The following is a 57,671-nucleotide window of genomic DNA, read 5'->3' as shown; positions in this document are numbered from 1 at the left end:
GACCTCGCTATCTAAAACATATCTATTCAACGGTTATTTTGTCCCTCATTACAATTTGGCAAGTATACCTGCTTTTAACTTCCAGTAAGATGTTTTTGTTTACGGTAACCCTATCTATAGTTTGTTGGTTGTAATACCTAATGGTAACTAATTCTAAGCCTGTGTTGTATTTAACCTTATAATGCAGGGAAAGATCTGCTATCAGGGCTTCCAGTTTTTTAGGATCATGATCAAAACTTACCGAAAAACTGATGGCAGAATTTAGCATGGTAGTAATTTTTACCTTGTGCTTATGGAATAAACTAAAAATATCACTCAAATTTTCTTCAATGATGAATGAAAAATCTTTAGGAAAAATAGAGATCAATGCTTGGTTTACTTTAAATATAAAGGATGGAACCGGCAGGTGATTGTTCTCACCTGTGATGTCTGTGCCTTCGGCAGTATGGTCAAGAAATGAACGTACATACAAAGGAATATTCTTGTTTTGTATTGGCTTTATTGTTTTAGGGTGAATAATAGTTGCACCGTAATAAGCCAGCTCAATTGCATCATGATAAGACAAACGAGGAATTCTCTCTGTTTCATCAAACCACTTGGGATCTGCATTTAAAACTCCGGGTACATCTTTCCAGATGGTAAGTGAACTTGCATCCAAGCAGGAAGCAAATATTGCTGCCGAGTAATCAGAACCATCTCTGCCAAGTGTAGTGGTAAAGTTTTCACTTGTACTGCCAATAAAACCTTGAGTTACAGCAACACATTTTTCTAAAACAGGAGCAAGCTTTTTCTGTATTTCCTGTTCTGTTTTTTCCCAATTTACCTGCGCTTCGCGGTAACTGTTATCTGTATGGATAAAATTACGTGCATCAACCCATTGCACATTGCAGCCTGTTTCGTTTAAATAAGCTGCGGCAATTTTAGTAGAAACAATCTCACCGATTGATACAATCTGATCGTAAATATAATCTGCAGCATTATCCGGTTCTTCCTCAAGTAACCATTCTATCTCAACAAATGAATTCGCAACATCATTATAAACCGGGTTGCTATGATCAGGAAATAACTCACTGATAATATTGAAATGGAATTGTTTTACTTCTTCAAGTATCTCATGCGTATCATTGAGGCCCGATAAATAAGCTTTTGTTAATTCCTCAAGCTTATTTGTCATCTTACCCATTGCTGAGATAACGATTAACAAGTTGTTTTTTTGATTACGTTCTTTAATGATTTTGGCAAGATTTCTTACTCCTTCGGCATCTTTAACTGATGCACCTCCAAACTTGTATACCTCCATTAATTTGTTGGACTTAGTAATGAATTAGGTTTAGCAATTTCTTTTAGCTCACTGAATGGGATAATCAGTTCTGTTGTTCCATATACATAAGCCTTAATTTCGTAAGGGTTGTAAAGGAATTTTAAACCCTGATCAGTAACTGTAAAGTTGTCATTCAATTTAAAAGTGTCGTTCTCAAAGAAATAACCATCTTTTAAACTTGCGGTAGAGCTAAGCTTTTCATTTTTTCTGAATATTTTTTCGGCTACAGCAGTAAGCTTTGCCATTGAACCCGGTTGAATCAGTGAATCTAAAAGGATCTCCTGATGGTTCGTTGGATTGTAATTGATGTAAGTGAATACACTATTTGGGTGTGCACCACCAGAGTAATTCATGTAGCTGCTTAGCAACGACAAGTAATTTGATTTTTGTGTAACAACCTTAGCTTTTATATCTAGTATCCAGGTTTGTGGATAGTCTTTTTCGGACGTCCGAAAATCATCGTAGCCTTTTACAAAATCTGCAGCGTAGTCGTTGTATGTTTTGTAGTTTTTGCCAGAATCTGCTGTAAGTTTTATTTTACTTTCAACAAACTGATTCACTTTTTCATCTGAGAATAATGGAAATACAATAACTGCCTTAGTAGTATCATTGTTTTTATTGATGATTACCGGAGTTTTACTGTAAACTTTTACCGAATCATATTTAAAAGATAATGAATCTCCGCTTGTTACCAGATTTGTTGTATCGGCGGTACCGTTTGTTTTATTTTCACTCTGACAAGCAATAAAGCCTATCGCAATTATTAAAATCCCTAATTTTTTCATGTTACTTTAAGATTTGTTCCTTTGATAAGGACGCATTTAACCATCCTGCCTCTAAATGAGCAGCGTACTTATTATAAAAATTAATTGCCGGTTCGTTCCAGTCCAGAACCTGCCAAACCATACCACTGTAGTTTTTATCTTTTGTTTCCTGAATAACAGTTTCAAAAAGAAGCTTTCCAACTCCTTTTCCTCTGCATTCTTCAGTAACAATAAAATCTTCCAGATATAATCGGCAGCCTTTCCAGGTAGAGTATCTTACATAATATAAGGCAAAGCCGACAATCCTATTGTTATCTTCAGCAACAAAAGCTTTCCATACTTTGTTTTCTCCAAAACCAGCATCTTCAAATTCGGCTATAGTTACGGTTACTTCCTGTGGTGCTTTTTCATAAAGAGCCAGTTCATGAATTAATTCTAATAATCTCGGACAATCTTCTCGCTCGGCAACTCTTATTGTAATACTCATTCTGTTTTGTAATGTTTTATTTTTCTTTTACCAAAAATACTGCTTCCAACTCTTACCATGGTGCTGCCTGCTTCGATTGCTAATTTGTAATCGCCTGACATACCCATTGATACTTCCTTAAAGTAATCATCTTTTCTAAAAAAGCTAACCTTTATACCATCAAAAAGTACTTTTAGTTCGGTAAATTCATCTAAAGTCTGTTTTTCAGGAGCGTTATTGCTTGCAATTCCCATTAAACCTACAATGCGTACGTTTTTAAGAGTGGCAAATTCTTCTGACCTAAGCAATTCAATTGCTTCGTCAAATCCAAGACCAAATTTGGTGTCTTCATCAGCAATATAAATTTGTAGCAAGCAGTCTATTACCCTTTTATTTTTTAGAGCTTGTTTGTTTATTTCAATCAACAACTTTAAGCTATCAACCGAGTGAATTAATTTAATAAATGGGGCAATGTATTTTACCTTGTTGGTTTGCAGATGACCAATAAGATGCCATTCAATATCTTGAGGTAGTAATGCTTGTTTATCAACCAGTTCCTGCACTATGTTTTCTCCAAAAACACGTTGTCCGGCATTATAAGCTTCCATAATTGCATCCGGTTCCTGATATTTGGAAACCGCAATTAATTCTGCCTCTGTATTGTCTAATTCGCTTTTATATTTTAATAAGTTATCTGCTATACTCATTTATCAGTATTTTTGGTAAAAATAAGAACCTTAGCGAACTTTGTCTAAGAAATAATGATGTTTTAGCACATAATGAAGAACTTTATATACACAGCCTTCCTTTTTTTATTCATTGCAGGCTGTAAGCCGGGTATTCCTTCTGATATTATTCAGCCAGATAAAATGGCCTTGGTATTGAATGATATTCACATTGCGGATGCCTATATCACTACCATTCCTAACCTTGATACCTCAAAGGCCACAGCCGCATCTTATTATAATGGAATTTATAAGCGATATGAGATAGACTCTGCACTTTATAGTAAAAGCATGATTTATTATGCTCAGCACCCTAAGGTATTAGATGAAATTTATGATAAAGTAACCAAGGGTTTAACAAAGCAGAAAAATGTTTTGGTAAAAGCTGATTCATTAGCGAATGCTAAAATTGCAAAAGCATTGAAAGTAAAAATGAAGGCAGATTCTGTTAAGCGTGTAGATTCCTTAAAAAAGGTTACAGCACCACAGAAGGCCAAGTTTAAAGCAGATTCTTTAAAGAAAGTTTTAGCAATTAAAAAGGCTGATTCCATTAAGAAAATAGACTCAACCAAAAAATCTAAAGCTCTTTTAAGAAAGATTAAAAGGAAAAAGAGAGCTGATTCTATAAAGGCTGCTGAGTTAATTAAGAAGACGATTAAGAAAAAATAAGATAGAAATAGGAATGTTATATCCGGAGAATTGTTTAGAGCGTTTGGGGTTTAATGAGGTAAAACAACTTATTTACGCACACTGTCTGAGCCCAATGGGACAGCAGATGGTGAGCAAAATGCAAGTGATGACCAAGTTTGATCAGATTAATAAGTTTCTGAGACAAACGAGTGAATTTAAAAGTATCCTCGAAAATCAGGAACCTTTGCAAATCAGTACATTTTTCGACATAAAGTCACTTGCTGATAAGATTAGGGTTGAAGGAACTTATCTGGTAGAGGATGAGTTACATCAAATGTATGCTTCATTGCAAACGGTATTTTCTGTATTGAGGTTTTTTGACGAAAGAAAAGAAATCTATCCTAACCTGGAAGCTTTGTTTGAACATCTTCCGGTTGAAAAGAATATCCTTAAGCGCATAGAGTCTGTATTGGATCCGAAAGGAAAGATAAAACCAAATGCTTCTGTTGCACTCCAAAATATAATTGGTGAGATAGCAAAAGCGGAGCAGGATGTAAGAAAGCGAATGGATTCTATTTACAAGCAAGCTATTAGTAATAATTGGGTTGCCGATGGAAGTTTAACTATACGCGATGGCAGAATGTGTATTCCGGTACTGGCCGAAAATAAAAGGAAACTGAAAGGTTTTATTCATGATGAATCGGCCAGTGGACAAACGGTATATATAGAGCCTGAAGAGGTGTTCTCGCTAAACAATAAGCTTAGGGATTTGGAGTTTGATAAGCGCAGGGAGATTATAAAGATCCTGATTGCGCTTACGAATGATTTGAGGCCATATACGCCATTATTATTATCGTACCATGGCTTTCTAACCAAGTTAGATTTTGTACGGGCGAAGGCTTTGTTTGCTATCGATGTTGAGGCCGATATGCCTGTTTTAATAAAGGAGGCAAAAACAAAATTGGTTAATGCCCGTCATCCTTTATTGTATCTTTCGTTTAAGCAGGACAAGAAATCTGTAGTTCCATTGAACTTTCATATTAATGAAAATATGAGGGTTGTATTGGTGTCAGGCCCCAATGCCGGGGGTAAGTCGGTATGTATGAAAACTGTGGGTTTACTACAGCTGATGGTACAATCGGGATTACTGATCCCTGTTCACGAATCTAGTGAGGTCGGAATATTTGACCAGATATTTGCGGATATCGGCGACGATCAGTCGATAGAAAGTGATTTGAGTACTTACAGTGCACACCTTACCAAAATGAGGTATTTTGTTGCACATGCTACACCTAAATCTCTTGTGCTAATTGATGAATTTGGAACGGGTACTGATCCGCAGTTTGGTGGGCCTATGGCCGAGGCTGTGCTTGAAGTATTGAACAATAAAAAAGTAAGGGGGGTAATTACCACTCACTATTCTAATTTGAAGCTTTTTGCCGGGAATACCCCTGGTTTAGAAAACGCGTCGATGTTGTTCGATAACGACAAAATGAAGCCTATGTACGTACTGGAAATTGGTAAGCCGGGTAGTTCTTATGCTTTTGAAATTGCACAGAATATTGGTTTACAAAAAGAAGTGCTTGAACTGGCAAGAGCTAAAACCGGAACTAATCAGAACAGAATAGATAGCTTACTGGTTGATCTGGAACGTGAAAAGAAACAGATTTACGATACCAAAGTGAATCTTTCAAATCAGCAGAATAAAGTAAAAAACTTAGTAGCTGAAAATGAGAAGTTGAAGCTGTTCTTGGATGAGAATAAGAAAATACTGATTAAGGAAGCTAAACTGGAAGCTCAGGCTATCATTAAAAACGCCAATAAGCTGGTTGAGAATACAATAGCGGAGATTAAAGAAAGTAAAGCAGATAAGGTAGTAACTAAAGAACTGAGACAAAACCTGCATAGGGAATTGGTTCAGAATCATGTTAAAGAAGAGAAGAAACCTGAAATCCCGGTAATCAGTAACACGCCTATTGAAGTAGGAGATTGGGTGCAGCTAAATAATAGTGAAACCATGGGACAGGTGTTGGAGATTAATCGCGATAATCTGGTGGTTGCACTAGGTGATCTACGTTCCGTACTGAAGAAAAACCGTGTACAGAAAATCAGTAACAAGCAGGCCAAAAAGGCTGTTCAGAATAATTCATTTACCGGTAGTATTTCTGAAGCGATATCAAGCTTTACAGCTGAGTTAGACCTGCGTGGTATGCGTGGCGAAAATGCCTTGCATGAAGTAGAAAAATATCTTGATAAGTCAATTATGCTTGGTTTTCCTTTTATTAAAATCATCCATGGAAAAGGAGATGGTATTTTAAGGAAACTGATTCGTGAATATTTAAAGAAATATAGTCAGGTAAACAGGGTAGAGGATGAGCATGCTGATAGAGGTGGCGATGGCATCACTTATGTTTATTTTAATTAGGTAAACTTATTTACTTTTAGGGTGTTGTATAAAAAAACGACATCCTATGAAACTTTTAATTGTAAGTCTGTTTGCGCTCTTTATAAGTGTTTCTTCCTGCAAGAAAAACAAATCCGGAGGCACACAGAATCCTGGTGATGTTGCTATTAAAACCAAGGTTTTAGCCACTGGGCTATCCCATGTTTGGGAGGTAGTTTACGGCCCGGATCAACAATTGTGGATTACTGAACGTTCAGGTAAAATCAGCAGGGTTAATCCAGAATCAGGAGTAGTAACCGCACTTCATACCATTGCCGAAGTGGTGTCAAAAGGAGAAGGTGGTTTGTTGGGAATGGTTTTAAATCCCGATTTTCAAGCTAACCCATGGGTATATGTGGTTTATGATTATGGTTCAAACTATAAAGGAAAGATAGTTCGGTTTACTTACTCAGATGGTAAATTGAATTCACCTCTTACTATTCTTGATCAAATTCCTGCAGCATCAATACATAACGGTTCAAGGTTGCTGATTACGGAAGATAAGAAACTCCTGATTACAACAGGTGATGCGAGTGATGCTGATAATGCCCAGGACATGAATTCTTTGTCGGGTAAAATACTAAGAGTAAATCTTGATGGTTCCATACCTGCAGATAATCCTATTGCAGGTAGCAGAGTATGGAGTTTGGGACATAGAAACCCGCAGGGGTTGGTAATGGCCAATGGCAAGCTATACGAATCGGAGCATGGTCCCAATAATGATGATGAGGTAAACATTATTCTGAAAGGCAGAAACTATGGTTGGCCAGAAGTTGAAGGCTATTGCGATGACAACTCTGAAAAAGTATTCTGTGCTGCACACAACGTAGTAGAGCCAATTAAAGCTTGGACACCTACAATTGCTACCAGTGGTTTAACTTATTATGGCAGTGATTTGATCTCCGAATGGAAAAACTCTTTATTATTAGTTAGTCTAAAAGCTTCTAAACTAACTCAGCTACAACTTAACGCGGCTGGTGATAAGATAGATAGTAGTAAAGATTATCTGATAAATGAGTATGGAAGGCTAAGAGCAATATGTACTGCGCCAAATGGAAAAGTATATATAGGCAGTAGTAATGGAGGTGATGATAAAATTTTAGAAATATCGAAATAGTTTGGTTCTAACATAATTTATAGCATAATTTAGTAACAAAACGTTTAGTATGATAAACAAAGTTGTAACAGGTGCTGATGAAGCCATCAGGGACATAAAAGACGGTAGTACATTAATGCTTGGAGGTTTTGGTTTGTGTGGAATACCTGAAAACTGTATCACCGCACTGGTTAAAAAAGGAGTTAAAAGACTTACTTGTATTTCGAATAATGCCGGGGTTGATGATTTTGGGATTGGCTTGATGTTACAGCAGCGTCAGGTTAAAAAAATGATCTCATCGTATGTAGGGGAGAATGCCGAATTTGAACGTCAGTTGTTAAGTGGTGAGTTGGAGGTGGAGTTGATACCTCAAGGCACACTAGCCACAAGATGCATGGCAGCAGGATATGGCATGCCTGCAATTTTTACACCTGCAGGTGTTGGTACTGAAGTAGCTGAGGGTAAAGAAATCAGAAATTTTAATGGTAAGGATTATTTGATGGAATATGCTTTTGACGCAGATTTTGCATTAGTAAAAGCCTGGAAAGGTGATACTACCGGTAATTTAATCTTTAGATCTACAAGCCGAAATTTTAATCCGGTAATGGCTATGGCCGGAAAGATCACGATTGCAGAAGTTGAAGAACTTGTTGAGCCGGGAACGCTTGATCCGGATCATATTCATACTCCGGGTGTTTATGTGCATCGCATTTTTCAGGGTGCTAATTATGAGAAAAGAATAGAACAACGTACAGTCAGACCAAGAAATTAACTTTTATGCTCGATAAGAACGGAATTGCGAAACGTATCGCAAAGGAAATTAAAGACGGCTACTATGTGAATTTAGGAATCGGTATCCCAACTCTCGTAGCTAATTTTATACCTGATGGAATCAATGTAGTGCTTCAATCCGAAAATGGTTTATTGGGCATGGGGCCTTTCCCATTTGAAGGCGAAGAGGATGCTGACTTAATTAATGCGGGTAAGCAAACGATTACCACTTTGCCTGGCTCATCAATATTTGATTCGGCGATGAGTTTTGGAATGATCAGAAGTCAAAAAATTGACTTAACTATATTAGGTGCTATGGAGGTATCCGAAAATGGTGATATTGCCAATTGGAAAATACCAGGTAAAATGGTAAAAGGGATGGGGGGAGCTATGGATCTTGTAGCTTCTGCAAAGAATATAATTGTTGCTATGCAACATGTAAATAAAGCAGGGGAGAGTAAATTATTGCCAAAGTGCTCCTTGCCGCTTACTGGAGTAAACTGTATTAGAAAAGTAGTAACGGAACTAGCTGTATTGGATATATTGCCTGAAGGTGGCTTTAAGTTAATTGAAAGAGCTCCAGGAGTAAGTGTTGATTACATTAAACAAGTTACGGCTGGTAAACTTTTCGCTGATGATGGCGCGCCGGAAATGATATTGGATTAAGAAGGCATAAACAGGCCTATTCGGCCTGCTTATGTTTACAATATTTTACTTTCAGATCTACAGAGATCTCTTCTGTTATTTTAATGATATCGTCAGGCGTGTCATGATTGTTTATAATAATCTGATCGCATTGGCCTTTATAAGGCAACAAGAACTCTTTGTAAGCAGGAACCACATGATTGTTCCACTTGTAAGTAACATCATCCTCAGGGTAGCCACGTTCCATACCATCACGTTTAATTCTGCGATCTAATGCTACAGATTCATCTGCCTCAACAAAAATTCTATGATCAAGAAGTTGAGCAATTTCTTTAAAATGGAGAATGAAAAGACCTTCTACAATGATAATTGGTGCAGGGTTAATCTCCAATATTTTGGTTATTGCTAATGGATTATTAAAGTTGTATTCTTTCTTGTAAACAACTTCTCCTTTTATAAGTTTCTTAATATCCAGCAAAAATTGCTGATCATCAATGGTCGACGGTAAATCAAAGTTGTATAATTTATTTTCTTCCTGAGTCATTTCACCAGCCGGGATGTAATAATCATCCTGTGAAACTAATGTTACCTCATCATTTTTAAAATGATGTAGAAAACAATTTAAAAAGAAGGTTTTGCCGGATCCACTACCACCCGCAATACCGATAATAAAAGGCTTATTATTGTTCATTCTCTTGTCCGCCGTATGTTAAATTGCAATAAAATCTCTTGTCTAAAGCACCTAGTGCATCAGCAACGGCTTTAGTCATTACAATTATAACATCTTTTGTGGACTCATTTTCAGTAAATTTACCAACAACCTTTGCAAAAGCGGATCTGTTGGTCATAGGGTTAGTGATTTTCATTACTGTTCCAATAGGAGCTGTGCGATGTAAAACCAACATTTTTCCTGGATCAAGATCACTGTCAGTAATCCATGCTGCAGTACCTTTTTCATCAATCTGATTTAGGCCATATCTGCTAGCTGCATACTTTAATGAAGGATCTTTAATAGAGTTCAAGGTATCAGGATTAGCAGGGTTTTTAGCATTTTCTGTAACAACCGGATATTGACCTCTGATTAATAACCTTTGACCAACACTTAGTGAATTATCAGTTAAATTGTTTTTAGCTTTTAACTGATCCATTGTTAATTTGTATCGCGTTGCAATAGAATACATAGTTTCGTTAGAAGCAACTGTATGTACCAACAATGGCCCTTCATCTTGTTTTGTAGAATCAGGATTTGAGGCATCAGGCTTAACAGGTGTAGATTTTTGAGTCGACTTTGTGCTGTCTTTTTTAGTTACAATAGCTACAGGATCTTTTGCTGTGGTTTCAACTGGCGGAGTGTTAATTTTCTCCGGATCAACAGTTTCTGTTGGTGTTTCTTCCGGAGTCTTAGTCGCGGGAATTTTTAATAACTGACCTATTTTTAAATTTATGGTACGCAGGTTATTAACTTTTTTAATCTCATTTACTGTGGTGCCGTATTTTTCGGCCAACATATTTAGGTTTTCCTTTTTCTGTACAGCATGCTCTATAAGGTTGCCTTCAACCGGTGTATCAGTAGCTGATGCCGGGACTATAGATTCTTTAGAACTTGTAGTATTTGTAGCGTTTGCAGTCGTGGAAAACGGAATGTCGGTAGGCACTTTAATAATGACGCCAATTTGAAGGTATTTGTTATCATTAAATGTCATTAACGTTTTAGGAACAATGTTGTATCTTCTTCCTATGGAATAGTAGGTGTCTTTTGCAACCACCTTGTGGACGATCAATTTTTTACCGTTATAATTTTCTACACCTATTGAATCCCTGGTGTTTGCTTCGGCAGCAGTTAAATTAAGAAGTACGGCAAAGAATGATACTATATAATATTTATACATTAATTTTCTGATAAAGTAATTTCGCAATAATACGAATAATAAAAATAACCCCTGAATTGATACTATAAACGTTTCTTATGATTTCCTATTGTATGTTTAAGAACATTTTTCAAACCATTTTAATTGGACATTGTTATATTCTCAATTCCTAGAAGGACGACAAAATAAAAAAATAAATACTATGGACGCAAAAGAAATCAGTTTAAATGAAAAGAAAGTAAAACCCGTTGTAGATATGTTAAATGATTATTTAGCTAACTACCATATTCATTATCAAAAGTTAAGAGGCTGTCATTGGAATATTAAAGGTCAGAATTTTTTTACCCTGCACCTTAAGTTCGAAGAATTGTATACAAATGCCCAGCTTACGATAGATGAAATTGCAGAGCGCGTTTTAACTCTTGGAAAACCTCCTCATAGTCGCTTTGCCGATTATATTAAAGAATCTACAATAAAAGAAATTGATACCATAGGTTTAAAAGATATGGATATGGTTGAGGCTATACTTGATGATATGGCCAAGCTAATTGAATTGGAACGTGACCTGCTTGATGCAACAGATAAAGCCGGTGATGATGGCTCTAATGATATGGTAAATAGGTTTATGCAATTTAAAGAGAAAAACACCTGGATGCTGCGCTCTTTTGCAGGTAAGAGATAAGTATTTGTAATAAAACACGTGATGCTGAATTTATTTCAGCATCACGTGTTTTATACCATTCTTTAATATCTTTGGCATGTAATGGGATATAAAAGTTTAGCAGACTGCGTTGCCGATCTGGAAAAGCATGGGCATTTAATTAGGATAAAAGAAGAGGTAGATCCTTATCTTGAAATGGCTGCGATACACCTTAGGGTGTATGAGCAACAAGGACCGGCATTGTACTTCGAGAAAGTTAAGGGAAGTAAGTTTCCGGCCGTTTCTAATTTATTTGGAACATTGGAGCGTTCTAAGTTTATGTTTCGCGATAGCTTGCCTAATGTTGAACAGCTGGTAAACCTGAGATCAGATCCTGTTAAGGCTTTAAAAAATCCTTTTAAATTACCTGGTATCGCTTTTACAGCATTAACAGCGCTGCCTTTAAAACAGAGTTTGTTTAAAGCTACTTTTAGTAAAACCAGCATTAGCGAGTTGCCTCAAATTGTAAACTGGCCAATGGATGGTGGGCCTTTTATTACCATGCCGCAGGTTTATACCGAGGACATTGACAAGCCGGGAGTGCTAAATGCCAATCTTGGAATGTACAGAATACAGTTGGCTGGTAACGATTATGAAACCAACAAAGAAATAGGATTACATTATCAAATACATAGAGGAATTGGAGTTCATCAATCGAAAGCCAATGCAAAAGGCCTGCCTTTAAAGGTGAGCATTTTTGTAGGAGGGCCTCCTTCTCATCCATTAGCTGCGGTAATGCCATTGCCCGAAGGTCTGTCAGAAATGACTTTTGCTGGTGCTTTAGGTAATAGAAGGTTCAGATACTTTTATGACGAAGAAGGATTTTGCATTTCAGCAGATGCTGATTTTGTGATAACCGGTACTGTTTATCCTCAGGATAATAAACCAGAAGGACCATTTGGCGACCATTTGGGATATTATAGCCTTACTCACCCGTTTCCTTTAATGAAGGTGCATAATGTTTATCACCGAAATGATGCGATATGGTCGTTTACCGTTGTAGGCAGGCCTCCTCAGGAAGACACCAGTTTTGGAGCTTTAATTCATGAAATTGCCGGATCGGCTTTGCCTAAAGAAATTCATGGATTAAAGGAGGTAAACGCAGTTGATGCAGCAGGTGTACACCCTTTATTATTTGCTATCGGGAGTGAACGTTACACGCCATATTTAAATGAAAGAAGACCTCAGGAAATATTAACGATTGCAAATCATATTCTTGGTAAAAATCAGTTAAGTTTAGCCAAGTACCTATTTATAGCTGCAAGAGAGGACGATGAACAGTTGGATACGCATGATCTTTCCCGTTTTATACAACATGTATTGGAGAGAATTGATCTGACGAGGGATTTACATTTCCATACTCAAACAACTATCGATACATTAGATTATAGTGGCGAGGGATTGAATAGTGGCTCAAAAGTGGTTTTTGCTGTTGCAGGGGAGAAAAAGAGAACTTTAGCTACTGAGTTGCCAGTTGATTTGATTCCTTCTGCCGGCTTTTCGGATTTAAAACTTGCCATTCCGGGTGTGTTGGTTGCTCAACTTCCTAAGTATACTACTGCTGAAACTGCTAAGAATGAAATATCATTGTTAGAAGAATCATTAAAAGGCAAAGATTTAGATGGAACTCCCTTAATTGTGCTTTGTGATGATGCCGCATTTACTGCTGAAAATATAAATAATTTGGTTTGGGTTACCTTTACAAGAAGTAATCCGGCAACAGATATTCATGGTATTTTTGAATTTATCGAAAATAAACATTGGGGTTGTAATGGCCCTGTTATAATTGATGCACGTAAAAAACCGCATCATGCACCTGAGCTGTTGAAAGTGCCAGCGGTAGAAGAAAAAGTGAATAGGCTGGGGGAGAAGGGCGCTTCTCTATTTGGTATAATCTAGATTTTAAGAGAGAATAATACGCGAGTATGCTCGGCGTAAGAAGAGTGTCTTGTTAGAGAATAGTCTGACAGACTCTGAGTTGAGTCTGAGGAGAGTCTGAGTTGAGTCTGACAAGTTATAGAAAACCCTCATCTCTTTTAGTTAGCCAAAGGAGATGAGGGCGTGTGCAATAGCATGATGTCATTGCCACTTTTTTGTGTTTTTTCTAATGCTAGGCTCTCAGTGTGACGAGCTTTTCAATTCCTAAAACCTCAATCCAAAGGTTAAAAATACATTGTTTCTTGAAGTTTTAATGTCAGCAACCGGTTCAAGAGGGTTTTCGTTTGAGCCAAGTAAATATGGCGACAACTCTGTATTTGTCTCCATACGTTGGTAAGCAACATCTACATAATAGTTGTTCACACGGTAACCAAGTCCACCCGAGTAAAACTGAGTGGCAAAGTGTTCTTTCGTGTCACCTTTTATAGCACTTCCATTAACTCCGTAACCACCTCTTAAACTAAAGGCATTATCTATTTTATATTCGGCACCAACTCTGTAATTAACAGCTTGTTTGTAATCTGCTCTTATTGCGTTGTTCTCATCTAAAATTGTATTGGGCTCTAGGCCCTGATCTGTTGAGAAACGGATGGTACTATAATCTATGTAGTCAACATCAGCAGAGATTAATGCTTTGCCTGCAATTACATAGCTCGCACCTAGAGATCCCTTTAAAGGCGTTCTAACACGGTAGTTGAATGGATAGTTTTCCGGGTCGCCGTAAAGGCTTCCTGCGTTTGCACCACCAACAATTTTAGAATCTAAAGTCCAGGTAGTATTGTCTTCAATTAGCATCCATGAAGGAGATTGTAAGGTTGCTCCAATTCTGAAGTTTTCAACCGGTCTAACAATTACACCCAAACGAGCGTTATATCCAGAACCTCTCGATTCCTGATTTTGTCTTAATGATAAGTTATATTTAGAATTGTCGGACTCTATAGTGCCGGATTCAGTGAATTCGCTATCGTTTACATAACGAACATTAACCAATGAGACGCTAGCTCCGATGTAAACCTGATTAGATATATTGATGGCTCCTGAAGCAGTCAGCTCTGATGTAGAACCGGATCTTATTTCACTTTTCAATTGAGTGTTAGGTACTTTAGTTGCTGCAAAATAACCCAAATCGTCTTTCTCTAAAAGATATCCATCGTAGGCATATTGCTGTAAAGAACCATTCGGGAGGCCATTTCTGTTTGCCTCCTCAGCAAAATGATCAACTATAGAGTTGTTCGGGTTAGATCCACCGTAGGTGAAATTACCGCCAAAATCATTATTTCTGTTATAAGCAATCCCGAATACTGAACTAACAACGCCTTTTTGGGTATCTTGTCCTTTTACCCTAATTGAAGGGCTAAATAAAACAACACCAATATGGTTAAGGTTTACATTGTCTTTTGAAGATTTAGTATTCTGGTTTAGGAAGTTTGCGTTTCCTGAGAAATTATTGAATTCGGGTGTTAAACTAAATTCAGATTTAGTGAATAATCCAAGTCCTGCCGGGTTACCGCCAATTGAACTCATATCTCCACCAACACCAATTTGCGCGCCACCCATACTTTTAAATCTGGAGGTACTGCCATAATTGGTCTGAGAGAATTTTAAAGCATCAGGCGAGTAAATCTGGGCGTATGTTGTTCCTGAGATGGCTACTGTAGCCACCAGAGATAGTATCAGTTTTTTCATGTATCGTAAATAATGATAGGTTTTAAGTGTGCCCTGCAGGAGCAGGGCACTTTAATTATCCTCTTCCGGATCTTGATGATCTTCCACCACCGCCGCCGCTACTTCCGCTGCTACCTCTTCCTGAAGAAGAACCACCACTGCTTTCTCTGGCAGGAGGGCTGTAACTCGGTCTGCTTTCAGGCTGACGTGCCGGAGCGCTTTCCCTTGCAGGTCTTGTAGTTTCAGTACGTGCAGGTCTTGTATTTTCTGTACGAGTTGGTCTATCAGTTTGCGGACGAGCAGGTCTTGTACTTTGGCCATCATTAACAGGTGTTCTGCCTGGTCTGGATGAAACAGTTCCATCAGGATTTACTCTTGACGGTCTTGTTCTGCTTGGAATAATATTTCCTTCAGCATCAACCCTTGTACCACCTGCAGGTCTTGCGTATCTACGATTAGCTCCTATGCCGTTATCTCTACCCATAGAAGGTCTTGGTCTGTAATCAGGCACGTTGGTCGTTCTGCCGGTGTAAAAGCCACCGCCATAATATCCACCACCCCATAAACCGCCGCCCCAAAGGCCGCCACCTCCGAAGTAACCACCACCGTAGTAGTAATTATTCCAACCGAAACTGTTCGAACCCCAGAAAGGAGAATATGCAAATCCCCATCCAGAATAAGGTGAATTCCAGTAACTGTTGTAAAATGGACTATATCCAAAATCTAAGTATCCAGAAGAATACCATCCAGAATTATAATATGGATCGTAGTATGTTCTGAAAGGACTTGAATAATAAAATCTGTTTATACGTGATGAATAATCCTGATCGTAATAAGGATCACTTGTTCCGTAATAATCACTCTCATCATATTGTTCGTCAGCATATTGCTGATCATCATATTGAGGTTGTTGTACTTGTTGAGGAGCAGGAGTATAAACCTTCGCCTTCACCGTACTACTGTAAACATCATCATCCGTATTGGCACTTTGCTGCGCAAGCCTTGGCGCAGAGCAGGACGTAACAGCTATTGCCGTTATGACGAGCATTCCTGTGAATAAATGGTTAGGTTTCATAACTATATGTGTTCTTTGTGTGTTGCAATTTTTTTGTAGGTATAAATTTATAAATTTGTAGACTACATTACAAGTCATTTAACACAAAAAACGTTCCATTCAGCTATGAGCAAAGGCATTACAAGTAAAAACGAAGATTATTCCCAGTGGTATAACGACATTGTTATAAAAGCTGACCTGGCAGAACACTCATCCGTTAAGGGATGTATGGTGATAAAACCCTATGGATACTCCATTTGGGAGAAGATGCAGGGTATTTTAGACCAAAAATTTAAAGATACAGGACACAGTAATGCTTATTTTCCGTTATTCATTCCAAAGTCATATTTTTCTAAGGAAGCTTCGCACGTTGAAGGTTTTGCAACGGAATGTGCCGTTGTGACACATTATCGTCTTAAAAATGACGGAAATGGAAATATTATTGTTGATGAAACTGCCAAATTAGAGGAAGAATTGATCGTTAGACCAACTTCTGAGACCATCATTTGGAATACTTATAGAGGCTGGATTCAGTCGTACAGAGACTTGCCTTTACTAATCAATCAGTGGGCAAATGTTGTACGTTGGGAAATGCGTACCCGTTTATTTTTACGTACTACAGAATTTTTATGGCAAGAAGGACATACTGCTCACTCGACTGCAGATGAGGCAATTGAAGAGACAAGAAAAATGCTGGATGTTTATGCTGATTTTGCTGAAAGCTTTATGGGCTTGCCGGTTGTAAAAGGTGTAAAAACTGCTAATGAGCGTTTTGCAGGGGCTTTAGATACTTATTGCATCGAAGCATTAATGCAAGATGGAAAGGCATTGCAGGCTGGTACTTCTCACTTCCTTGGTCAGAATTTCGCTAAAGCTTTTGACGTGAAATTTACTAATAAAGAAGGTAAAATTGAGCATGTTTGGGCAAGTTCATGGGGTGTTTCAACACGTTTAATCGGTGCTTTAATTATGGCACATAGTGATGACGCTGGTTTGGTATTACCTCCAAAATTGGCACCTATACAAGTAGTTATCGTTCCTATTTACAAAAGCGATGAGGAATTGCAGAAAATCTCAACTTTTGTTGATGAATTAATGCCAAAACTGAAAGCTCTAGGTGTTTCTGTAAAATACGATGATCGTGATACACAACGTCCGGGCTTTAAGTTTGCAGAATATGAGCTTAAAGGTGTGCCAATTCGTTTGGCAATTGGTGGCAGAGATATGGAGAATGGAACTGTTGAGCTTGCAAGAAGAGATACCAGAGAGAAGCAAACTGTTGCTCAGGAAGGTCTTGAAATCTTTATCGCACAGCTTTTAGAAGACATTCAGCAAAGCATTTACAATAAAGCTTTAAACTATAGAGCTGAGCATACTACTGAGGCCAACTCTTATGCTGAGTTTAAAGAATTACTTGATGGTAAGGCTGGTTTTATTGCTGCGCATTGGGATGGAACTCCGGAAACTGAACAGAAAATTAAAGAAGAAACAAAAGCTACTATCAGATGTATTCCTTTGGATAACAAGCAGGAAGAAGGCGTTTGTATCTACTCTGGTAAGCCATCTACCCAAAGGGTATTATTTGCACGAGCCTACTAAATTTTATTGGAATGGAAACTGAAAATTATAGCAAAATACTTAGTGAGTTTGAGAGTAAAGCGTCGTTAAAACAGAAAATTTTTAGGAATACTACTGAGGTCTTCGGCTTGCTGAAGACCCAGCTTTCCAAAATTGCTGTTAAGTTGCAAACGGATTACGTAGCTAAGGATCCTTCTGTTGAAGTACACTTTAAGGAAAGTGGTAAGTTTGAAGGTCAGCTTAAATTTTCGGGTGATATGTTGATGGTTTCAATGCACACCAATGTGTTTGCCTTTGATAAATCACATTCCATACATCAGACAAAATACATCAAGGAGGATGAAACTTTGAGCTATTGTGGCACAATTTATATTCATAATTTCCTGGCAGATTCTATCAAGTATAACCGTTTATCTGACGAAGGGTCGCTTATCGCGCGTATACTGGTTAATAAAGAGAAACATTTTATGGTTGAGGGAGAAGGGGCGCTTGATTTCTTATACCAGAGTATGGCCGACAACGTTATAACTGAAGAAAAACTTACCGATATTATAGAACGATCTATTCTTCATTGTTTAGATGCTGATCTTTTATTACCGCCTTTTGCAGAAATAAAAGAAGTAACTTTAAATCAAAAACAATCAATGCTGGCTTCAAGTGGTTATCCAACCAGTAAAAACCTTGGTTACCAGTTTAAATCAGAAATTGAGCAAAACGACAATATATGAAATTTGCAACTAAAGCTATTCATGCTGGACAAGAGCCTGATCCTACAACCGGAGCAGTGATGACTCCAATATATCAAACCTCTACTTACTGGCAGAAATCTCCTGGTGATCATAAAGGTTATGAATATTCGAGAGGTACTAATCCAACTCGTAAAGCACTTGAAGATTGTTTAGCAGCATTAGAAAATGCTAAATATGGTCTTGCTTTTTCGAGCGGAATGGGTGCGACGGACACTGTTTTAAGATTATTGAAGCCTGGCGACGAAGTGATTACCGGAAATGATCTTTACGGTGGTTCTTACCGCATCTTTACTAAGGTGTATGAGAAATATGGCATTAAGTTTCATTTCTTGGATTTGTCTAAACCGGAAAACATAATTCCTCATATTAATGAAAATACCAAATTGGTTTGGATAGAAACACCAACCAATCCAACAATGAGAATTATTGACATTGAGGGGGTTGCTAAAATCACCAAACAACATAAACTAATTCTTACTGTTGACAATACGTTTGCTTCGCCATATTTGCAGAATCCAATGGATTTGGGTGCTGATATTGTAATGCATTCTGTAACTAAATATATCGGTGGGCACTCTGACGTGGTAATGGGCGCTTTGCTTGTTAACGACGACCAGTTGTATAAAGACCTTTGGTTTATTTACAATGCTTGTGGTGCTACACCTGGTCCGCAGGATTCGTTTTTAGTATTGAGGGGAATTAAAACGCTTCATTTAAGAATGAAAGCGCATTGTGAGAATGGTGAAAAAGTAGCACGCTATCTTAAAACTCATCCAAAGATCGACAAGATCTATTGGCCTGGCTTTGAAGATCATCCTAATCATGACATTGCCAAAAAGCAAATGCGTGGTTTTGGAGGTATGGTATCTATTACTTTAAAGGACGCCGATCTAAAGGAAACATTCCGTGTGGCTTCTTCTTTTAAGGTGTTTACGCTTGCAGAATCACTTGGTGGGGTAGAGTCACTAATTAATCATCCAACTACCATGACTCATGGTTCTATCCCTAAAGAGGAACGTGAGAAAGTAGGGGTTACAGACAATCTGTTGCGCCTGAGTGTTGGTGTGGAGGATATTGATGATTTGCTTGCTGACTTAGAGCAGGCGCTTAAATAATAGGATATTTTTAAATGACAAGCAGTTGGAATTTTTAGAACTTAAAGAATTTTTGGATGTAAAGGTTGATCAGTATAACAGACCAAACTTTATTGAAAATGACCCAATTTGTATTCCACATCAGTATACTAAAAAACAAGATATCGAGATTGCCGCATTTTTTGCGGCAATTTTAGCTTGGGGGCAACGCAAAACAATTATTAATAAATGTAATGAGTTGTTTGCACGGATGGATAATGATCCACATAATTTTATGTTGCACCACGGCGAGGAGGATTTGAAACGCTTGTTGGGTTTTAAACACAGGACGTTTAATGATACTGATCTGTTGTATTTTGTTTCCTTTTTTAATCAGCATTATCATCAGTTTGATAGTCTTGAAGCAGCATTTTTATCACCTTCTGATGTTTTTAGGACTGACTTTCTAACTGATGAACTTCAGCATGGATATACACAGTATGCCTCTTCAACCTGTATGTTGCCGGAATTAGCTAAGCAAGCGCCTAAATCTGAAAGGTCTCTTAATTATTTCAGGTCTTACTTTTTCTCTCTTCCTGATTATCCAAGGAGAACGATAAAGCACATTTCATCACCATTGCAGAAGTCGACTTGTAAACGTTTAAATATGTTTTTGAGGTGGATGGTAAGGAAGGATCGTAATGGTGTTGATTTTGGAATATGGAGTACCATTAAGCCTTCAGACCTGGTATGCCCATGTGATGTACATGTGGATAGGGTAGCCAGGAAGCTTGGCTTAATTGAGAGAAAACAGACGGATTGGCGTACAGCAGTAGAGCTTACAAATGAACTCCTTAAATTTGATCCTATGGATCCGGTTAAATATGATTTTGCATTGTTTGGTTTAGGTGTTGAAGAGAAATTTTAATCTAATATGGTTACTTTCAAAGCAGAGATAGAGCGTTTTGCTGAAATGGGTGAGAAGTCGGGGTGGACTTATGTTTTCATTCCATTGGCTATTGCCAATGAGATTAAGCCTGATTGCAGGAAGAGTTATCGTGTGAAAGGACGTTTAGATCATTTTGAAATAGAGGGGATAGCACTGGTGCCAATGGGAGAGGGGAATTTCATTATGGCGCTAAATGGAGGTATGCGTAAGCAGATTAAGAAAGATCTGGGAGGAGTTTTGGAGCTGTCTTTAGAAGAGGATACAACCTTTAAAATAGAAATGCCCGAAGATCTGGAACTTTGTCTTTCTGATGAACCACATCTGCTTAAAAACTTTTTGAAGCAACCTAAATCGCATCAAAACTGGTATATCAATTGGCTTAATTCTGCCAAGACAGAACCTACCCGTACCAAAAGAATTGTAAAGATTGTTTCAGCTATGGATAAAGACTGGGATTTCGGGACAATGATGCGTGACGGAAAACCCAGAAAAGAAGAATAGATTAAGCTCTATCGTATTTCCTGAACCAACTCCATACCTTCATTTGGATTACACCAATAAATGCTTCCCTGAAAATTCTGGTGCTCATTTTTGAAGTGCCTTCTGTACGGTCTGTAAATATAATGGGAACTTCTTCGACTTTAAACCCGTATTTGATAGCTGTAAACTTCATCTCAATCTGAAAAGCATAGCCAACAAATTTAATCTTATCTAAAGGAATAGTATTCAATACTTCTCTACGGTAACATTTAAATCCTGCGGTTGCATCCTGTATGTCGATACGTGTAATTAAGCGTACATACATTGAGGCAAAATACGACATTAAAACTCTGCTCATAGGCCAGTTTACCACATTAACTCCCCTAACATAGCGAGAGCCAATGGCAACGTCTGCACCGTTTACACAGGCTTCACGTAGGCGTACCAAGTCATCAGGGTTATGAGAGAAATCAGCATCCATCTCGAAAATATACTGATACTGAGGTCTGGCTAAAGCCCATCTGAAACCGTGAATATAGGCAGTTCCAAGTCCCAGTTTACCTGTTCTTTGCTCTAAATGAAGCGCAGGGTATTCTTGCTGAAGTTTTTTAACTATTTCGGCTGTGCCATCTGGTGAACCATCATCAATAATTAATATTTCAAAAAAGTAACTCAAAGAAAAAACCTTCCTAATGATTCTCTCAATGTTCTCTTTTTCGTTGTAGGTAGGTATAATTACTAGACTGTCTGACACGTAAAATAAATTAAGTAGCGAAATTATGGATTCTAAATGAAAAAACCCGCAACCGGTTTAGGGTTACGGGTTAAAATATGTTAAATAAACGCAATTTTAGCTTACGCCTTGCATTAAACGCTTGATTAATGGAGAGAAGAGTATTAAGAACACCCCAGCAATGCCCGCATAAATTGCCAAATTGTAATATCCTGCAGTATAAGATTCCAGCTTGGTGAGTAGAGATACATTGTCGCCACTTACCGACATTTCTGCTCCGAATTTACCCGCTGCGAACTGTCCGAATGCACTGGCTAAAAACCACATTCCCATCATCATACCGGTCAGTTTTTTAGGCGATAACTGAGTAACCAGCGACATGCCGATCGGCCCCAGGCAAAGCTCACCAATTGTGGTTACGAAATAACCCAGAGTAAACAGGTTTAATGAAGTTACGCCATTGGCATCAGCAAAGAAACGGGTAAAAAAGAAGATGTAAAAGGAAGCTCCCAGAAACAAAAATCCAATACCGAATTTAATAATAGAATTAGGTTCCATTTTCTTTTTAGCAAGCCACAACCACAATAAGCCAATCAACGGACTCAATATAATCACAAAAAGAGAGTTTGAACTGTTATTAACTACGTTAGGATCGATGTTAAAGAACAACAGGGTGTGGGATAAGTTCTTTTCAGCGAAAAGAGCTAAAGAACCGCCACTTTGTTCGTAGATGGCATTGAATAAGAAGTAACAGAAAATAAAGATAAATGCAGCAAACAATTTCATCTGGAACTTCCGATCTTTCACTTTATAAGTTTCATATAAGAAATAAATGACAGATAAAGGCGCAATAGTATACATGAAATAGTCTGTATAATGCGTGTTTTGTACCATGATTAGGATCAAAGGAATAGAAATCAGGGAGAAAAGGTATACGCCAATTTCACGTATTCTTTTCTTACCCACTGGCATGTTTTTCAAAGGTGAATCACCAATAGGTCCAAGAGTTTTCTTGGTAAACAAGAAGGTGATCAAGCCTATAGCCATTACAATAGCTGCTGCCAGGAATGCATAATTCCAGGAAACATATTTACCTAGATATACACACAAACCACCACCTAGTAAACCACCAATATTGATACCAGCATAGAACATTCCGTAGCCAGCATCTCTACGTCCATCACCTTCTTTATACAAATCGCCAACCATTGAAGAAACGTTTGGTTTGAAAAAGCCAGTTCCAATAATAGAAAGCGTGATCCCGATATAAAAGAATTCTCTTGGCGAAGCTGCAATGATTAAGTTTCCAAGAATCATAATCATCCCTCCAAAGAAAAGCGATTTTCTGAAACCTAAAATTTTATCTGCAAAAATGCCACCTAGGAAGGTAAATGCGTACACAAATGCCTGGATGGCTGCGTACTGTAAGTTTGCATTCTTATCACTAAGGGCAAGGCCTACAATCTTGTCGATCATAAAGATAGTGAGCATTCCACGCATGCCATAAAAGCAAAAGCGTTCCCACATCTCTACTAAAAATAAGGCCCAAAGCTGCTTTGGGTATTTACCTTCGAAATTCTGAATCTCGTCTAGTGTAATGTCTTTCTGCATTGTTTTTTAGCTTATCTTACTTCGTGCATTAACTTTTTAATCACTGGAGTTAATAGAATTGATAAAACTCCAATTGCAACAGCAACCCCGGTTATAATTAAGAAGAAATAGCTTATTCCTTTTTCAGCGGCAATTCTATCAGCATTTTCTCCAAGAATACCTGCTACTTTATTTGCGATAGCAATAGCCAAATACCATACTCCAAACATAAAGGCAATCATTCTGGCAGGAACAAGCTTACTTACGTAAGATAAACCTACAGGAGAGATACAAAGCTCAGCCATGGTATGAAATAGGTAAACCATGATTAACCAGAAAATACTTACCGAAGCTGTTTTAGCTCCTGGTATGATGTCTCTTGCTCCAAAAACAAGGAACGCCATTCCTAGTCCTAATAAGATCATTCCTATACCAAACTTCACGTTTGCACTAGGGTTAAATCTGCTTTCCCACCATTTAGAGAACAATGGAGCAAGTGTAATAATGAATAATGAATTAAGTACGCTGAACCAGGAAGCAGGGATTTGGGTAAGGCTTTCTTTAACTTTTTCTATTTTAAGTGAAGCTAAAGTAGAGTCTGATAAGTTCAGGAACCCTGCACCATAAAAATCACGTACCAACATCCAGATGGTAATGATCCAGATGATCACAAAGCTGATGCTTAGGATGATATTAGCTAAACCATACTTTTTGAAAGTTTGCTTAAAAAGTAGTAATAAAACCCATGTAATAATACCTAAAGGGACTACTGCAATTAGAGAGTTGGCAATTAAGAAAATTAAGCTAGAGTTACCTACTAAAATTCTATCTGTGTAATCTCTGGCGAATAGTGTTAATGTACCCGGTGCTTGCTCAAAAACAGCAAAGAATGAAAAGGTTAAGAATGCGAAAAAGGTAACTGCGTATAATTTTTCCTTAGTCACCTTTGAGTATTTTGTTAGCCTGTAAAACAATAAGAATAGAAATAAGCCCAATGCTAATAATATAGTGAAATTGGTTCCTTCTATTCCAAAGATATTGAAATTCAGTAGGTTGCTTTGTCCATGGGATATCTTGGAAATAGGATCATTAATAACCCAGATTAAGCCTAAACCTGAACAAAGCGCAACAACTATTAGTTGCCATAAAGTAAATGGAACTCTGTTGTCAACATCATCTTTATCTATTACGATATCCCTTGTTTTAAGTGGTTTTAAACCGATGTTTCCAAAGATATTCTGAGTGAAATAGAATTGTAATAAGCCAAAAAGCATGAAAACTCCTGCTAATCCAAAACCAATACTCCATCCAACTTTTTCGCCAAGGTAACCGCATAGTAATATTCCAAAAAATGCACCTGCGTTTACTCCCATGTAGAAAATGGTATAAGCACCATCTTTCTTTTCAGGATGATCTTTGTACATTAAAGAGACTATTGAAGTCATGTTTGGTTTGAAAAAACCTGTTCCAAAAACCAATAGACCAAGGCCCAGGTAAATGAAAAATGGCGTTTCTACCGCCATGCAACCGTGACCCAAGGTCATTAATAAAGCCCCAACAATTACAGCCCATCTAAATCCAATTAATTTATCAGCAAAGTAACCGCCAAGCATGGTGGATAAATATACTAAGGCAGTATAAGATCCAAAAAGAGACATTGCATGCTCACGTGGCCAACCCCAGCCCGGATGATCTCCTAAAACAGATGCGGTAAAGAACATGACCAATAGGGCCCGCATACCGTAGTATGAAAATCTCTCCCACATTTCCGTGAAGAATAAAACAAACAGTCCAGCGGGATGCCCCAGTACTTTACTTTCAAAAAAGTTATTTGGCGTATCCAAATTTTTTGTATCCATTTTAGTTTTCTTGTGTATTATTTATAGTAAGTTCAGTTAGTTCACGTGCATTAATTTAAAACTATTTAGGCCTGACATGTGTTTTACATCAGGAATAATGTTTTTTGTCGGAGTTATTAAAGTTGTTAGAAAGCGCTATTCCCAGTTTTTGTAAAAATAAGCATCGCGCAAGATAGGTACATGATGGCAAACTCCCAAATTTTTAATTTACGTCAAAGGTGTATTAAATACACTTAAAGCTTCTTTATGGCCTTAATTTTCTTGTCTTTTGGGTCTGCAAAAAGATCATCCATCGCGTTTGGCTCATTCTTTAATTCTATGTTTTCTACTAATTTTAATCTCCCATTTAATAGTTTATACGCATCAAAACTTAAATCGGATGCGTAATATTCGAAGTTTCCACTCATTTCTTCTGAAATAGGGGCAAGGTGGTCGAATACAATCATATTCACATTCTTGTCCAGTGTTACTGTCATTGTATTTTGTTTGTTGTACTCAAAAACAATTCTGTTTTTAGTGGAGGTGTTTTTGGCCTCTTCAAATACAGACTTGCCAAATACAGGCTGTTGTTCTTTATTGAAAGAAAGCACATCAATTACTTTCTTAGAAGTTTTTGAACTGTTGCCTTTCCATCCAATCAATACATAGTAGGGCGGACGACCGTTCATAATAACAGGGACAATTTCGTAATATCTGGCGCCATACCAGTTTTTATTACTGGAGATCAGATTGGTATCCTTAATGTTGTCAGTGTCATCGATTAGTGGATACATTTTTAACTTCCCATCTTTTGTGGCCATCTGAATGGTACCAAAAAAACGGTAAGATCCATCATCAAGAGGGACAGACCAAGAGAATATCCTGAAAGAATTGTCTGGGGACTTAAGGATCGTTATTTTCTTTAATGAATCGAAGGGATAAAGAAATGAATTCTGAACTTTGAGTGAATTAACCAATGTTTTTATAAAGGCTGCATTTTTAACATAGCGTTCAGAATTGCTGGTTGCATTGAATGTGTCGTCACTAAGTTTGCTTAACGAATCCTGAAATTTACTCATTGCAGGACCATTGTTAAAAGCAAAACTATGCTGAGCCTTAAGCTTTGCCGTGGCACAGCATAGTATCATTATCAGTATTAAAGGTTTTAACCTCTTTCGCATTTATATAATATTTTCTAAAACTATAGCACTAGCACCACCACCACCATTACAAATTCCGGCTACACCTATTTTTCCGTTGTTTTGTGCAAGAACAGAAAGCAGGGTAACTACAATTCTTGCACCCGAAGCACCTAGTGGGTGGCCTAGGGAAACGGCACCACCATTTACATTTACTTTATCTGCTGCTAAACCAAGTTCTTTGTTGTTTGCAAGTGAAACTACAGAAAATGCTTCGTTAATTTCGAAATAATCTACATCGGCAATAGTTTTGCCCGCTCTTTTTAAAGCTAATGGAATAGCTTTAGATGGAGCAGTAGTAAACCATTCTGGTGCCTGCTGTGCATCGGCGTAAGCCAGGATTTTAGCGAGTGGCTTTAATCCAAGTTCTTTTGCCTTATCAGCACTCATTAAAACAAGGGCTGCGGCGCCATCATTAAGAGTAGAAGCGTTAGCAGCGGTAACGGTGCCATCTTTTTTAAATACTGGTTTTAAACCAGGTATTTTATCAAATTTGACAGCAAATGGCTCTTCGTCTTTAGATACAAGAGTGATTTCGCCTTTACGATCTTTTATTTCTACCGGGATTATTTCTGAATCAAACTTGCCTTCAGTTTGAGCTGATTGAGCTCTTTGATAGGAAGTGATTGCAAAAGCATCCTGATCTTCTCGACTAATTCCACATTCTGAAGCACATAATTCGGCAGCAGAGCCCATGTGATAATCATTGTAAACATCCCATAGGCCATCTTTAAGTAGACCATCAGTAATTTGGCCATGCCCCAAACGGTAGCCGGTACGAGCTTTATCCAAATAATATGGAACGTTGCTCATGCTTTCCATTCCTCCGGCAACAATAATGTCAATTTCGCCAAGTGCAATGCTTTGAGCGGCAAGCATAATTGCTTTTGTACCTGATGCACAAACTTTATTGATTGTGGTTGCGGGAAGATCGGGCAGTCCGGCAAATTTAGCTGCCTGTGTTGCAGGTGCCTGACCAATATTGGCCGATAAAACATTGCCCATGTAAACTTCCTGAATATCTGAGGGCTTTAGTCCTGCTTTTTCCACTGCCGCTTTAATAGCTAAGGCGCCTAATTGGGTAGCAGAAAAGCTTGATAATGCACCTCCAAAGCTACCAATTGGAGTTCTGATAGCAGATACAATTACTACTTCTCTCATTTACTGTGTTTTAAGTTAGTTGGAAGCAAAGTTATATAATTACTGTCATTTGGTGGTTAAAACTTACCATTTTTAACATTATTGATCTGTATCATTTTTGTTTATCACATTATAACGTCTATTTCTGCACTTTATAATTTTTCATTTAGTCTAACCTAAGGTTATAAACTTACTTTTTTGCCCCATCTTTTAGTGTAATGTAAAAGCGGATTAAGCCTTAAAGCCAATAAATCAGACATTCAAATGAAAATTAATGTTATTTTTGAATTAAATTCAACATAAATCGCTTTGGCAAAAATCAAAAAGAATTCTCATAGGGTGCTTTACCGTAAGTATTCATCAAATATCAAGTATATCATGATGGTGCTTTCTGTATTGATAATCACTACTTTTTTACCAAAACAACCACGTTTCAGGTACGAATTTGAAAAGGGTGAAATCTGGAAAAATAAAGATCTTATCTCTCCATTTAATTTTGCAATACTAAAAACTAATCCACAGGTAGATACTGATAAAAAGGATGCTTTGAATAATGTATTGCCAATTTATACCATAAACAAGTATCTGATTAATGATGTTGAAGAGGCTTATTTAAATGAGTTTGACGTAAAATGGAGAAGTAATGCGCTTCCTGAAAATGAAAAGGAGATGTACAGGGAATCTTCATTTAAACTCTTGAAATCGATATACGATAAGGGAATCATTGCAATTAATGCAAAACATCAGAAGGGGAGCCAAAATTATGATTTCTCGTTGCTGGATAATAATGTAAGTAGAGCTGTCAGTAGTCAGGATGTATTTACAGTTCAAACTGCGCTTGATTATTTTAAAGACAATTTTCAGTCGGTAAATTTGAAAGTAAAAGAGGCAATTGTCAATCTTGTAGAAGACCATTTACAGCCTAACATTATCTTTAATGAGAAGCTAACTGGTATTGTGCAAGAGAATGCAATTAATAGTCTTTCTACAACCAGAGGGATGGTTCAGAAAGGTGAACTTATAATTGCAAAAAATAATGTAATTGATGACGAAATTTATCAAAAGCTGCAATCATTTAAGGAGATATACGAGGCGCAATCTAAATCAATTGGTGATAGTAGCTTGGTTTACTTTGGGCAGATCTTGCTGGTAGGCTTTAATGTTTGCTTATTAATGGTGTTTTTGCATTTGTTTCGTAAGGATATATTTGCAGATAACCGTCAGCTTTCTCTGATATTACTGGTTACAACAACTATGCTCCTGGCTTTATCATGGGCAATAAAGCTAAATTTGCCTAGTTTATATTACATACCATATTGTATAGTCCCCATTATTATAAGGATACTATTTGATACAAGGCTGGCTTTATACTTGCATTTACTGGTGATCTTGATTGCCGGTTTCTTTGTGCCAAACAGTTTTGAGTTTGTATATTATCAAGTAACCGCAGGTATGGTTGCAATTTATAGTATTCGGAACTTAGTTAAAAGGGAGCAGTTGTTATTGTCGGCATTGTTTATCCTTACTGCCTATTTTATTTCATTTGTTGGTATTGCTTTACTTAGAGAAGGTTCTATTGGCCAGATAGAATGGCTTAATTTTGTTCCGTTTATAGTGAGTGTGTTACTTTCTTTACTTGCTTATCCTTTAATTTATGCTTTTGAGCGACTATTTGGAATTACATCTGATGTGGCATTAATTGAACTTACCAATACTAATAATAAGTTGCTGAGGGAGCTTGCTTTTAAAGCACCAGGTACATTCCAACACTCCTTGCAGGTGGCAAACCTGGCAGAAGCTGCTATATTTAAAATAGGAGGGAACTCGCTACTAGTTCGGGCTGGTGCATTGTACCATGATATTGGTAAAATAGAGAACCCTCAATACTTTATTGAGAATCAAAATACAGGGCTTAGTCCGCATGATAAGCTGCCTTATGAGCAAAGTGCTCAGATCATCATTAAGCACGTGCATAAGGGCATAGAAATTACTCGTAGGCATCAATTGCCGGAAAGTGTAATAGACTTTATCAGAACTCACCATGGTAACACTCGTGTAGATTATTTTTATCAGTCGTTTTTAAAGAATTCTCCTGAGAAATTTGTTGATGAGAATATTTTCCGATATCCTGGGCCAATACCTTTTTCTAAAGAAACTGGTGTTTTAATGTTGGCAGATTCGGTGGAAGCGGCGTCAAGAAGTCTTAAAAATCCGGATGCTCAGAGCATAAATGACCTGGTTGAACGTATAATTGACTATAAACTTGAACAAAATCAACTAGATAATTGCGATATTACATTAAAAGATCTTGAAACTATAAAGTTGATATTCAAGACGATGCTTATGAGTATCTATCATGTTCGCATAGATTATCAACAAACTCTATAAAATTTCTTTTGTAAATATTAATGAATTGCTATATTTGCAACCTCGAAAGGGAGATTTCGAGATACGGAGGGATGCCTGAGTGGCCGAAAGGAACAGTTTGCTAAACTGTCGTACTGGCAACGGTACCGAGGGTTCGAATCCCTCTTCCTCCGCTTAAGGAAATAACCATAATTGGTTATTTCCTTTTTTTATGTCCTTAAAATTCTGATTTTTAAATATTTACATCTGGATTTTAAAAGTTAAAAAGGTGTTCGAGATTTTTCTAACTATTTTTGCATGTGAGTTTCTTTAGTGATAAAATTGTCTAAAATCCATTGGTAGGCAGATCTTAGTGTTCGAATCATTTCTTGGCTTCAAATATCCCGTAGTAATCATTCACTCTGATATCGCTATATGTCCTTGCAATGAGGTAAAGAAAATCCAATATTATTTCAACCTTTTCCTCATTTAAATGAATACCATTGCGTCCTAGTACCTTGATAGCTACCTTTTATGGTTGTTCTTCCCGATCACTAACAATGCCTCAAGCTGTAGTGAAATTCTGGTTCTTCCAATGGAATGTCTGCAAAATATACAATCTGCGGGTCTCCCATAGGTATGGAAGCCCGCAGGTGATGTTTTAAAGTGTTTAAACTGTTAATTCAATAGCTAGTGCACTTTGTAAGGCCGGCAAGGCTTAGTAATAAGCCCAGTGAATTTCATCTTTTTCCTCGCCGCGATAGACCAGGAAGCCTCCCACCGATGTAATGGCCAGTGCCGGGGCACACCTACTGCTGGCGTTAGCTCTGTTACCGCTGCCGTTTACAATCACTTTCACCGTATTGCTGCCAATCCAGCTACCGGTATTATTTGCATCTGTACCATTTAGTGCACACTGGGTAAGGTCGTTATTGGTTGAAGTATAAACCAGCAGAAAGACTCCTGCTGCATACTGAAGTGTGAGACCAATTTTGGTGTCGGGGTTGGTTGTTTCTTCTTTGGCACTGGTCATGAGCTTACCTTTATCTTTCCACTTGATGTTGTTCTCCGTGTCGATGGGAGCAGAAGTCGATGGAGTTCCCACAGCCCATCCTATATCTGTTCCATCCCGCTGATAGGCCATATAGATGTGATACGCATCCGTCGCAAGTGCAGGAGTGTAGGAGGTGCCATAGTTAGTGCCATTGGGAAATAGCTGGCCGAAATCCGTCCAGGTTTTGTCTACTACATCATAATACGCCCAGCCCACATCTTTGTCGCTGGCCCGGCGATACACAATATAGATCCTGCCCTGAAAGAAACATACCGAGGGAGCGGCATCGCCTACCTGGCTGGGCATTTTTCCGATGGAAGTCCAGTTGCCCGGGGTACTGCTGGTCGCCGGCGCGACAATCCCCTGGATGTATTTTTTGTCGTCGAGATAAAAACCATAAACATGGGCGTCTACTGCGATAACGGAAGGAGAATTTCCTGTTTTCAGGCTATTATTGTTGACTTTAACATTCGCAGGGCTACTCCAGGCTGGCACAGATTTGCTGCTTTCCGGACGATAACCGGCGGTATTGGCCGTGCATACTTTCAGGTTACCGCCATCATTATACAGCATGTATAGCATGTCGTTCCAGCTTGTGATTGCAGGGCTTTTATCTGTAGTCACGTTATTCTCGTTGATCACTTGATTTCCGATCCAGCTTGGTTTAAGTGATGTGAAGGAGGTAGTAATTTCTTCTGCCACATCGGTGATTTCCTCGAGTTGCCGATTCTCTGGAACCGAATCCAGTTGTGTCCATGCAGGAAACTGATAGTACCTGGCCTTCATGGCCGAACCGCTTTGATGTAGAATGGCCCCGACATGGTGATACAGGCCGTCCTTATTTTGGTCTACCAACCCTTCGTCCATGTTTGGGGCGAAGGGAACCATTGGGTGGTTGTTGGCATAAGGATCATCCTTGCCTAATGTGGCTTCATAGCTGCTGCTGCCCAACAAACGGCCTTTGTTCAGCCCCCACAGCCCATCGAGGTACAATGCAAAACTATGCTCGTGGCCCCAGTACCATGCTGCGATCTTATTGGTGAAGTAGTAACTGAAGTTTTTATCCAGCCAGGTATTCAGGTATACCGGATTGTTGTGGTTAATCTTGGCCTGGCGTGTGAATAACTGGTGATGTGACAACATAATCGTTTTACCATTGAAGTGATCCAATTTGTCCTTCAGCCAGCTCAACTCTTCATTGTTCAATGTTGGCTGGAAGGGACCGACAAAGTCATCATAGGTGTTTTGGGCCAGATGAGAGAGCCATTGAACCCAGCCCCAGTCAGGCAGATAGCTATTAAACCAATCCTTGGCTAAATCTCCAAGGCCTTCCAGTGCCGCCAGCAGTCCGTTCCCGTCGGCCTGACCAGTATCCATTCCCAGGAACTGCCATCTGTTATCTTTAGTTCGCAGGCAAAAGAAGCTGCACTGCTGAGAAAGCTGAGCAGCGTCGATGTTGGGCACATTTTTATTCAGTGTATCCAGCAATTGAAAATAACCGTAACCGTAGGAATAGTATTCGTGGTTACCTGGCAAGGTAAAGATTGGGGGGGTGGGATTAAATTTACTGTCATTGATATCCGCCTGTAATTGTTTCCCTACATTGACGAATACATTATGGAAGTAATCCTGGCATTCATACGGAAGACCGCAATAATAGATATCTCCCAAGTGAAGAAATACGACCGTTCCGTCTGAACTTTTCTGGTAGGCTTTTTTCCAGATGGCATACAGAAATTGATGTGCGTCGTCTAGTGCAGTACCCCAGTCTCCAAGGATGACAATCTGCGCTTCTGGAGGGATCGTCCAGGGGATCGCTTGGTAGTTCGGGTAAGCTTTTGCGTTACGATATTGAAGGGTATAGCCATATTTAGGAATGGTGTCCCAAAAGTCATTAATCTCCTGTTTTTGCGCGGTACTGAGTGGCAGCAGGTTGATCAGATAATTCAGGAAGCTCCGCTCTGTCGTACTTAGCCCGGTTAGCCCGACCAATCCCACCCATACGATCACGCACAATGCAAAACCTGCAAGGTCATCGGAGCTGAAATCGGCATTATTATTTGTCTTGTTATAGTCCTCCAGTAAGGCAATGTAGCTTTCATACATCACACTGCCTGTAGTGTAAAAGGCAGCAGCGGTTAGGGCAAAATTGAAAAAGGTCTGGGATAGATAAGCCATTTGAGCAACCTTCAAATCCTGATCTGTTTCCGCCGGGGAGGGTGTCGCGGGTGGTTTGGATACCTGCAGTTTCTGTTTCAGTTGGTTCAGGTGTGCATAGGCTCCCTGCATCATTGGCAGTTGACGGATCTGCTGAATGTTCAGTTCGGGATGTTTTCCACGCAGGTAGTTCTCTACCGCTGAAGCCCACATCGCGGCCAGTGGGTTTCTGGGATTTTGAAATCTTGAATTCATAAGGGATGATTTTAGATTTGGTTATATATTTATTGATTTGTTTAATCTGACATAAGCGAATGAATTTGATTAACTTGAAATTATTAGCATAAACTTTCAGCTGAAAGTGATTGAAACTAAGTTAATTAAATGTTTTTTATTACCTTGGTTTGTGCTTGTAAAAAAAATGTTAGCTTCGAGCATCTGGCTATTTGCCATTAAATAGATGGCGAAGAACAACAGTGAAAATGGTATTGTCTGGGAATGGTTAGTGTAATTACTTTTTTTGGAAATTGAAAAGCAGCGAGGAAAAATAGACGATGGAAGCTTTTTACTCATTTATGTGGGGATTCCGTGCTTGTTGATAACATTAAGTGCCATTGAAGTACTAATAATTACCTTCATGAAACTGGTCTAATTGGAACTGAATTTCCAGTTAAATGTTTGAATCAATAACAATTAAATTCTCTGAATTAACCAAAGGTAAAATGGGATTGAAAGAATAATTCTTCCTGAATTGTTTTGGTGAGAACTTAACTAAAGAATTAAATTGTTTATTAAAATTAGATAAACTGCTGTAACCGCTTTCATATGCAATTTCAGCTATGGATTTGTCGGTTTCAATTAGCAGTCGTTTTGCATTACCAATCCTTGTTTCGTTTATAAATTGGGTAAAATTTTTTTTTGTTCTTTTTTTGAAATAATGGCAAAAATTAGAGATACTCATATTTAACAAGTTTGCTACATCTGATATTTCAAATGAATTACTGATATTATCGTAAACATAATTGTATACTTTATTCAGCCTTGTACAGTCAATTTCATTCAGATTCGGTTTGAAACCCGAACTGGATAAATAATACACATCCGATTTTGCAAAAATATTAAGTATTTCAAGTAAGAGCATAGTTTTTTCAAAGGTATCCAGATGGACTATTCTCATTAACTTCTCCTGAATTAATGCTTTTATTGCCGGATCTTTTAAACATATTCCTTTATTACTGTTGCTGATTAATTTGTCTATATGATCTGCTCCAGCTGATTTGAAAAAAAATTCGCCAAGGAAGGACTTATTAAATTGAACTACAATTGCCTGTGAATAACGATCTGTAGGGTTATTGCCATTGCACCAAAAATGAGGGATATTTTCTCCTATCAAGACAAGATCTCCAGGTTCAAAATCCTCAATACTATCACCAACAAATCGTTTTCCAAAACCTTCTAATATTAATGTGAGTTCGATCTCCGGATGATAATGTAAAGGAAAAGAAAATATTTTCTCTTCAAGCCATTTGGTGAAAATCGGTTCGCCCGGGGTGGAAGTTATCTTTTCAAAATAAACTGGCATTTTGTAATTAATGGTTTTTATAAACTTATCCTTTTTTGACGTGAAAATCAATCTATTGTCACTATAAATTCAATAGAGTGTTAGTAATTGATAAATTAGAGTCTTAAATATTTTTTACTAAGAAATACTTTTGCTTAAGCAGGTGCTAGTTTTCAGGTCGCAATTACCAATACAATGTAAACTAATACCAGTCAGATATCAAATATAATTCACTATTGAAGAACGTCAAAACTCTTAACTAGTGACAGAGAGATAATAAGTAGCTATGAAGAAAATCAAAGCAATTTTATTGCTGGTGTTGTTGCCTGTAATGGTACTTGCACAAAACCGTGAAAATAATAATCATTTATCTTCGCAAAAAACAATCAATACCTTGGCTATTCCTTCACTCGACGAATTGTCGGGTCAATGGATAGAGGTAAATACACTTCGTAGCTTCCCTACAGTCATGAATTTTGTGGGCGGGGTCCAGGCCTCACAAAACCTTACTGCTTTTCAGAACCTGACAGTTCCCCCATATGCTCAGGGTGGTCTGTCCGGTGAATTGCTGTTGGATGGGATGCCTTTAAACGCTACACTTTCACAATGGCATCCATGTCAGGTGCTTAGAAAAGCTACCGTAAATAGCGTGGAATTGGAATCAACCATGCGTATGCCATTTGAACAGCAGGGAGTATTGATCCGCTTGAGGATGCATAACCATTCCAAAAAAGCCCAGGTGCTAAACCTTTCTATGAAAGGTTCCGGTAAAAATCGTTTGTATGCTTCAGAGAAATGGGCTACATGGGGTAATTATCGCCCATCAGACAGTAATTTTGTAGCTTCCGTTAACAAGGAGGGAAAAACGCTCTTAATTAAAGATAATTCATCACCTGCGGTAACAGTTTATTCCTTCAATCCAAGACCAGATGAATTGATAGCGGCAGAAGGAAAAGGTAATACCAGCTGGATAATAACGCTTGCACCAGGAAAGAGTCAAGTCATTGAATTGGCTTATGCCATAGGCAAAGATGTCCCATCAGTAACAGCTACGGCCAGAAAGTGGACGGAAAACTTTGATGCAGAATTTGGCGCTGCCAAATCGAAATGGGAGTCCCGTTGGCAGATGTCATTTAAACCCGGCAGTAAGTTTTTCTCAGGGCATTATCCAATATTGATAACTGATGACCTCAAAATTCGTCGGGTCTATTATGAAAGTGCACTTGTACCTTTGCTCATGTGCAGAATTAACCTTCCCTATAGTAATCGGAGTTTTGTTACGGCAGGACCAACCTGGGCAAATACATTGGTTTACTTCTGGGATGCTGCGATGTGGCCGAATACCTGGGCTAGCCTGGAACCAAAGGAAATGAAGGAGCAACTGTCAAAATGGTTTTTGCAGGACACGCGTAACTGCTATGCCGTGGATTACCTGTCCGGTAAGGGCTCCGGTCCTTGGTATGCAGCCAACGATTGGGCAATCTTTAGCAGTTTGGATGCCTACTTGGGGGTAACCGGTGATACCTCTTTTCTGAAGAAAATAGTGAATGGCAAAACAATGCTCCAACATTTGGACGATATGGCTACGTTCTATGAAAGAAGGCCATTGACTAAAGAAAGTTTGCTTGCCAATTATGGTGGACCAGCGAATTTGCTGGAATGCTCACCAAGCTATATACAGGGAGTTTCCTCATTTAATGCGGCTAGTGTTTACATGCTCAGGAGAACTGCCAGCTATTATGAAAAATTAGGGAACTTTAATCGGGCAAAGGAACTTCGGTCCAAAGCAGAGAAGCTGCTGCCATTTGTATTGGCACTTTATGAACCGGGAGAAGGAGTTTGGAACGCAATGGATACCACCGGGAAGAAAGTACCCATCCGCCATTGTTTTGATTACATAACTGTAGGGCAGGCACTTGAAGGGGATTTGTCACCTAAGATCAAATCTGAGATGAACCATTTTGTGGAAACTGAACTCCTGACTAAAACATGGATGCGGGCGATGTCTTTCAAAGACCCTGCTGCGGAAAAATCTGACCGTCCCGATCATGGGCCATTGGGAAGTTATGATGCATGGCCTGCCTTGACCATGGATGTCATGTGTCGATTTGGGGATTTTGATAAAGCGCTTGCCTTTCTTAGGGCATCTGAGGCAGTTACGCATGAAGGCCCGTATGCCCAGGCTCACGAGTTCGTTGGCGCTGAAAGCAGAGGTAATGATCCCGTTGTTAGGACAGCAAGCCGTGGGGGGCAAGACGCCAATGAAGTTTGCGGAACAGCATTTGCAGAAGTGATTATTCGTTCGTTTTTTGGCTTTCGTCCGGATCTTTCAGCAGATAAACCAACTTTGTTATCTCCGAACGTACCCCGTGGATTTAATGGGAAACTGCAGCATGTTTCCTGGCAGGGAAAGTTATACACCATCGTCAGTGATGTAAAAGGTGTACATATCACAAAAGAATAACTGTAGGGAATTACAAGCTTAAACCTAAAGCCAATAAGTATGAACAATATAAACACTAAATCAACTATTGATTTTTCGGATTATAGTAATCCGATAAGCAGCATGTTTGAACAGCCAAAAACGGCTGAAGACTGGGAGCAATACATGTTAACTGAGGAGCAGGTTGCTGCTTTTGAAAGAGATGGATTTGTTAGTGGAATTAAGATTCTTACCACAGAACAAGTAGATCTGCTAAATGAGGAACTTTTAGTGCTCCAGTCGTTGGATGAAGAAAAAAAGAAGTTATTTTATCATTATGAAAGCAATGAATCAGAAGATCCTGAAAAGGTACTTTTTCATGCAATAGGTGCATGGCGTATAACTCCAGGTTTTCATGACTTATTATGGTCACCTGCCTATCGTATGGCTGCTTATCAATTGTTGGGCCAGTCATTTAGGATTTTCCATGATCAGTTGTTTTGCAAACCAGCTAAACATGGTGGGGTAGTAGCCTGGCATCAGGATTTTTCTTATTGGACATTTACAAAACCAATGCATCATCTCACTTGCTGGATAGGTTTGGATAATGCGAGTATAAAAAATGGTTGTTTATATTTTGTTCCAGGAAGCCATAAGTGGGGCTTGCTCCCAATCTCCGGTTTAACTGGTAGTATGGATGCTGTTAGAGAAATATTAACTGAGGAGCAATTAGAGGCTTTTGAGAAAAGATTACCTAATGAATTACCAAAAGGTTATGCTAGTTTTCATCATCCTCTTATGATGCATGGATCTTATGAAAATTATTCAGATCAACCTAGAAGGGCAGTGGTAATTAACGCAATGAGTTCATTTACTATGGGCAATACAAAAGATTATTCAAGACTAGATGCATTAAAAAGTTTCCCTGATATGCCTCATGATAAGATACTTGATGGTAATTGTTTTCCATTGTTATTTGATGGTGATAAAGAGTTGGAGGGATTAGGAAAGAGAATCCCTAAAGTTAACTATAAAGAGCTTTATAATTCAGGGAGCAATACTTAAAACCTTAGGTTTGATTGGTGTAGTAGTGCTGTTTTTGAATAATTTTCGTAATTATGATCAACTTTAGATATATACTTTTATTAAGCGGATGTCTCATCTGCACATGTTTATCCTCGTTTTCGCAAGAGAGGCCGGTGGATTTAGCAAATCCTCTGATCGATACATATCATTCTCGATTTGACTACTTTATTTCGGCGACACATCCTTTTGGTATGGTTGCATTAAGTCCTGATACGAAACATGGTAATCTTTGGGATGCAGGTTATCGTTACGGAGATGAGTATATTCTCAATTTCTCCCACGTTCATAATGCACAAACTGCAGGTATTCCAATCATGCCAATTGTTGGAGAATGTAGAGGGAATAAGGGCTTAGATGCTCATAAATCGCTATTTAGCCACGAGAAGGAAATTGTTAAATTAGGATATCATAAAGTATTTCTAGAGGAATATGGGATCACGGCGGAACTTACCGCTACCAATCGGGTAGGTATGCACCGGTATTCGTTTCCACAGTCATCGGATGCTCACATCCTACTTGATTTAGGCGCTCCTTTGGGGCCTGTAAAAATGTCTTATTCATTCACAAAAAAAATAAATGATTATGAGTTGGAAGGATATTCGATTATGGCACCTACACTGAGAAGGAAAAAGCCCTTTATCGTTTATTTCGTTGCAAAATTTGATAAACCATTTGCTCATTTCTCAGGTTGGAAAAAAACTGACCCTAAGAAGGAAGCTATTATGGTTGAAGCTGAAGCCAACATTGTAGAAGGAGAGGGTAGCGGTGTATTTGTTACTTACAAAGATATGCAGAAGGGGGAGCAGATTCTTACCAAAGTAGCTATTTCTTATGTTAGTACTCAACATGCGCGCATGAATATGAAAGCAGAGTTAGGCCATTGGAACTTTGAACAAGTTGTTGCTCAAGCACAGAACGCTTGGAATGACTATTTGGGAAGAATCGAGGTAACAGGAGGCACTCACAAGCAACAGGTGAAGCTTTACACGGATCTGATGCATACTGCATCGAAGCGAATTGCAAGTGATGTTGACGGTTCTTATACTGACTGGACAGGCCCTCAACCTGTTATTCGCCAGCTGCCGCTTGATCAGGAAGGGAAACCCACAAGACCCTTTTTGGATGGAGACGGGCTTTGGGGAACGCAGTGGAATTTAAATATTTTATGGTCTCTTGTTTATCCTGAATATGGAAACTGGATGGCTGAAACATTTCTGGATTACTATAGGAACGCAGGCACAATGGCACGTACCTCATGGGGAGGCAATTATGCGTACGTAATGGTTGGCGATCATGCCACACCGCTTCTTGCTGCATTGACTTCTACAGGAAGGGCTACGTTCGATTTACAGTTAGCGTATGCTGCCGCAAGGAAGAATGCATTTGTAGGGGGAATACGCGATCGTGCTGGTTATGAATATGGCTCTTTTCCGGCTGGGGGTGGTATGGATTGGTATATCGACCTGGGCTATGTCCCGGTTGAGATTAAAGACCGGGGTGATGGTTTTCATAGAGGGGGCACATCAATGACATTAGAATATGCTTATCAGGATTGGTGTCTTGCATCAATGGCTGAATTAATGGGAAATAGTGCAGATGCTAAGTTGTTTAAAGCCAGAGCCACGAATTGGAAAAATGTTTTTGACCCAAAAGTAGGTTGGGCACGCCAACGTCATATTTCGGGTGAATGGATGGAAGGGTTTTCTCCCATAGTGCTTAAAGGAAGTAAATTTAATTCACCAGGGTTTATCGAAGGTAATTCTGCTATCTATTCCTATTATGTACCACAAGACATGAATGGTTTGATTACAGCGATGGGGGGAAATAAGTCATTTGTTGCGAAACTTGACTCTAATTTTTTGAAAACACAACCCGATCGATTTGTGACTCCACATGGTGAACACGCGGCCGTATGGATAGACTATGAGAATCAGCCGTCCTGCCATTTAGCTCACCTTTTTAGCCATGCTAAAGCGCCCTGGAAAACACAGTATTGGGTAAGGCAAGTTAAGGAGTTATCATTTGGGGGAACTGATCCCTACAGCGGGTATAACGGTGATGAAGATCAAGGGCAAATGGGAGCACTGGGAGTCTTAATGGCTGTGGGTTTATTTGATATTCAAGGGGCTGTTGGCAAAGATCCGAAATTGGAAATCACAAGCCCTGTATTCGACAGTATTAAGCTACGATTCCCAGCTCGTGATGAGGCCAAGAAAATGAAGACATTTGATATTGTCGTTCAGAAATCAAATCCTGATGATATCTATATCCAACAGACCAAATTGAATGGTGAAAAATGGAATAGTTTCGAATTTCCGATAGAAAAATTTTTTAGCGGAGGTTATCTCGAAATTGAATTAGGACCGAAACCCAATAAGCATTGGGGTATTAAATAATGTAATCATTTGGCCTTTTTAAAAGCTTATTCAAAGTCAGGTATATATTGATCTTGTTGAAATTTAAAAACCTGGAGATACTGGATTGATTATCTCATTTTATTCTCTGAAAAATTGACCACTCACTAAGTGCCTTTGAAGTACTAACAATTCCGATTATTCTATATATTGTACTACTTTACAAAGCTGGTCTAATTGGAACAGAATCGAATGATCTCTGTTAGCGGAACTTCCGACCGACATAAAAAGTATTTATGATCTAATGATCTTTTATTTTTCCTTGTAAACCTCTCTAATGATGGCTAAAATCACTTCTAGGTGTTCTAATGGCCCCCCCGGATACCCCGCAGAACCGGAAAAGTGATTGTTTTTAGATCACCTTTCCGGTTTTATTGTATATAGCCGAAAATGAATATGTTGTGTTTGTTTTTGAGTTTATCATAATGGAAGTGCTAAAAATTGCTCACTTAACCCATTTAATCATCTGAAAATATTTTCATGTTTAAATAGTTGTATAACATTTTGTTATGGGGTTCTGCGCGGCAAGTATAAATGAGGCCGAAATATTGAAATACTGAAAACTGTAAGATAGAAAACAGGTTTCTTTAAAGGTCTTATGCGTATATAACTTTACAAGACAGTATAATTTAATGTGGGTTTAATCATGTAATTTTATGGCATGCAATTCTCTGTATATGTCATTTACGAGCTGTTGATTAGAGCCCAGGAATTTGATCCTGGAATTGGTGATTACCAGTCTTATAAAAAGATAAACGGAGGTATTTCTGTGATCACAACAGGAGGTTCTTTGGATATCCCAACATACCTTTTGGATAAGCAGTTCAATAATCCTGCCCTGGTTAGTCAGGATGATATCCTTGGTCTTTTGGGAACCTATAAATCAAAGCATCACTTTTAAAGAAATCTTGAACGATCACTTAGCGGTTGTACAAGGTGTGTTGAATTTCAGATGTAATACTTTTTCCTTCAGTTGCGATTAATCCATAAGCCGGTTTATCTCTCCAGGCGGCATGATTAATAGGGGTAGTAAAACCTTTGGCATAGAAAGCGCCCTGTGAAGCATACATGAAATCAGCTTCTCCATTGTCAGGCTAGAAAGCAGCGATATAGACCAGGGCGGTTATTTTAGGATGATTACCTGCTTCTGTAATTACCGCGCCTCCCCAGGAATGTCCTACCAGAATTGCAGGCCCGTCTTGTTTATTTAACACAACTTTTGTTGTGTTTACATCATCCTCTAGAGAAGTCTTTATCAGTGTAAATGGGCGCTTGATCTTAAGCAGACTTCATCGGTTTAATTTGTTTAGGACTAATTTTATGTAAGTGGTTAACGGCTGCATTATATTCCTCTAGTAAGATGATATATTTTTGCATCCAGTAAGTAACAATCTCTTGATTATTATCCTGTTCAATAGTCGCAGGATTTAGAGGGCTATGTCCGATGTCGGACGATCCCCTCTTATTAAATTCATCTCGAAATTCCTCAGAAAAATCATGATCTATGGCCTTTCCTATTGCTCGGATGACTTCAATAGGGAGCTGCTTTTGTTTAAACCAGCTGTACAACGTACTGCGGTTTACCTCCATTCGACGTGATAATTTACTTATATTAATATTTTTACGTCGAATAACTAGTTCAACTATCTCACCAGTGTTTGCTTTCATGTCAAATAAGATTAATAGCCTCAAGTTATCCATAGGAGATTAAGTAGCTTATTGTTTATCGTTAAATTTATGTGAATAATGTCTTAGCTTAAATCATCTAATTGTCGAGTTCGTTTATTTGATGTTTTAGTACATTTTCTAGTTCTGGGATGCTATGAATGGGGGAATACCATTTTCCCTACTTTACGGCTGCTTATTGATTTGGGCATAGGCTTGTTGTTTTTTGAGATCTGACATCATTCCCACTTTATCTCTCTGCTTCCGATAAGAATAGACTTTGTAGCGAAATGCATAAAATTGAGCTCTATGAACAGTATCCGACCCTTTTTCAAAGGGTAACTAAATCGATGATTGCGGCTTATCTTGGGGTGTCAAGAGAAACATTGAGTAGGTTCAATATGCAAAAACAGAAGTAATCTACAATTGGAGCTTAAAGACGGGTGTGTTGTAAACGAACTAGTAATCAATTCATTAGGTTTGGTTGTTTTATTTGTTCTGTATTTTATTTCGTAACTTTAAGTTCATATAGACTTGTTACCTTTACAATAGAAACAAAACTATTTGGCTCCATTTATCCGTTTTTTATTATGGAAATTAACTACACCATTGCAGTTCCAGTATTCATAGCTTTTGTGGTATTCATCATTTTCCTGATCCGAAAGAATAACAAGGATAAGAAAAAAATGGAAAAGGAAATGATCGATTCGGAGATCAAGCCAGAAAAGCATAAGTCGGACCATGCATAAACTGATTATTGGATAACATACTATCCGAATTGCATCCGGGGAATTGGCTAAAACTGCCACAATACCATTTTGGGGGGTAACGATTCCTATATCTATGCCTGGATACTGACCATTCCTGCGACGGGATTACTTGCTGCGTTGATACACTACATTTTTTTTAACACAAACAGTATCGTAAGTGCAATAGATGTCACAAAAATCTGAACGAGATTTTCTCTGTAGACGTAAAATAATTTCCGTATAAAAGATTGATGTTTTGCTTAGATACATTTTTTTTGTAAAAACAGTTTTTGTGGTAATACAACAATAATGGCGAAATGGTCATTTTTTTTTAAAGAAATAAAAAAAATAATTACTTTAATCGTTTAAAGTAATTATCATTGTTTGTCAGGAAGGAAAATCTGGAAGCAGAATTAATTATTGAACATTCCTCCAAAGAGTAATTTTTTTTAGTTTGTACTTTAAACGATTAAAATAAAGGCTTGATTCGTGTAATTATAAAGAGTGATTAAGATGACCATCTCCTTTACCTTCTATAGACAAAAGGAAAAGTAATCAGCCTGCAGAAAATAAAAATAATAACCACATATAAATGAACAGTTTTATAAAAAGAAGATTCAAACAGCCTATAGCTAATGTGCTTAAGGTCAAAATTCCTGCCCTTATTTTAATACTTGTAATGGGTTTAGATTCTTATGCTCAAATGGGGGTTAAACCACATCAAGAGGTTACACTCGCTACACTTTTAGAGGAGATGACCTCTGTTGAAAGCGATGTAGTTTTTCCTGAGCCCTATTATACCTCCAAACTGCAGACCAGTTACGACAGACGTTCCGTGCTTCCAGGTACCTCGTCATGGCATGCCAATGATGACGGAGCGGGTTTTATCAGATATGAGGCTAATCAAGGGCGAGTTGAAAAAGTACTTTTTGATCAGTTAGGGCCAGGTGTGTTGACGCGTATAATTACTACGGGTAAGGCCGTTGGTACAAATTTGAGATTATATTTTGACGATGAACCGGAAGCGCGGATAGTTATTCCTGCTTATGACATCGCTCGTTTTCCTGTACAGGTACCAGCAGGATTGCTATATAAACACGAACATTATGCAACCACCCAGGGAAGTTCATTTTATTACCCTATACCCTATAGCAAAAGGTGTAAGATTACGGTAGATGACCTTAACCGTCCTCATTACTTCCATGCAAACTATAGGACATACGCTCCGGGAACCCCCGTGAAAACGTTTACCATTGAGGATGCAAGTGAGCTCCAATCGAAGGTCGATAAAATCTCCACGACGCTATTGAATCCGACGGCCTACTCCATGGGTGCAACAAGTATTTCAAAAAAAATGACCAAAGGCTCAGTCGTGAAGCTGAAGCTTCCAGATGGTGCAAAGGCCATCCGTACCTTGAGTTTTAAAATCAATGGATTCAGACCCGAAGATTATGGCCAGCTGATGCGCGGTTTAATTGTCAAGGCTACATTTGATGGAACAGAAACTGTAAGGGCGCCGCTAAGTGATTTTTCGGGCGCAGGGATGGGTGCCCCAAAGGTGGACAGCTGGTATTTAACTGCTGACGGAAAGGGTAACGTGACCATGCGATTCACAATGCCATATCAAAAATCTGCAACTATAGCGCTTGAAAACATTTCCGAGTATGATGCCAAAGTTAGCCTTTCGGCAAATGTCAGTGATTGGAAATGGAAAGAAAACACCCTTTACTTTCATGCAGCATGGCGCCAGGAAAATAAACTGGAGACGAATAAAGGATTGGATTATAACAATGCCAGCCTTGTTGGAAGAGGTATTTTTAAAGGGGACTTGTTGTCTCTTTATAATTACAGCAAACGCTGGTACGGCGAAGGTGATGAACATATCTGGGTAGACGACGAAAAGTTTCCTTCACATTTCGGTTGCGGGACTGAGGATTACTACAATACTACTTTTGCTCCCATACATGTATACTTTTTACCATTCGGTGGTGCACCGCGAGAAGATGATGAAGCGTCTCGAGGATACAATACCTTTCTAAGAACAAGAAATCTGGATGTCATACCATTTAAAAAGAATTTAAAGCTTGAATTTGAACTTATCAGCTGGGATGGTGGGGTCGTTGATTATTCCTCTACGGTATATTGGTACGGAGACCTTGATTCCAAATCGCTAAACCCCTCACAAGATCGGGATGCTCTGTATGTTTTGCCACCTCCAATCTATACAAATACGCCAAACAAAAACTGATCTACACTGAGAAATAGTAGACTCAATGATTATTAGGTTTTCAGCCTTTAAAAAGCCGACGCAAACCGAACTCATTTTGATTATCATTCTTTCAGGTTATACCGCTGTTTTTGATTTTTAATTGCTGAATCTCATTTTTTAATTGCTGAATCTCGTACTTGAATTTGGTAATGTCTCGTTGAATAGAAATCCAATGTGTCACTACGCCTTCATCGCTTAATATTGGTGAAATGGTAATGCTAATATGGTATTCCACACCTAATTTGGTATAATTAACCAATTCAACGCTACATGTAGTTTTTCCTTTTAATGCTTCTTCAAATGTTTCCAGCCCTTGCTGCTCAATATTTTGCCCATGGAAAATAGCAGAGTCCTTACCAATTAGCTCATCACGGGTATAGCCTGAAATGTTCAACATGGCTTGATTTACATAGACGATTGGCGTCCCATTATTTTGGTCGGCATCTAGTACCATTATACCATCCAGGGTATTGATCACTACTGATTCCAAGATTTTGGACCATTTTTCCTCTTGCATACGCTTGTGAACCTCCTGCATTTTCGAAGTAACATCAGTTGCATTGCATACGAAACTTTTCACCGCTTCATCCTGGATTAAATTTTTAAGCTTTACCTCTAACCAGCGCCATTCCCCATGTATAGTCTTAAATCTAAAAGGAGAAAGATGGATACTTTTTATAGGTTGTGTCTCGTTGATTTCTGCTACAATTCTGCGTTTATCATCGTAATGGATAAAATCCAGCGCCTTTTCACCTATGAGGGAATCAGGAAATATCCCTAAAACAGCTAAAGAGGAAGGGCTTACAAATGTAAAATTGAAATCACTATTGAGAGTCGCTATTAATTCTGTGCTATCCTGTATAAGAGATTTGAATCGTCTGTCACTTAAAGCAAGTCTTTCTTTAGTACTTACAAATGTAAAATTGAAATCATTCTTGAGAGTCGCTATTAATGCTGTGCTATCCTGTATAAGGGATTTGAATCGCCTGTCGCTTAAAGCAAGTCTTTCTTTAGCTTTTAAAACCGAAGTAATGTCCAAAATTAATACTGACCTGGCGGCTTTCCCTTTAAATTCGATATAAGTGCTTGCAATAGTAACTTGGATTACCTCCCCATTTTTTTTAATATGACGGTGGTTATATCGATAAGATTTTCTAGTCCTTCTACTTTCATTAACTACATCAATGATGGAACAAATGTCTTCGACCGGTCTTATGTTCAAGATGGTCATGCTTAGGAATTCTTCGACACTGTAGCCATATTGAGTAACTGCGGCCGGGTTTACTTCCAGGAATTGAAAATTCTCTGAATCGAAGATCCACATCGGAAGGGGACATTGCTCAAAAAAAATGTCATGAGCGTTGCGATTACTAATTGTAGAATTACAATGCATAGAATGAGATGGTTGTCGGTTAAAATAATTCAGGGGGAAATTATCGTAAATATAACCAATATTTTTTTTAGCTATAATATTTGACGCCGAATAACATGTTCAATAATCTCTCCTGCATTCTGTTCCATAACTTTAATTGTTCTGAAGGATTGCTAAATAAAATTGATCATACAGCGGGACAATTGGCCAGCCCGGACAAGGGATTGGACTGTACGCCTTTCTCCTGAATCAGTACCTTGTACTTACTACCCATGTCCACCAGCAGGATATGGTTGAGAAATGTCGCCTGTTTGGCTGCCTGAACGATGTCTTCTTCTGTCGCAAGTACATTTAGGAGGTATTCGCGGAAACCGAGACAAGTCAGAAAGTAACCCTGATCTGTAAATCCGCTTTCTTTCAATCCATTTTTTGCTCCCCAATGGCTTAGTGCAGTGAAATTTACATGGGAGGTGATGTCCTGTTCTCCTATATGTGTATAAAAGGAATCATTGACTGCATGTTGGTGATAACAGATTAAAGTTCCTCCATCTTGGTTGGCGTTATAGATGCGGTGACCTTTATATCCGTAATCGATGGTAATTATATACCCGCTTTTTAAGGTTGAGGCAATGCTTGTAATCCAGTCCAGGGCTTCCAGGTTGATCTCAGTTGCGTATCCTCTGGGAAGTTTGATGTTGAGTTCAGAGAGATAAGCCCGGAGTGCTGATTTAGCGGGTTTTAATTGTTCTGCATAACCATTTTCATAGTCTACATAGACTTCCATGAGTATTTTTTTCATCACTACCCGGTGTACAGCAAAATTGTCAACCAGTTCATTAGACAAGATACAACCCTGGATTTGGCCAATCTCCGTGATGTCCTGGTACCATTCTACCTGATCAGGTAAATGCAGTCTTGCCAGTTGCTGCATCGCCTGACTTTTTTCTATGATACAGTAGCGTAGCAATGTATACATTTTTTTATTGGCTTTCAGGTAATTGAGTATAGCCTGACAAAGCTGGCCGGTTCCTGCTCCGTATTCTACGACCGTAAAGGATGTACACCCCATGAACTTCCACATTTCTTCCAGCTGTTTGCCCAGCATGGCGCCGAAGACTGGACTAAGGGTAGGACTGGTGTAATAATCGCCCTGTTTCCCTATTGGCGTCTTACCTTTGCCGGTGTAGTAGCCCTGATTTGGGTCATATAAACACCTTTCCATAAAATCATGAAAGGACATAGGTCCTTGTGATAGGATTTGCCCTGCAATGGATGCTGATAGGCCCATGATTTCGCTTAGCTCAGCTCTTTATCCCTTAAGGTGGGGACTCTCGGCCCTGAACCTAGTCGGGCTACGAGTTGGTAAAAAGTACTTGGTTTACCATTAGCTTTTTGTTCCTGGTATAAAAAGTCAAGTTCTTCTTTTTCAAAATCATTGAAGAAATCTTCCCAACTTATCTCCTGGAGTTCGTTTGCCTTACCAAATTCTGGGAAATGAATTTTCAAAGTACCTTCCTCGTCGTTTAATGCTGTTCTTATTACCCGGGCGGGGATGCCATTTCGTGCTTCGGCCCATTGCCTGATGGTTTGGTGATTATGTGTTTGATTAGAAGTGCTCATGATGCTTAAGTTTAATTTCGTGATACTGCAGCTAAGGCTGTCCTTTAGCCATGGTACCTGTATTCATTGCTGTGGTATCTGCCGGAGCTGCACCCATATCTGCTGTATCTATTGTAACGGTATCGGTTATGAGCAAGTCCTTTGCATCCCTTTGATGATCCTTTGAACCGCATCCCACAATGCTGATCGCAATGGCTATAAAAAGTACTTGTAGTTTCTGCTTCACGATTTTAAGCTTAATACGGGCTACTCGACTGTTGTCCGACAGTACCTCAAGTAGCCATTGTGCAGTATCTTGTTATAAAACAAAGCAGGTTTTCAAAAGTTTATAAAACTTATAGACTTTTCCAAAGTCATAAAGCAGAAAAACTCCCTAAGTATTATGTTTAGGGTTACCTGATGGAGCCGGGTAGTTCATAGGCGCCTTGACGTTGCATTTGCAGGACTGGTAAGAACTTTTGTGCAAAGTGACTCACTTCACCATCCGGGCTGTTTAATGCAGATTTAAAGAGTTCGATATATTTGTCAAGTTCATGAATGACTATTTTCAGGTATAGTTTTTCAAAGTATTCGTTCTTCATGGTATTCATTTCCTGGACTTGCCGTTGCTGTTTTTGTTGCAGCACACCGGGTAATCTAAGTCCCTTTGTAGCCGACAGCGCACTGATTTCTAAGTTGATCCTACTGTATTCCTGTATCATTTGCTCTGCGAAACTCTTGATGTCGGAATCTTGTGCTTTATCAATGGCCAGTTTGCCGATGGCAATTTCAAACATTCCCCCCAAAGCGATCTGTTGAATAAACATGTCTACCTGGATGCTGTTTTCCAGTGAAGCGGAATCCGCTACTTTTTTATTCCTTATCGGGTTAGCCGTAGTAACTGTAACTGTGTTATCTTTGGTTTCTGCGTTATTTTCTTGTTGGCAGCTTTGAATGGTTAGCAGAATTACCATGATGATGAAATTGCGGTATGTTGTTGATGCCTTCATGTTTTTAACTTGATGTTTAAGCCCGAATTAAAATCAATTGATATGATCAGGTAAGGTCCCAAATATTTTGTCCCATAACAGAGAGCTTACTCCGAAGGCTTTATCTGGATTTTTGTAATGGTGTAAATGGTGGTTCCGCCATAGCACTTTTAGGTACCTAGGTGGTCGGTAAGCATGGATAGCAAAATGAATGGAAACATAAATGAGGTATCCGCTAATAAAGCCGGAGAAAAATACCAGTGCGGATGCCAGGGATCTCGATACCAGATAAGAAACTCCGCAGAAAATGAGTAGCATCACTGAAGACATCAGTATGCTGGGTACGAGAGGCATAAAGAGTCTGGCTTGGTCTCTTGGAAACTCATGGTGGTTTTCATGAAAAATATAGACCAGACGTTTGCCTGTTACACTTTTGGCCTTAAAATGAAATAGAAAACGATGGACCAAATATTCAAAAAGGGTCCAGCTGAACATCCCGGCCAGAAATAAGAGAACAATGAGGCCTACAGGAAGATGCAATTTCGATCCTGCATAGTAGACAAGATACACATTTAGGGGGATGTATAGCGCATAAATGACCCAGGGTTTGGTTTTACTGAGCATTTCCAGATACGGATTTTTGAATATCTTTGCTTGTCCTTTGTTGTTAATCGTCACATTATTCATGTCATTTCCTTTCTTTTAAGATTGAACCTGAAAATATTGAAACCAAGTACGAAAAAACAGGAGCGCTAATTGTTACTAACCTGAAAAAGGATAGGCAGTATCTAAAACCTCATAGCTACTTTACAGCAACATAACAATTGGGGATTTTAATGGTTTTGACGAAAAGAGACGAAATCATATTACTGAACACTTTTTAGGTGATTTATCCTTTGTTGTGTACTGGGTATCACATTATATCCTTCCTAATTAGAAGGAATAATGAATTATCTTCAAATATCACTTTGACGATGTACTAAGAAATACGGCACAAAAGTTAGGGACGATCAATCACTTTCTAGAAGCTCGTCCAGTTTACTGTCGGTAACATCTTGCATGACCCCGGTCAGGTATACCGCTGTTGCATCCCTGTTAAGAGAAAGACTCCCTATTGCCCTGATCCAGCAGTGGCCATTGTCGTTCAACCTGGTGATCGGAAACTCGACCACAAAATTTACATCATTGAGTATGGACGCTTCAATGGATTTCAGTACCATTTCCTGATGGCTGTTTTCGATTTGTGCAATGACATTATCCAGGTTAAGTTGCATTTTGCTTTCAAAGCCAAATATCTCTTTTAGGCGCTGAGAAGAGAAAAAATCCCGGTTCTGTACATCTATGGACCAGATTCCCATTTCAGAGGCATCTATTCCCAGGGTAAGCATCCTTGTACGCTTGTCCAGCTGATACTGGGTCTTTTTAAGCTCGGTCACATCATAAAAAGTGATGATGGCGCCGTCAGGCTCCTGACTACCCTTTCTTAAATATGGACTGGTCATCACCTGATAGAGTCTTCCTTCGTTGTTTTCTATCTCTTTAACAATTACTTCGCCACTTTGTATTACTTTTTTAATGTCGTCTATCAGTGTTTCAAACTTGATATTCGTTGTAATGTTACTCAATGGACGTCCGATATCGCTCTCCCGTATATTGATGTGGTCCATTGCTCCCGGGGAATATTTTTTTAGCAGCACATCCTTGTCCACAAATAATTGACCATTTACATTACTGCGGAAGTAATTATTAAGGTCATCATTCAGTTCGGTCAGTTCATTGATCGTATATTTATGTGCAGCATTGACTGTTTCTAGTTCCTCATTTATCGAATGGAGTTCTTCGTTTGCACTTTGCATCTCCTCGTTCGAGGAAAGTAGTTCTTCATTAAAGGCCTGCATTGCCTCTCTGGACATTTTCAGAAACTCATTAGATGAGGCCAGATCAAGTCTTGCCTGCGTCAGATCTTCCTCCATCTGGGCAATGTATTCAGAAGTCTGGATATCAATCTTGAAATCAGGTACCTGAACATGTTTTTCAGCTGCATCCGACTTTCTAAAAAGAACCAGCATGCCAACGGTACTGTTTTTCCTATCTGTGTACGGACTGATAATCAGATCCGCCATACTATGCTTGGCGGTTTCCGGTTCCGTAAAGCTGATGTTGTTGATTCTTTCCCTTTGGCTTGATTTGACTACTTTCTGAAGTGTTGCACTGAATGCAAGCTTGAGGTTTTCCGGTAAAAGTTCCTGGAGCGTAAATTTGAACCGTTCCTGTTTAAGGTAGGGGCTAAGGTCCCCAAAAGCCCGGCTGACTTTCCCATCTTCAGTGATGATTACCCCTGAAAAGCCACTTTCAGAAAGAATGACTTCACTCAGATCCGGAGCCAGATTGGCTTGCCCTGGCAAGCTTACGGCTTTGATTTCGTTTTTGATTTCGTTTTTGTCAAATTTCATAGAAAAATCATTGAAAGGGGTGGTTAATTGACTATCAAAGTCCAGGATACGGTCTGATTTGATACTCTGGTAAATTTTCCATTTGGTGCTGATCTCTGTAAAGGTATCTTGAGCGATCGAAATATTTTCGCTAGAACCCAGGAAAAGGTAACCATTTTTTCTAAGACCAAATCCCAGTTTAGACAAGATTTGCTTTTGCAATACAGGCTTGATGTAAATGAGCATGTTTCTACAGCTGATCAAATCTACATGGCAATAGGGGGGATTCTTGGTCAGATCATGCCTGGCAAAGATCAACATCTCCCGTATTTCCGGTTTGATTTTAAAACTATTAGGCGCTCGGTCAAAGAATTTTGTCAATCGTTCAGCGGAAACTGTTTTACTAATATTGTTAGAAAAAATACCTTTTGCAGCCTGCTTTACTGCAGTTTCATTGATGTCGGTAGCAAAGATCTTGACTTCTAAATTAATCTCATGTCTTACCAGGTATTCTTTGATAAGAATAGCCAGAGAATAGGCTTCTTCTCCTGTTGCACAGCAAGTTACCCACACTTTCAATAATTCGCCGTCTGACTTGGAAGCAATGATCTTTGGAATCACTTCACGCTCCAAAATCTCATAGGCTTCCACATCTCTGAAGAATGAAGTTACGCCGATTAAAAAATCGCGGATCAGCAGTTCTACTTCCTGGGGATTTTTTTGCAGGTAGGTCAGGAAGGAATCTACCTCAGCGATATTATGATGGGCCATCCTCCTCCTGATCCTTCGCTCCAAGGTGCCATTTTTATAATTGGTAAAATCAAAGAGAGACTGGTCTTTGATGAGCTTTACAAAGTTGGACAATCCCTGTTCACCGATAGGGGATTGCAGGGAAATATCTACTTCATTTCTTTCTGTGATGTATCGTTGAATGGCAGCTGGCAAGGCTTCGGCCGAAAAGACATAGGGAGTATCTATAACGCCCAAAGCAGACCTTGGCATCCCGTCATATTTGGCGTCGTTCGGATCTTGCACCATGACCACACCACCGGCATTTTTGATTGCGATTCCTCCATAGGACCCGTCACTGCCTACACCCGAAAGTACAATACCTATTGCTTCGGCTCCACGTTCCTGAGCAAGGGAGATGAAAAATGCATCTATGGTCATATGTGGTAGTGATTGTCCTTCTTTATCGATCAGGAACAAACGACCTTCACTAATCCCCATGTATTTTGTATTTGGGATCAGGTAAACCTTATTGACTTCCACAGTCATCCCTTCATTGGCCTCCAGTACTTCCAATTCACTATGGCGGGAAAGGATTTCCACCATCCTACTCTTAAAATCCGGTGAAAGGTGGGGGATGATAACATAGGAGATTCCGTCCATTGGAGTGTGTTCAAAAAAGGCCGAAAGAGCTTCCAATCCTCCAGCAGAGGCACCAATAGCAACGATATATTGTGGTTCTTTCATAGGAAACAAGTGATTATCTAAGGCAAAAAAATCTCCCTAGTGTTGGCTAGCTAAGTTTAATTATCAGGCAGTCACTTGATTAAGGTGGGTTTTGAAATTTATTGTCTGCGAATTAAATCCACCATAAATTTAAGTAAAAATATTTTATTTGAAAAGTAATTAAATCCTGCACTAACGGGTCTGGTAAGTCACCGAAATCCAGGTCATTTTTTTTCAATCAAACTTACTATTCAATTTAACCTATTGAATAGTAAGCTTGATTCTTTTCCCAAGGGGTATTGGGGGAATGACCCTTTTATTTGAGTATCAGAGTAAGCTATGCTCGAACTCTGGCACGCTGCTGGGCAGGGAAGAATCCTGAAATATCTTGAGTAAATCGAACATACGACAAGACAGTTCTGGTACGTTAAATTTTTTGATGTTTAAGGCTTGATGAGGGTCAGCGTTTTTTCCAGAATCACGTCGCGTTGTTTCAAAATGTCAGCAATGGTGGGTAGAACAAAGTAGTCAACCGGAACCCCTGCATGTCCAACAGCCGGGTCTTTTAGGTGCATGTGAAAAGCCAAAAGCGGAATGTCGAGTCCCAGCTTTGTGTTCGGGAGGCTGACTCTGGTGAAATCACCACTGGTGTTGCCTTTATAGGCACCTCCGCTTTCCTCACCCACAAGGATTGCTCTTTTGTTGGTTTTGGCAATTGCTGCAAATTCACTGGTTACTGAAAAACTACGTCCGTTTTGTAGCAAATATACTTTCCCCTTAAAGGTTTCAGGTTGTGGCTGCTGAAGCCCCAGGCCTGGCAACATTTTAAAGCGGAACTCCCCGCCATCTTGTTCTACATATTTTAGCATTTCATTCATTGCCGGAGGAAAGGTCGCATGTTTAGCAAATGAAAAAGGTCCTTTTGAAGCCACGTTAAGGTGATCGTAGTAATTGAAAGGAGTATCAGAGAGATAAGAATACAGCAGGATGCCCAGCTTCTCCGAACCTCCTTCATTGTCTCTCAGGTCAAGGATTAGCGAAGAGATATTGTGCTTTCTGATCTCCGCAAAGCTATTCTTTAGGAAATCTTCAAAAGAAATATTTCCGATGTGTTCAAAAAAAACTGGTATCCTGAGCAGGGCAGTCCCTTGCTGAGGATAGGAAAGCTTAAGAGGGTCTTCTTTAGGCTGTTCTTTTTTAACCTGTTCTTTACTCACTGAAGGGAAAGTTCCGGTTTGTTTTTTTCCCTTTGAATCCATGTATCCGATTTGAAATGATTTTGATACGCCCATATAATCTGCATAATAGCCTTCAAAGTACATGTTCAATTCCTGGTACTTGGAGCTGGTCACATCCCCGTCAGCGAAAATTTGATTAAAGAGCGTTTTAATCACACCAGAAATGGGCTGTTTGTTTATGCTGATGATTTCTGTACCCGATTCAAGTGTCTGATCCTGAAGGTAAGAATTTCTCAGAAAGGCTCTGCTATTAACAAAGTACAATTGAAAAGGAAAATACCCTTTCTCGTGAAAAGCATAGTGATCGTCTGGTTTTCCATCACGATGGAATTTAGTATGCCCGTCTTTGATGCCGGCCAGAAAAGGATTCAGTAGTTTCAGGAACTGCAGCTCCGTCATGTCCTTATTCAGCTGGTGTTCCAGTTTGATAAAGGATTTGTCCGTCTCCGCTTTTGACCTGTACCTATAAAATCCGGCATGGGCTTCTTCCAGAGCTTGTCTCGCTACTTTTAAGTCCTGGTGTAGTTCAGCAGGAGTATACTTTTGTTGTGCGGTGGTTAGCATGCTAAAAAAAATACATGCCAACAGAATGGTTGATCTCATTTTCATTTTTTTGGCAAAATTAAGCTTCACAGTTATTGCTGTCGACTTAGCCGACAAGATTGAACGGGATATTTTTGCTTTTTTGGAAGTTTGAGGGAGTAGTATTTGTAAATTTTTTAAATGCATTGTTAAAAGTTGCTTTGGAATTGAAGCCACAGTTTAGCGCGATGCCAAAGATAGTCAGATGTGTATTTTTAGGGTCCAGTAAAGCAGACTTTACAGCTTCGATCCGGTAATAGTTGACAAAATCATAAAAGCTTCTCCCGGTATACTCGTTGATGGTCTGGGAAACATGATGCCTGGACTTTTGGATTTGGGCAGAGAGGGTATCGATCGTGAGATCGGGGTCCAGGTAAGACTTTTGGACTTCCATTTTGGTGATGACTTGCTGATACAACTCATCCCGCATGCTCGGTGTCAGCCCCGATTTTTCATATTTTTCTTTTGGAAGGTATTTTTCCTTCTCAACGGATTTAAAGATTTCAGGTTGTATCAATATGCGATAGGCGACCCAGTACCCCATTAGGACTACCATAATATAATTGTAATGGTAAAGATGATGAATCACAGGTAAATTCCACTTTTTTCCATAAAATCCAAGCGCCGAAATCAAAAGGATGAGCAATATTCCATACAAGAACTGGCCGATATAGTTCAGCTTCCTATTGTTCAGATCTGAAAAGGTTTCCCTGATCATTTTCTGGTACTTCTTGAAATGGATTAGCGAAATACTTAAATAAAACACTAGCATCAACAAGTTAAACTGGTTCAGATAACCAAAATCGGCGGTACTCCAGCCCTGAAAGTTACTGATCAGTATTTTTTTTTCTCCTGCAGTCTTTAAAAACCAGGGAGCGAGTATAGTAAGGTAAACGGCAAAAGGTAGGAGATGAATCAGTTCCTGCCTTTCCATTTTTTTTGATACTGAAGTGAATTTTTTTACGAAAAGATAAATGAGCGGACCAAATAAACTGAGTTGCAGCCAGGATATCCTGGTCATGTGTGGGAAACTCAGGAAGAAAGCCTTGGTATCAAACGCATTGAGAATAGCCTGAAAAGATGCCAAAAGTAAAAAGCTGAATAACAGGAACAATACACTATTTATCTTCCTGTTCTTTATTAAAAACAGGACAAGAATGAAAATGTTGATGAGACCTGCTACAACAAAATACCTGAAAAACAAATGAGGCTCCATAATTTTTTTAAAAAAGCATGGCTTTCCACAGATAACCCCATGCCTGTGTTAAAAATAATAGTAATAAATCAAATATTAAAGGCTTTTATAGAGACATATCTGGCTTATAAGCTTGTTCAATTTCTTCATTGCTATTTATGACAACTCCATCACCAATATCATATTTTTAATGGTGAAGGGATGTTAACTAATGATGGCCCCTGTGTGATCACTTTGCTAAGCCAATCTGTTTCATCAAACTTTGATTGTCCCAAAACAATTGTTCTTCTATCATTACACCGTCTTTCCAAATACCTATGGTACACATAGGAAGTTTAAAGGATTTTCCCGTAGCCGATATTGAAGTCCCATCCGCGAGTATCATTGGCTTGGTAAAGGTACCCTCAGTATATCCCGTTACTGCAGTGTAAATTCCTGAGCCAAAACGTATAGGATGTACAGTGATTTTCGTATCGGGCGCAAAGGTAAACAAGGGATTTAATTGCTTAATATGCTCTTCAATACCATAAGTAATGCTGCCATCAGGATATATTACTTTAATGTTTTGGGCGTGCGTTTCGTGTAGACGTTTCCAATCTTGTGTGCTATAAACCACAAAATCTAATGTGTCAAATTTGACTAGATTCGCTTCAGTTTTTGCTCTTGCTTTTAAAATTTCCTGTAGTTGTTTTTTGGCGTTTACAACCTCTTTTTTTGTCTGTGCGTTTGCACTAATTGTTAATGTGATGCACAGCACCGCGATTAACAGTGATTTTGAGCTCATCATTCTTTTGATTTTTAATTAGTATTCAAATTTTACAACAACTATTTTCAAAAATTGTTTATTTATCATAGTTGGGTATTTCCTGACTTTTTCTCAAAATAAAATCTGTTCATGGTTCGAAGATTAAATGCTGAAGTGAATTGTTATAAAGGAATCTTTTGTAATAATGGAACTATGTTTTCTAATGATTTCTGAAGCATAGCTTCCTGTTTTTTCTGATCTGATGGTCTTGAAATAAGATTAGTAATCCAGTTGCTGTTTTTATAAATAGCTATGGTAAGTTTTGTTTCCCTGTCTGTTTGCTTGATTAGGGTGAAATAAATTACCTGATCTCCTTTTTCATTTGTTTCACTGAATTCTATTCTATCATCTGTATAAGAATAGCTGCTGGAATAGTACAGTGTTTTTCCGTTGTTTAATGTCCATTTACTCTTCATACCGATCCTTGGTAAAAAGTGATGGAGTTCCTCTACTTTTTCTACACCTTCCCACCAGAGGTGGCGGAATTCAAATGCACCTGTAGCATGAAATAAGGTGATGATGTCAGTTTTGTAGACACTTGAAGCAGACTGTACTTTCTTTTTTCCGGAAAGGCTTAACGGGGGTAATGGATCATTAGAAATTTCATTTTTTAATTCGCTAAGTTGTGTGTAATGAAAGTGTATTTCTCCAGACTCTGTCTGCTTCATGCTGTCAGTCCAATTCATCCATTCTGTAAAATCAGTAGGAGGGACATGATTTAGGAGGCCTTCGGTAACCAACCAATACTCATGTTGAGCAATGTCGTTCTTCAACAACTGGTGTGCAACAATTACGTCTTTACCAATCAGCTTGCTAAAATTCTTTACATTGTATTTAGTGAACTCTCCGTAGTGTGTAATGACTTT

At 38.7% G+C, this 57,671-nt stretch carries 49 protein-coding genes and 1 tRNA gene (2 of these 50 cut by a window edge); 20 read left to right on the top strand and 30 right to left on the bottom strand.

Features of this window, described 5'->3' with window-relative positions; translation table 11 throughout:
• The 5 genes in view from J1905_RS14930 to J1905_RS14910 are tightly spaced (at most 1 nt apart) and all read right to left on the bottom strand, a layout consistent with a single transcriptional unit that may run on beyond the window.
• On the bottom strand, positions 1–30 hold the 5' portion of the coding sequence (locus J1905_RS14930) for a class I SAM-dependent methyltransferase (protein WP_214228101.1). The gene continues 1,155 nt to the left of window position 1, outside the view; 30 of the gene's 1,185 nt are visible here — the first part of the coding sequence; its start codon is at positions 28–30; its stop codon lies beyond the left edge, outside the window.
• A complete protein-coding gene (locus J1905_RS14925) occupies positions 23–1,300 on the bottom strand; it encodes an aspartate kinase (RefSeq protein WP_214228100.1) in 1,278 nt (425 codons plus the stop codon). Before J1905_RS14925 ends, J1905_RS14930 begins: the two co-directional genes overlap by 8 nt.
• Complete coding sequence (locus tag J1905_RS14920; RefSeq protein ID WP_214228099.1) at positions 1,300–2,106, bottom strand: DUF3298 and DUF4163 domain-containing protein; 807 nt, start codon at positions 2,104–2,106, stop codon at positions 1,300–1,302. Before J1905_RS14920 ends, J1905_RS14925 begins: the two co-directional genes overlap by 1 nt.
• Position 2,107: 1 nt before the next feature.
• Complete coding sequence (locus J1905_RS14915; protein WP_214228097.1) at positions 2,108–2,572, bottom strand: GNAT family N-acetyltransferase; 465 nt, start codon at positions 2,570–2,572, stop codon at positions 2,108–2,110.
• Positions 2,569–3,258, bottom strand: a complete 690-nt coding sequence (locus J1905_RS14910) for a YggS family pyridoxal phosphate-dependent enzyme (protein WP_214228095.1) — start codon at positions 3,256–3,258, stop codon at positions 2,569–2,571. Before J1905_RS14910 ends, J1905_RS14915 begins: the two co-directional genes overlap by 4 nt.
• Before the next feature lie 72 nt (positions 3,259–3,330).
• Here J1905_RS14910 and J1905_RS14905 point away from each other — a divergent pair, with 72 nt between their 5' ends.
• Genes J1905_RS14905 through J1905_RS14885 form a run of 5 tightly spaced genes read left to right on the top strand, consistent with a single transcriptional unit; the run spans position 3,331 to position 8,882 of the window.
• Positions 3,331–3,945 carry a DUF4296 domain-containing protein gene (locus J1905_RS14905; protein ID WP_214228094.1) on the top strand — a complete coding sequence of 205 codons (615 nt, stop codon included), beginning with the start codon at positions 3,331–3,333 and terminating at the stop codon, positions 3,943–3,945.
• Between the two features lie 13 nt (positions 3,946–3,958).
• Entirely contained in the window at positions 3,959–6,331 is a 2,373-nt protein-coding gene (locus J1905_RS14900; RefSeq protein ID WP_214228093.1) for an endonuclease MutS2, read from the top strand.
• 46 nt (positions 6,332–6,377) lie between these two features.
• The gene (locus J1905_RS14895) at positions 6,378–7,466 is read left to right on the top strand and encodes a PQQ-dependent sugar dehydrogenase (RefSeq protein WP_214228091.1); all 1,089 of its coding nucleotides are present in this window, start codon (positions 6,378–6,380) and stop codon (positions 7,464–7,466) included.
• 49 nt (positions 7,467–7,515) lie between these two features.
• On the top strand, positions 7,516–8,217 hold the full coding sequence (locus tag J1905_RS14890; RefSeq protein ID WP_214228089.1) for a CoA transferase subunit A: 702 nt from the start codon (positions 7,516–7,518) through the stop codon (positions 8,215–8,217).
• A gap of 5 nt (positions 8,218–8,222) precedes the next feature.
• Positions 8,223–8,882, top strand: coding sequence for a 3-oxoacid CoA-transferase subunit B (locus J1905_RS14885; protein WP_214228088.1), 660 nt, complete (start codon positions 8,223–8,225; stop codon positions 8,880–8,882).
• Between the two features lie 16 nt (positions 8,883–8,898).
• Here the strand turns inward: J1905_RS14885 and J1905_RS14880 are convergent, their stop codons facing one another.
• A complete protein-coding gene (locus J1905_RS14880; protein ID WP_214228086.1) occupies positions 8,899–9,552 on the bottom strand; it encodes a uridine kinase family protein in 654 nt (217 codons plus the stop codon).
• Positions 9,542–10,750 carry a LysM peptidoglycan-binding domain-containing protein gene (locus J1905_RS14875; protein ID WP_214228085.1) on the bottom strand — a complete coding sequence of 403 codons (1,209 nt, stop codon included), beginning with the start codon at positions 10,748–10,750 and terminating at the stop codon, positions 9,542–9,544. The genes J1905_RS14880 and J1905_RS14875 overlap by 11 nt, the downstream gene beginning before the upstream one ends.
• Positions 10,751–10,931: 181 nt before the next feature.
• Between J1905_RS14875 and J1905_RS14870 the strand changes: the two genes are divergently transcribed.
• Both J1905_RS14870 and J1905_RS14865 read left to right on the top strand, forming a co-directional pair.
• Positions 10,932–11,411 carry a Dps family protein gene (locus J1905_RS14870; protein WP_214228084.1) on the top strand — a complete coding sequence of 160 codons (480 nt, stop codon included), beginning with the start codon at positions 10,932–10,934 and terminating at the stop codon, positions 11,409–11,411.
• 81 nt (positions 11,412–11,492) lie between these two features.
• A complete protein-coding gene (locus J1905_RS14865; RefSeq protein ID WP_214228082.1) occupies positions 11,493–13,328 on the top strand; it encodes a UbiD family decarboxylase in 1,836 nt (611 codons plus the stop codon).
• A gap of 243 nt (positions 13,329–13,571) precedes the next feature.
• Here the strand turns inward: J1905_RS14865 and J1905_RS14860 are convergent, their stop codons facing one another.
• Both J1905_RS14860 and J1905_RS14855 read right to left on the bottom strand, forming a co-directional pair.
• On the bottom strand, positions 13,572–15,053 hold the full coding sequence (locus tag J1905_RS14860) for an OmpP1/FadL family transporter (protein ID WP_214228080.1): 1,482 nt from the start codon (positions 15,051–15,053) through the stop codon (positions 13,572–13,574).
• Positions 15,054–15,108: 55 nt separating this feature from the next.
• Complete coding sequence (locus J1905_RS14855; protein WP_214228079.1) at positions 15,109–16,107, bottom strand: hypothetical protein; 999 nt, start codon at positions 16,105–16,107, stop codon at positions 15,109–15,111.
• Between the two features lie 105 nt (positions 16,108–16,212).
• On the opposite strand from J1905_RS14855, the gene proS reads away from it, so the two are divergent.
• Genes proS through J1905_RS14830 form a run of 5 tightly spaced genes read left to right on the top strand, consistent with a single transcriptional unit; the run spans position 16,213 to position 20,936 of the window.
• Positions 16,213–17,685 (top strand): proline--tRNA ligase, encoded by a 1,473-nt coding sequence (proS, locus tag J1905_RS14850; RefSeq protein WP_214228078.1) that lies wholly within the window; start codon positions 16,213–16,215, stop codon positions 17,683–17,685.
• Positions 17,686–17,696: 11 nt separating this feature from the next.
• Positions 17,697–18,392, top strand: coding sequence for a hypothetical protein (locus J1905_RS14845; protein ID WP_214228077.1), 696 nt, complete (start codon positions 17,697–17,699; stop codon positions 18,390–18,392).
• On the top strand, positions 18,389–19,528 hold the full coding sequence (locus J1905_RS14840) for a cystathionine gamma-synthase (protein WP_214228076.1): 1,140 nt from the start codon (positions 18,389–18,391) through the stop codon (positions 19,526–19,528). Before J1905_RS14845 ends, J1905_RS14840 begins: the two co-directional genes overlap by 4 nt.
• Positions 19,529–19,553: 25 nt before the next feature.
• A complete protein-coding gene (locus J1905_RS14835; RefSeq protein WP_214228075.1) occupies positions 19,554–20,414 on the top strand; it encodes a TIGR02757 family protein in 861 nt (286 codons plus the stop codon).
• Positions 20,415–20,420: 6 nt separating this feature from the next.
• The gene (locus J1905_RS14830) at positions 20,421–20,936 is read left to right on the top strand and encodes a YdeI/OmpD-associated family protein (RefSeq protein WP_214228073.1); all 516 of its coding nucleotides are present in this window, start codon (positions 20,421–20,423) and stop codon (positions 20,934–20,936) included.
• Between the two features lies 1 nt (position 20,937).
• Here J1905_RS14830 and J1905_RS14825 read toward each other — a convergent pair whose 3' ends face one another.
• The 5 genes from J1905_RS14825 to J1905_RS14805 all read right to left on the bottom strand — a co-directional run bounded on the left by J1905_RS14825 (position 20,938) and on the right by J1905_RS14805 (position 27,436).
• Positions 20,938–21,669, bottom strand: a complete 732-nt coding sequence (locus J1905_RS14825; protein WP_214228072.1) for a polyprenol monophosphomannose synthase — start codon at positions 21,667–21,669, stop codon at positions 20,938–20,940.
• A 96-nt stretch (positions 21,670–21,765) separates the two neighbouring features.
• A complete protein-coding gene (locus tag J1905_RS14820; protein ID WP_214228070.1) occupies positions 21,766–23,259 on the bottom strand; it encodes a peptide MFS transporter in 1,494 nt (497 codons plus the stop codon).
• 11 nt (positions 23,260–23,270) lie between these two features.
• Positions 23,271–25,097 carry a peptide MFS transporter gene (locus J1905_RS14815; RefSeq protein ID WP_214228068.1) on the bottom strand — a complete coding sequence of 609 codons (1,827 nt, stop codon included), beginning with the start codon at positions 25,095–25,097 and terminating at the stop codon, positions 23,271–23,273.
• A gap of 233 nt (positions 25,098–25,330) precedes the next feature.
• A complete protein-coding gene (locus J1905_RS14810; protein WP_250318104.1) occupies positions 25,331–26,224 on the bottom strand; it encodes a hypothetical protein in 894 nt (297 codons plus the stop codon).
• Between the two features lie 33 nt (positions 26,225–26,257).
• Complete coding sequence (locus tag J1905_RS14805; RefSeq protein WP_214228066.1) at positions 26,258–27,436, bottom strand: acetyl-CoA C-acyltransferase; 1,179 nt, start codon at positions 27,434–27,436, stop codon at positions 26,258–26,260.
• 288 nt (positions 27,437–27,724) lie between these two features.
• On the opposite strand from J1905_RS14805, the gene J1905_RS14800 reads away from it, so the two are divergent.
• Together J1905_RS14800 and J1905_RS14795 are read left to right on the top strand one after the other, a co-directional pair.
• Entirely contained in the window at positions 27,725–29,803 is a 2,079-nt protein-coding gene (locus J1905_RS14800) for an HD family phosphohydrolase (protein ID WP_214228065.1), read from the top strand.
• Between the two features lie 65 nt (positions 29,804–29,868).
• Positions 29,869–29,955: transfer RNA gene (locus tag J1905_RS14795), tRNA-Ser, on the top strand.
• Positions 29,956–30,479: 524 nt separating this feature from the next.
• Here J1905_RS14795 and J1905_RS14790 read toward each other — a convergent pair.
• Positions 30,480–33,227 carry a metallophosphoesterase gene (locus tag J1905_RS14790; RefSeq protein ID WP_214228064.1) on the bottom strand — a complete coding sequence of 916 codons (2,748 nt, stop codon included), beginning with the start codon at positions 33,225–33,227 and terminating at the stop codon, positions 30,480–30,482.
• Between the two features lie 415 nt (positions 33,228–33,642).
• Complete coding sequence (locus tag J1905_RS14785) at positions 33,643–34,554, bottom strand: AraC family transcriptional regulator (RefSeq protein WP_214228063.1); 912 nt, start codon at positions 34,552–34,554, stop codon at positions 33,643–33,645.
• Positions 34,555–34,819: 265 nt separating this feature from the next.
• Between J1905_RS14785 and J1905_RS14780 the strand changes: the two genes are divergently transcribed.
• The 4 genes from J1905_RS14780 to J1905_RS14765 all read left to right on the top strand — a co-directional run bounded on the left by J1905_RS14780 (position 34,820) and on the right by J1905_RS14765 (position 41,356).
• A complete protein-coding gene (locus J1905_RS14780) occupies positions 34,820–36,997 on the top strand; it encodes a glucosidase family protein (protein ID WP_214228062.1) in 2,178 nt (725 codons plus the stop codon).
• 39 nt (positions 36,998–37,036) lie between these two features.
• Positions 37,037–38,020: a phytanoyl-CoA dioxygenase family protein gene (locus J1905_RS14775; RefSeq protein WP_214228060.1), complete on the top strand. Its 984-nt coding sequence runs from the start codon at positions 37,037–37,039 to the stop codon at positions 38,018–38,020.
• Between the two features lie 53 nt (positions 38,021–38,073).
• Positions 38,074–40,437 carry a GH92 family glycosyl hydrolase gene (locus J1905_RS14770; RefSeq protein WP_214228059.1) on the top strand — a complete coding sequence of 788 codons (2,364 nt, stop codon included), beginning with the start codon at positions 38,074–38,076 and terminating at the stop codon, positions 40,435–40,437.
• 679 nt (positions 40,438–41,116) lie between these two features.
• Positions 41,117–41,356, top strand: coding sequence for a hypothetical protein (locus J1905_RS14765; protein WP_214228058.1), 240 nt, complete (start codon positions 41,117–41,119; stop codon positions 41,354–41,356).
• A gap of 19 nt (positions 41,357–41,375) precedes the next feature.
• Here J1905_RS14765 and J1905_RS14760 read toward each other — a convergent pair whose 3' ends face one another.
• The 3 genes from J1905_RS14760 to J1905_RS14750 form a co-directional block, all read right to left on the bottom strand.
• Positions 41,376–41,525 (bottom strand): hypothetical protein, encoded by a 150-nt coding sequence (locus J1905_RS14760; protein WP_214228057.1) that lies wholly within the window; start codon positions 41,523–41,525, stop codon positions 41,376–41,378.
• A 24-nt stretch (positions 41,526–41,549) separates the two neighbouring features.
• Complete coding sequence (locus J1905_RS23740; RefSeq protein ID WP_350027984.1) at positions 41,550–41,669, bottom strand: alpha/beta fold hydrolase; 120 nt, start codon at positions 41,667–41,669, stop codon at positions 41,550–41,552.
• Between the two features lie 64 nt (positions 41,670–41,733).
• Complete coding sequence (locus tag J1905_RS14750; RefSeq protein ID WP_214228055.1) at positions 41,734–42,123, bottom strand: helix-turn-helix domain-containing protein; 390 nt, start codon at positions 42,121–42,123, stop codon at positions 41,734–41,736.
• A 587-nt stretch (positions 42,124–42,710) separates the two neighbouring features.
• Between J1905_RS14750 and J1905_RS14745 the strand changes: the two genes are divergently transcribed.
• A complete protein-coding gene (locus tag J1905_RS14745) occupies positions 42,711–42,869 on the top strand; it encodes a hypothetical protein (protein ID WP_214228054.1) in 159 nt (52 codons plus the stop codon).
• Positions 42,870–43,461: 592 nt separating this feature from the next.
• Entirely contained in the window at positions 43,462–45,117 is a 1,656-nt protein-coding gene (locus tag J1905_RS14740) for a glycoside hydrolase family 172 protein (RefSeq protein WP_214228053.1), read from the top strand.
• Positions 45,118–45,208: 91 nt separating this feature from the next.
• Here J1905_RS14740 and J1905_RS14735 read toward each other — a convergent pair whose 3' ends face one another.
• From J1905_RS14735 to J1905_RS14685, 11 genes are all read right to left on the bottom strand, one after another.
• The gene (locus J1905_RS14735) at positions 45,209–46,531 is read right to left on the bottom strand and encodes a PAS domain-containing protein (RefSeq protein ID WP_284445114.1); all 1,323 of its coding nucleotides are present in this window, start codon (positions 46,529–46,531) and stop codon (positions 45,209–45,211) included.
• A 166-nt stretch (positions 46,532–46,697) separates the two neighbouring features.
• Positions 46,698–47,615, bottom strand: a complete 918-nt coding sequence (locus tag J1905_RS14730) for a class I SAM-dependent methyltransferase (protein ID WP_284445117.1) — start codon at positions 47,613–47,615, stop codon at positions 46,698–46,700.
• A 191-nt stretch (positions 47,616–47,806) separates the two neighbouring features.
• Positions 47,807–48,130, bottom strand: coding sequence for a hypothetical protein (locus tag J1905_RS14725; protein WP_214228048.1), 324 nt, complete (start codon positions 48,128–48,130; stop codon positions 47,807–47,809).
• A 31-nt stretch (positions 48,131–48,161) separates the two neighbouring features.
• Positions 48,162–48,356, bottom strand: coding sequence for a hypothetical protein (locus J1905_RS14720; RefSeq protein WP_214228047.1), 195 nt, complete (start codon positions 48,354–48,356; stop codon positions 48,162–48,164).
• A 166-nt stretch (positions 48,357–48,522) separates the two neighbouring features.
• Positions 48,523–49,119: a DUF4142 domain-containing protein gene (locus J1905_RS14715; protein ID WP_214228046.1), complete on the bottom strand. Its 597-nt coding sequence runs from the start codon at positions 49,117–49,119 to the stop codon at positions 48,523–48,525.
• A 33-nt stretch (positions 49,120–49,152) separates the two neighbouring features.
• Entirely contained in the window at positions 49,153–49,785 is a 633-nt protein-coding gene (locus J1905_RS14710; protein WP_214228045.1) for a sterol desaturase family protein, read from the bottom strand.
• A 323-nt stretch (positions 49,786–50,108) separates the two neighbouring features.
• Positions 50,109–53,006: a CheR family methyltransferase gene (locus J1905_RS14705; protein WP_214228043.1), complete on the bottom strand. Its 2,898-nt coding sequence runs from the start codon at positions 53,004–53,006 to the stop codon at positions 50,109–50,111.
• A gap of 422 nt (positions 53,007–53,428) precedes the next feature.
• Positions 53,429–54,826, bottom strand: a complete 1,398-nt coding sequence (locus tag J1905_RS14700; RefSeq protein ID WP_214228042.1) for a S41 family peptidase — start codon at positions 54,824–54,826, stop codon at positions 53,429–53,431.
• A gap of 46 nt (positions 54,827–54,872) precedes the next feature.
• Positions 54,873–56,021, bottom strand: a complete 1,149-nt coding sequence (locus J1905_RS14695) for a helix-turn-helix transcriptional regulator (RefSeq protein WP_214228040.1) — start codon at positions 56,019–56,021, stop codon at positions 54,873–54,875.
• Between the two features lie 208 nt (positions 56,022–56,229).
• A complete protein-coding gene (locus tag J1905_RS14690) occupies positions 56,230–56,787 on the bottom strand; it encodes an ester cyclase (protein WP_214228039.1) in 558 nt (185 codons plus the stop codon).
• Positions 56,788–56,927: 140 nt separating this feature from the next.
• Positions 56,928–57,671, bottom strand: partial view of a DUF2652 domain-containing protein gene (locus tag J1905_RS14685; protein ID WP_214228038.1) — the 3' portion only. The gene runs 321 nt beyond the window's last position; 744 of the gene's 1,065 nt are visible here — the last part of the coding sequence; its start codon lies beyond the right edge, outside the window; its stop codon occupies positions 56,928–56,930.

Source organism: Pedobacter sp. B4-66, from assembly GCF_018492665.1.
In the GTDB taxonomy this organism is placed as follows: Bacteria; Bacteroidota; Bacteroidia; order Sphingobacteriales; family Sphingobacteriaceae; genus Pedobacter.
Note: the sequence above shows the minus strand (reverse complement) of the source record. Positions and strands in the feature narration are given on the sequence as shown.

Excerpts from the sequence above, each read along its gene's own strand:
- J1905_RS14925 (WP_214228100.1), bottom strand. The coding sequence starts at position 1,300 with ATGGAGGTATACAAGTTTGGAGGTGCATCAGTTAAAGATGCCGAAGGA.
- J1905_RS14920 (WP_214228099.1), bottom strand. The coding sequence starts at position 2,106 with ATGAAAAAATTAGGGATTTTAATAATTGCGATAGGCTTTATTGCTTGT.
- J1905_RS14915 (WP_214228097.1), bottom strand. The coding sequence starts at position 2,572 with ATGAGTATTACAATAAGAGTTGCCGAGCGAGAAGATTGTCCGAGATTA.
- J1905_RS14910 (WP_214228095.1), bottom strand. The coding sequence starts at position 3,258 with ATGAGTATAGCAGATAACTTATTAAAATATAAAAGCGAATTAGACAAT.
- J1905_RS14905 (WP_214228094.1), top strand. The coding sequence starts at position 3,331 with ATGAAGAACTTTATATACACAGCCTTCCTTTTTTTATTCATTGCAGGC.
- J1905_RS14900 (WP_214228093.1), top strand. The coding sequence starts at position 3,959 with ATGTTATATCCGGAGAATTGTTTAGAGCGTTTGGGGTTTAATGAGGTA.
- J1905_RS14895 (WP_214228091.1), top strand. The coding sequence starts at position 6,378 with ATGAAACTTTTAATTGTAAGTCTGTTTGCGCTCTTTATAAGTGTTTCT.
- J1905_RS14890 (WP_214228089.1), top strand. The coding sequence starts at position 7,516 with ATGATAAACAAAGTTGTAACAGGTGCTGATGAAGCCATCAGGGACATA.
- J1905_RS14885 (WP_214228088.1), top strand. The coding sequence starts at position 8,223 with ATGCTCGATAAGAACGGAATTGCGAAACGTATCGCAAAGGAAATTAAA.
- J1905_RS14880 (WP_214228086.1), bottom strand. The coding sequence starts at position 9,552 with ATGAACAATAATAAGCCTTTTATTATCGGTATTGCGGGTGGTAGTGGA.
- J1905_RS14875 (WP_214228085.1), bottom strand. The coding sequence starts at position 10,750 with ATGTATAAATATTATATAGTATCATTCTTTGCCGTACTTCTTAATTTA.
- J1905_RS14870 (WP_214228084.1), top strand. The coding sequence starts at position 10,932 with ATGGACGCAAAAGAAATCAGTTTAAATGAAAAGAAAGTAAAACCCGTT.
- J1905_RS14865 (WP_214228082.1), top strand. The coding sequence starts at position 11,493 with ATGGGATATAAAAGTTTAGCAGACTGCGTTGCCGATCTGGAAAAGCAT.
- J1905_RS14860 (WP_214228080.1), bottom strand. The coding sequence starts at position 15,053 with ATGAAAAAACTGATACTATCTCTGGTGGCTACAGTAGCCATCTCAGGA.
- J1905_RS14855 (WP_214228079.1), bottom strand. The coding sequence starts at position 16,107 with ATGAAACCTAACCATTTATTCACAGGAATGCTCGTCATAACGGCAATA.
- proS (WP_214228078.1), top strand. The coding sequence starts at position 16,213 with ATGAGCAAAGGCATTACAAGTAAAAACGAAGATTATTCCCAGTGGTAT.
- J1905_RS14845 (WP_214228077.1), top strand. The coding sequence starts at position 17,697 with ATGGAAACTGAAAATTATAGCAAAATACTTAGTGAGTTTGAGAGTAAA.
- J1905_RS14840 (WP_214228076.1), top strand. The coding sequence starts at position 18,389 with ATGAAATTTGCAACTAAAGCTATTCATGCTGGACAAGAGCCTGATCCT.
- J1905_RS14830 (WP_214228073.1), top strand. The coding sequence starts at position 20,421 with ATGGTTACTTTCAAAGCAGAGATAGAGCGTTTTGCTGAAATGGGTGAG.
- J1905_RS14820 (WP_214228070.1), bottom strand. The coding sequence starts at position 23,259 with ATGCAGAAAGACATTACACTAGACGAGATTCAGAATTTCGAAGGTAAA.
- J1905_RS14815 (WP_214228068.1), bottom strand. The coding sequence starts at position 25,097 with ATGGATACAAAAAATTTGGATACGCCAAATAACTTTTTTGAAAGTAAA.
- J1905_RS14810 (WP_250318104.1), bottom strand. The coding sequence starts at position 26,224 with ATGATACTATGCTGTGCCACGGCAAAGCTTAAGGCTCAGCATAGTTTT.
- J1905_RS14805 (WP_214228066.1), bottom strand. The coding sequence starts at position 27,436 with ATGAGAGAAGTAGTAATTGTATCTGCTATCAGAACTCCAATTGGTAGC.
- J1905_RS14790 (WP_214228064.1), bottom strand. The coding sequence starts at position 33,227 with ATGAATTCAAGATTTCAAAATCCCAGAAACCCACTGGCCGCGATGTGG.
- J1905_RS14785 (WP_214228063.1), bottom strand. The coding sequence starts at position 34,554 with ATGCCAGTTTATTTTGAAAAGATAACTTCCACCCCGGGCGAACCGATT.
- J1905_RS14780 (WP_214228062.1), top strand. The coding sequence starts at position 34,820 with ATGAAGAAAATCAAAGCAATTTTATTGCTGGTGTTGTTGCCTGTAATG.
- J1905_RS14775 (WP_214228060.1), top strand. The coding sequence starts at position 37,037 with ATGAACAATATAAACACTAAATCAACTATTGATTTTTCGGATTATAGT.
- J1905_RS14770 (WP_214228059.1), top strand. The coding sequence starts at position 38,074 with ATGATCAACTTTAGATATATACTTTTATTAAGCGGATGTCTCATCTGC.
- J1905_RS14765 (WP_214228058.1), top strand. The coding sequence starts at position 41,117 with ATGCAATTCTCTGTATATGTCATTTACGAGCTGTTGATTAGAGCCCAG.
- J1905_RS14760 (WP_214228057.1), bottom strand. The coding sequence starts at position 41,525 with ATGTATGCTTCACAGGGCGCTTTCTATGCCAAAGGTTTTACTACCCCT.
- J1905_RS14750 (WP_214228055.1), bottom strand. The coding sequence starts at position 42,123 with ATGAAAGCAAACACTGGTGAGATAGTTGAACTAGTTATTCGACGTAAA.
- J1905_RS14745 (WP_214228054.1), top strand. The coding sequence starts at position 42,711 with ATGGAAATTAACTACACCATTGCAGTTCCAGTATTCATAGCTTTTGTG.
- J1905_RS14740 (WP_214228053.1), top strand. The coding sequence starts at position 43,462 with ATGAACAGTTTTATAAAAAGAAGATTCAAACAGCCTATAGCTAATGTG.
- J1905_RS14735 (WP_284445114.1), bottom strand. The coding sequence starts at position 46,531 with ATGCATTGTAATTCTACAATTAGTAATCGCAACGCTCATGACATTTTT.
- J1905_RS14730 (WP_284445117.1), bottom strand. The coding sequence starts at position 47,615 with ATGCTGGGCAAACAGCTGGAAGAAATGTGGAAGTTCATGGGGTGTACA.
- J1905_RS14725 (WP_214228048.1), bottom strand. The coding sequence starts at position 48,130 with ATGAGCACTTCTAATCAAACACATAATCACCAAACCATCAGGCAATGG.
- J1905_RS14715 (WP_214228046.1), bottom strand. The coding sequence starts at position 49,119 with ATGAAGGCATCAACAACATACCGCAATTTCATCATCATGGTAATTCTG.
- J1905_RS14710 (WP_214228045.1), bottom strand. The coding sequence starts at position 49,785 with ATGAATAATGTGACGATTAACAACAAAGGACAAGCAAAGATATTCAAA.
- J1905_RS14705 (WP_214228043.1), bottom strand. The coding sequence starts at position 53,006 with ATGAAAGAACCACAATATATCGTTGCTATTGGTGCCTCTGCTGGAGGA.
- J1905_RS14700 (WP_214228042.1), bottom strand. The coding sequence starts at position 54,826 with ATGAGATCAACCATTCTGTTGGCATGTATTTTTTTTAGCATGCTAACC.
- J1905_RS14695 (WP_214228040.1), bottom strand. The coding sequence starts at position 56,021 with ATGGAGCCTCATTTGTTTTTCAGGTATTTTGTTGTAGCAGGTCTCATC.
- J1905_RS14690 (WP_214228039.1), bottom strand. The coding sequence starts at position 56,787 with ATGATGAGCTCAAAATCACTGTTAATCGCGGTGCTGTGCATCACATTA.